Annotated in this window: 56 protein-coding genes and 1 tRNA gene (2 of these 57 cut by a window edge); 35 read left to right on the top strand and 22 right to left on the bottom strand. The window is 35.3% G+C overall.

The features are described from left to right. From Q1V95_RS05385 to Q1V95_RS05365, 5 genes are all read left to right on the top strand, one after another. On the top strand, nucleotides 1–407 hold the 3' portion of the coding sequence (locus Q1V95_RS05385; RefSeq protein WP_300671261.1) for an NAD-dependent epimerase/dehydratase family protein. 520 nt of this gene lie to the left of the window's left edge; only the last 407 of its 927 coding nucleotides appear in the window; its start codon lies off the left edge, out of view; it ends in the stop codon at nucleotides 405–407. 507 nt (nucleotides 408–914) lie between these two features. Further along, nucleotides 915–1,265: an IS200/IS605 family transposase gene (gene tnpA / locus Q1V95_RS05380; RefSeq protein WP_300671257.1), complete on the top strand. Its 351-nt coding sequence runs from the start codon at nucleotides 915–917 to the stop codon at nucleotides 1,263–1,265. A 145-nt stretch (nucleotides 1,266–1,410) separates the two neighbouring features. Further along, on the top strand, nucleotides 1,411–2,322 hold the full coding sequence (locus Q1V95_RS05375; RefSeq protein ID WP_300671254.1) for a helix-turn-helix transcriptional regulator: 912 nt from the start codon (nucleotides 1,411–1,413) through the stop codon (nucleotides 2,320–2,322). 42 nt (nucleotides 2,323–2,364) lie between these two features. Continuing rightward, on the top strand, nucleotides 2,365–3,207 hold the full coding sequence (locus Q1V95_RS05370) for a response regulator transcription factor (protein ID WP_300671251.1): 843 nt from the start codon (nucleotides 2,365–2,367) through the stop codon (nucleotides 3,205–3,207). Between the two features lie 253 nt (nucleotides 3,208–3,460). Further along, a complete protein-coding gene (locus Q1V95_RS05365) occupies nucleotides 3,461–4,441 on the top strand; it encodes an alpha/beta hydrolase (RefSeq protein ID WP_300671248.1) in 981 nt (326 codons plus the stop codon). Nucleotides 4,442–4,506: 65 nt separating this feature from the next. On the opposite strand, the gene Q1V95_RS05360 is transcribed toward Q1V95_RS05365, so the two are convergent. After that, the gene (locus Q1V95_RS05360) at nucleotides 4,507–5,313 is read right to left on the bottom strand and encodes a copper resistance protein NlpE N-terminal domain-containing protein (protein ID WP_300671246.1); all 807 of its coding nucleotides are present in this window, start codon (nucleotides 5,311–5,313) and stop codon (nucleotides 4,507–4,509) included. 126 nt (nucleotides 5,314–5,439) lie between these two features. On the opposite strand from Q1V95_RS05360, the gene Q1V95_RS05355 reads away from it, so the two are divergent. Continuing rightward, nucleotides 5,440–6,786, top strand: a complete 1,347-nt coding sequence (locus Q1V95_RS05355) for a DEAD/DEAH box helicase (protein ID WP_300671376.1) — start codon at nucleotides 5,440–5,442, stop codon at nucleotides 6,784–6,786. A 49-nt stretch (nucleotides 6,787–6,835) separates the two neighbouring features. On the opposite strand, the gene Q1V95_RS05350 is transcribed toward Q1V95_RS05355, so the two are convergent. The 4 genes from Q1V95_RS05350 to Q1V95_RS05335 all read right to left on the bottom strand — a co-directional run bounded on the left by Q1V95_RS05350 (nucleotide 6,836) and on the right by Q1V95_RS05335 (nucleotide 10,961). After that, complete coding sequence (locus Q1V95_RS05350) at nucleotides 6,836–7,996, bottom strand: iron-containing alcohol dehydrogenase (RefSeq protein ID WP_300671243.1); 1,161 nt, start codon at nucleotides 7,994–7,996, stop codon at nucleotides 6,836–6,838. Nucleotides 7,997–8,676: 680 nt separating this feature from the next. Further along, nucleotides 8,677–9,393: a C40 family peptidase gene (locus Q1V95_RS05345; RefSeq protein WP_300671240.1), complete on the bottom strand. Its 717-nt coding sequence runs from the start codon at nucleotides 9,391–9,393 to the stop codon at nucleotides 8,677–8,679. After that, complete coding sequence (locus Q1V95_RS05340) at nucleotides 9,393–10,040, bottom strand: O-methyltransferase (protein WP_300671238.1); 648 nt, start codon at nucleotides 10,038–10,040, stop codon at nucleotides 9,393–9,395. Before Q1V95_RS05340 ends, Q1V95_RS05345 begins: the two co-directional genes overlap by 1 nt. Nucleotides 10,041–10,127: 87 nt before the next feature. Further along, the gene (locus tag Q1V95_RS05335; protein ID WP_300671235.1) at nucleotides 10,128–10,961 is read right to left on the bottom strand and encodes an OmpA family protein; all 834 of its coding nucleotides are present in this window, start codon (nucleotides 10,959–10,961) and stop codon (nucleotides 10,128–10,130) included. A 144-nt stretch (nucleotides 10,962–11,105) separates the two neighbouring features. Here Q1V95_RS05335 and tilS point away from each other — a divergent pair, with 144 nt between their 5' ends. The 3 genes from tilS (at nucleotide 11,106) to Q1V95_RS05320 (ending at nucleotide 14,211) form a co-directional block, all read left to right on the top strand. After that, entirely contained in the window at nucleotides 11,106–12,302 is a 1,197-nt protein-coding gene (tilS, locus tag Q1V95_RS05330) for a tRNA lysidine(34) synthetase TilS (protein ID WP_300671232.1), read from the top strand. A gap of 87 nt (nucleotides 12,303–12,389) precedes the next feature. Further along, nucleotides 12,390–13,154, top strand: a complete 765-nt coding sequence (locus Q1V95_RS05325; RefSeq protein ID WP_300671229.1) for an alpha/beta hydrolase — start codon at nucleotides 12,390–12,392, stop codon at nucleotides 13,152–13,154. Further along, on the top strand, nucleotides 13,144–14,211 hold the full coding sequence (locus tag Q1V95_RS05320) for an acyltransferase (protein WP_300671226.1): 1,068 nt from the start codon (nucleotides 13,144–13,146) through the stop codon (nucleotides 14,209–14,211). The genes Q1V95_RS05325 and Q1V95_RS05320 overlap by 11 nt, the downstream gene beginning before the upstream one ends. Here the strand turns inward: Q1V95_RS05320 and Q1V95_RS05315 are convergent. Next, nucleotides 14,208–15,212 (bottom strand): bifunctional oligoribonuclease/PAP phosphatase NrnA, encoded by a 1,005-nt coding sequence (locus Q1V95_RS05315; protein ID WP_300671224.1) that lies wholly within the window; start codon nucleotides 15,210–15,212, stop codon nucleotides 14,208–14,210. The genes Q1V95_RS05320 and Q1V95_RS05315 overlap by 4 nt on opposite strands. A gap of 198 nt (nucleotides 15,213–15,410) precedes the next feature. Between Q1V95_RS05315 and era the strand changes: the two genes are divergently transcribed. Both era and Q1V95_RS05305 read left to right on the top strand, forming a co-directional pair. Further along, on the top strand, nucleotides 15,411–16,286 hold the full coding sequence (era, locus tag Q1V95_RS05310; RefSeq protein ID WP_300671221.1) for a GTPase Era: 876 nt from the start codon (nucleotides 15,411–15,413) through the stop codon (nucleotides 16,284–16,286). Between the two features lie 44 nt (nucleotides 16,287–16,330). Next, complete coding sequence (locus Q1V95_RS05305) at nucleotides 16,331–16,750, top strand: DoxX family protein (RefSeq protein WP_300671219.1); 420 nt, start codon at nucleotides 16,331–16,333, stop codon at nucleotides 16,748–16,750. Nucleotides 16,751–16,784: 34 nt separating this feature from the next. Here Q1V95_RS05305 and Q1V95_RS05300 read toward each other — a convergent pair whose 3' ends face one another. Beyond that, nucleotides 16,785–16,937, bottom strand: a complete 153-nt coding sequence (locus Q1V95_RS05300; protein ID WP_300671216.1) for a hypothetical protein — start codon at nucleotides 16,935–16,937, stop codon at nucleotides 16,785–16,787. A gap of 221 nt (nucleotides 16,938–17,158) precedes the next feature. On the opposite strand from Q1V95_RS05300, the gene Q1V95_RS05295 reads away from it, so the two are divergent. From Q1V95_RS05295 to Q1V95_RS05285, 3 genes are all read left to right on the top strand, one after another. Further along, nucleotides 17,159–18,706 (top strand): aldehyde dehydrogenase family protein, encoded by a 1,548-nt coding sequence (locus Q1V95_RS05295; RefSeq protein ID WP_300671214.1) that lies wholly within the window; start codon nucleotides 17,159–17,161, stop codon nucleotides 18,704–18,706. Nucleotides 18,707–18,761: 55 nt separating this feature from the next. Continuing rightward, nucleotides 18,762–20,078, top strand: coding sequence for an L-lysine 6-transaminase (lat, locus tag Q1V95_RS05290; protein ID WP_300671211.1), 1,317 nt, complete (start codon nucleotides 18,762–18,764; stop codon nucleotides 20,076–20,078). 83 nt (nucleotides 20,079–20,161) lie between these two features. Beyond that, complete coding sequence (locus Q1V95_RS05285) at nucleotides 20,162–20,389, top strand: DUF2007 domain-containing protein (protein WP_300671208.1); 228 nt, start codon at nucleotides 20,162–20,164, stop codon at nucleotides 20,387–20,389. Nucleotides 20,390–20,653: 264 nt separating this feature from the next. Here Q1V95_RS05285 and Q1V95_RS05280 read toward each other — a convergent pair whose 3' ends face one another. Beyond that, nucleotides 20,654–21,460 (bottom strand): alpha/beta hydrolase-fold protein, encoded by an 807-nt coding sequence (locus Q1V95_RS05280; RefSeq protein WP_300671205.1) that lies wholly within the window; start codon nucleotides 21,458–21,460, stop codon nucleotides 20,654–20,656. 102 nt (nucleotides 21,461–21,562) lie between these two features. Between Q1V95_RS05280 and Q1V95_RS05275 the strand changes: the two genes are divergently transcribed. The 3 genes from Q1V95_RS05275 to Q1V95_RS05265 all read left to right on the top strand — a co-directional run bounded on the left by Q1V95_RS05275 (nucleotide 21,563) and on the right by Q1V95_RS05265 (nucleotide 27,279). Continuing rightward, complete coding sequence (locus Q1V95_RS05275; protein WP_300671203.1) at nucleotides 21,563–21,892, top strand: hypothetical protein; 330 nt, start codon at nucleotides 21,563–21,565, stop codon at nucleotides 21,890–21,892. 3 nt (nucleotides 21,893–21,895) lie between these two features. Further along, on the top strand, nucleotides 21,896–22,654 hold the full coding sequence (locus tag Q1V95_RS05270; RefSeq protein WP_300671201.1) for a hypothetical protein: 759 nt from the start codon (nucleotides 21,896–21,898) through the stop codon (nucleotides 22,652–22,654). Between the two features lie 77 nt (nucleotides 22,655–22,731). Further along, the gene (locus tag Q1V95_RS05265; RefSeq protein ID WP_300671198.1) at nucleotides 22,732–27,279 is read left to right on the top strand and encodes a T9SS type B sorting domain-containing protein; all 4,548 of its coding nucleotides are present in this window, start codon (nucleotides 22,732–22,734) and stop codon (nucleotides 27,277–27,279) included. Between the two features lie 34 nt (nucleotides 27,280–27,313). On the opposite strand, the gene Q1V95_RS05260 is transcribed toward Q1V95_RS05265, so the two are convergent. The 6 genes from Q1V95_RS05260 to Q1V95_RS05235 form a co-directional block, all read right to left on the bottom strand. Further along, nucleotides 27,314–27,799, bottom strand: coding sequence for a hypothetical protein (locus tag Q1V95_RS05260; protein WP_300671196.1), 486 nt, complete (start codon nucleotides 27,797–27,799; stop codon nucleotides 27,314–27,316). 317 nt (nucleotides 27,800–28,116) lie between these two features. Next, a complete protein-coding gene (locus Q1V95_RS05255) occupies nucleotides 28,117–29,115 on the bottom strand; it encodes an ATP-dependent Clp protease proteolytic subunit (RefSeq protein ID WP_300671193.1) in 999 nt (332 codons plus the stop codon). A 122-nt stretch (nucleotides 29,116–29,237) separates the two neighbouring features. Then, nucleotides 29,238–29,311 (bottom strand) — tRNA-Ala (locus tag Q1V95_RS05250). Between the two features lie 92 nt (nucleotides 29,312–29,403). After that, nucleotides 29,404–30,231 carry a GLPGLI family protein gene (locus Q1V95_RS05245; RefSeq protein WP_300671190.1) on the bottom strand — a complete coding sequence of 276 codons (828 nt, stop codon included), beginning with the start codon at nucleotides 30,229–30,231 and terminating at the stop codon, nucleotides 29,404–29,406. A gap of 111 nt (nucleotides 30,232–30,342) precedes the next feature. Continuing rightward, the gene (locus Q1V95_RS05240; protein WP_300671188.1) at nucleotides 30,343–31,179 is read right to left on the bottom strand and encodes a hypothetical protein; all 837 of its coding nucleotides are present in this window, start codon (nucleotides 31,177–31,179) and stop codon (nucleotides 30,343–30,345) included. Between the two features lie 31 nt (nucleotides 31,180–31,210). Further along, nucleotides 31,211–31,999, bottom strand: a complete 789-nt coding sequence (locus Q1V95_RS05235) for a hypothetical protein (protein ID WP_300671185.1) — start codon at nucleotides 31,997–31,999, stop codon at nucleotides 31,211–31,213. A 145-nt stretch (nucleotides 32,000–32,144) separates the two neighbouring features. Between Q1V95_RS05235 and Q1V95_RS05230 the strand changes: the two genes are divergently transcribed. The 10 genes from Q1V95_RS05230 (at nucleotide 32,145) to Q1V95_RS05185 (ending at nucleotide 40,294) form a co-directional block, all read left to right on the top strand. Continuing rightward, the gene (locus tag Q1V95_RS05230) at nucleotides 32,145–32,693 is read left to right on the top strand and encodes a C40 family peptidase (protein ID WP_300671179.1); all 549 of its coding nucleotides are present in this window, start codon (nucleotides 32,145–32,147) and stop codon (nucleotides 32,691–32,693) included. 207 nt (nucleotides 32,694–32,900) lie between these two features. Next, nucleotides 32,901–33,722, top strand: a complete 822-nt coding sequence (locus tag Q1V95_RS05225; protein WP_300671172.1) for a 2,3,4,5-tetrahydropyridine-2,6-dicarboxylate N-succinyltransferase — start codon at nucleotides 32,901–32,903, stop codon at nucleotides 33,720–33,722. 24 nt (nucleotides 33,723–33,746) lie between these two features. Continuing rightward, a complete protein-coding gene (locus Q1V95_RS05220) occupies nucleotides 33,747–34,919 on the top strand; it encodes a glycosyltransferase family 87 protein (protein WP_300671170.1) in 1,173 nt (390 codons plus the stop codon). Next, nucleotides 34,916–35,839 (top strand): glycosyltransferase family 2 protein, encoded by a 924-nt coding sequence (locus Q1V95_RS05215; protein WP_300671167.1) that lies wholly within the window; start codon nucleotides 34,916–34,918, stop codon nucleotides 35,837–35,839. Before Q1V95_RS05220 ends, Q1V95_RS05215 begins: the two co-directional genes overlap by 4 nt. 2 nt (nucleotides 35,840–35,841) lie before the next feature. After that, nucleotides 35,842–36,615 (top strand): polysaccharide deacetylase family protein, encoded by a 774-nt coding sequence (locus Q1V95_RS05210; RefSeq protein WP_300671164.1) that lies wholly within the window; start codon nucleotides 35,842–35,844, stop codon nucleotides 36,613–36,615. A gap of 7 nt (nucleotides 36,616–36,622) precedes the next feature. Beyond that, nucleotides 36,623–37,726 (top strand): glycosyltransferase family 1 protein, encoded by a 1,104-nt coding sequence (locus Q1V95_RS05205; protein WP_300671161.1) that lies wholly within the window; start codon nucleotides 36,623–36,625, stop codon nucleotides 37,724–37,726. Nucleotides 37,727–37,841: 115 nt separating this feature from the next. Next, nucleotides 37,842–38,462 (top strand): hypothetical protein, encoded by a 621-nt coding sequence (locus Q1V95_RS05200; RefSeq protein WP_300671159.1) that lies wholly within the window; start codon nucleotides 37,842–37,844, stop codon nucleotides 38,460–38,462. 23 nt (nucleotides 38,463–38,485) lie between these two features. Further along, a complete protein-coding gene (locus Q1V95_RS05195) occupies nucleotides 38,486–39,163 on the top strand; it encodes a hypothetical protein (RefSeq protein ID WP_300671157.1) in 678 nt (225 codons plus the stop codon). Between the two features lie 34 nt (nucleotides 39,164–39,197). Further along, nucleotides 39,198–39,659, top strand: coding sequence for a hypothetical protein (locus Q1V95_RS05190; RefSeq protein WP_300671155.1), 462 nt, complete (start codon nucleotides 39,198–39,200; stop codon nucleotides 39,657–39,659). Between the two features lie 83 nt (nucleotides 39,660–39,742). Continuing rightward, entirely contained in the window at nucleotides 39,743–40,294 is a 552-nt protein-coding gene (locus Q1V95_RS05185; RefSeq protein ID WP_300671153.1) for a GNAT family protein, read from the top strand. A 71-nt stretch (nucleotides 40,295–40,365) separates the two neighbouring features. On the opposite strand, the gene Q1V95_RS05180 is transcribed toward Q1V95_RS05185, so the two are convergent. The 6 genes from Q1V95_RS05180 to Q1V95_RS05155 form a co-directional block, all read right to left on the bottom strand. Continuing rightward, the gene (locus tag Q1V95_RS05180) at nucleotides 40,366–41,019 is read right to left on the bottom strand and encodes a YggS family pyridoxal phosphate-dependent enzyme (protein ID WP_300671151.1); all 654 of its coding nucleotides are present in this window, start codon (nucleotides 41,017–41,019) and stop codon (nucleotides 40,366–40,368) included. A 108-nt stretch (nucleotides 41,020–41,127) separates the two neighbouring features. Further along, nucleotides 41,128–42,636, bottom strand: coding sequence for a carbon-nitrogen hydrolase family protein (locus Q1V95_RS05175; protein WP_300671149.1), 1,509 nt, complete (start codon nucleotides 42,634–42,636; stop codon nucleotides 41,128–41,130). Between the two features lie 10 nt (nucleotides 42,637–42,646). After that, nucleotides 42,647–44,014, bottom strand: a complete 1,368-nt coding sequence (locus Q1V95_RS05170) for an MATE family efflux transporter (protein WP_300671148.1) — start codon at nucleotides 44,012–44,014, stop codon at nucleotides 42,647–42,649. Nucleotides 44,015–44,087: 73 nt separating this feature from the next. Beyond that, nucleotides 44,088–45,272: a sigma-54 dependent transcriptional regulator gene (locus tag Q1V95_RS05165; protein ID WP_300671145.1), complete on the bottom strand. Its 1,185-nt coding sequence runs from the start codon at nucleotides 45,270–45,272 to the stop codon at nucleotides 44,088–44,090. Between the two features lie 105 nt (nucleotides 45,273–45,377). Continuing rightward, entirely contained in the window at nucleotides 45,378–46,550 is a 1,173-nt protein-coding gene (locus Q1V95_RS05160; protein WP_300671142.1) for a M28 family peptidase, read from the bottom strand. Between the two features lie 111 nt (nucleotides 46,551–46,661). Continuing rightward, nucleotides 46,662–47,012: a hypothetical protein gene (locus Q1V95_RS05155; protein WP_300671140.1), complete on the bottom strand. Its 351-nt coding sequence runs from the start codon at nucleotides 47,010–47,012 to the stop codon at nucleotides 46,662–46,664. A gap of 122 nt (nucleotides 47,013–47,134) precedes the next feature. On the opposite strand from Q1V95_RS05155, the gene Q1V95_RS05150 reads away from it, so the two are divergent. Next, nucleotides 47,135–47,689, top strand: a complete 555-nt coding sequence (locus tag Q1V95_RS05150) for a DNA-3-methyladenine glycosylase I (RefSeq protein ID WP_300671138.1) — start codon at nucleotides 47,135–47,137, stop codon at nucleotides 47,687–47,689. 74 nt (nucleotides 47,690–47,763) lie between these two features. Here the strand turns inward: Q1V95_RS05150 and Q1V95_RS05145 are convergent, their stop codons facing one another. Together Q1V95_RS05145 and Q1V95_RS05140 are read right to left on the bottom strand one after the other, a co-directional pair. Further along, entirely contained in the window at nucleotides 47,764–48,618 is an 855-nt protein-coding gene (locus tag Q1V95_RS05145) for a nucleoside phosphorylase (RefSeq protein WP_300671135.1), read from the bottom strand. Nucleotides 48,619–48,692: 74 nt separating this feature from the next. Further along, nucleotides 48,693–49,016, bottom strand: coding sequence for a translation initiation factor (locus tag Q1V95_RS05140; RefSeq protein WP_300671132.1), 324 nt, complete (start codon nucleotides 49,014–49,016; stop codon nucleotides 48,693–48,695). A 122-nt stretch (nucleotides 49,017–49,138) separates the two neighbouring features. Here Q1V95_RS05140 and gpmI point away from each other — a divergent pair, with 122 nt between their 5' ends. The 7 genes from gpmI to Q1V95_RS05105 form a co-directional block, all read left to right on the top strand. After that, a complete protein-coding gene (gene gpmI / locus Q1V95_RS05135) occupies nucleotides 49,139–50,665 on the top strand; it encodes a 2,3-bisphosphoglycerate-independent phosphoglycerate mutase (protein WP_300671130.1) in 1,527 nt (508 codons plus the stop codon). An 83-nt stretch (nucleotides 50,666–50,748) separates the two neighbouring features. Continuing rightward, nucleotides 50,749–51,726 (top strand): acyl-ACP desaturase, encoded by a 978-nt coding sequence (locus tag Q1V95_RS05130; RefSeq protein ID WP_300671127.1) that lies wholly within the window; start codon nucleotides 50,749–50,751, stop codon nucleotides 51,724–51,726. A 76-nt stretch (nucleotides 51,727–51,802) separates the two neighbouring features. Further along, nucleotides 51,803–52,234 carry a BT0820 family HAD-type phosphatase gene (locus Q1V95_RS05125; RefSeq protein WP_300671374.1) on the top strand — a complete coding sequence of 144 codons (432 nt, stop codon included), beginning with the start codon at nucleotides 51,803–51,805 and terminating at the stop codon, nucleotides 52,232–52,234. A 61-nt stretch (nucleotides 52,235–52,295) separates the two neighbouring features. Beyond that, complete coding sequence (gene map / locus Q1V95_RS05120) at nucleotides 52,296–53,105, top strand: type I methionyl aminopeptidase (protein WP_300671124.1); 810 nt, start codon at nucleotides 52,296–52,298, stop codon at nucleotides 53,103–53,105. A gap of 91 nt (nucleotides 53,106–53,196) precedes the next feature. Further along, nucleotides 53,197–53,964 carry a class I SAM-dependent methyltransferase gene (locus tag Q1V95_RS05115; protein ID WP_300671121.1) on the top strand — a complete coding sequence of 256 codons (768 nt, stop codon included), beginning with the start codon at nucleotides 53,197–53,199 and terminating at the stop codon, nucleotides 53,962–53,964. A 156-nt stretch (nucleotides 53,965–54,120) separates the two neighbouring features. Next, nucleotides 54,121–55,272 (top strand): efflux RND transporter periplasmic adaptor subunit, encoded by a 1,152-nt coding sequence (locus Q1V95_RS05110; RefSeq protein ID WP_300671118.1) that lies wholly within the window; start codon nucleotides 54,121–54,123, stop codon nucleotides 55,270–55,272. A gap of 26 nt (nucleotides 55,273–55,298) precedes the next feature. Further along, a protein-coding gene (locus Q1V95_RS05105) for an efflux RND transporter permease subunit (RefSeq protein ID WP_300671115.1) crosses the window boundary here: on the top strand, nucleotides 55,299–57,671 show its 5' portion. It continues 777 nt past the right edge of the window; 2,373 of the gene's 3,150 nt are visible here — the first part of the coding sequence; the start codon lies at nucleotides 55,299–55,301; the stop codon falls past the right edge of the window.

Genomic DNA, 57,671 nt, shown 5'->3' with positions numbered 1-57,671 from the left:
ATATAAAAGAAGGCAAAAAATTAAAAGTTCCTTTAAGCGATTCTAAAAAGCGAAGTTTGATTTGGACACCCGATGCAAGTAGAGCAACAGCTTTGATAGGTAATACTGCCGATGCTTTTGGGCAAACTTGGCATTTACCTGTGGATAAAAATCATCCTACTTATAAAGAATTTATCGCCTTGGCTTCGGAAGTATTTGGCAGGAAGTTGTCTTATTCAGTGGTGCCAAAATTTGTTTTTAATATCGGAGCTTTGTTTAGTTCGAAAGCAAAAGAGCTTTTGGAATTGTTACCTCGCTATGAACATGATAACATTTTTGACGATTCAAAATTTCGTTCGAGATTTCCTGATTTTAAAGTGACAACGTATCGGGAAGGTATGGAGAAGATTAAAAAGGAATGGGAATAGTTCAACCCTTTGGGTTGCTTGCGTAGACTCCGTGCGTGAAACGCACGGTTATGGAAAAGTTAAATCCTTCGGATTTACGCGGTGGAAGTGTACTCTTGTGTGTTTGGTCATTTCACACACGGTTATGAAAAGTTAAATCCTTCGGATTTATGCGGTAGAAGAGTAAGCCCGAAGGGCTTAATATTCATAACCCCGTACGCAGTGCGGGGAAGACAGAAGATAGCAACACAATACAAGAAAGCCCGAAGGGCTTAACATCATTAGCCCCGTACGAAGTGCGGGGAAAAGATGAGAGACAATTGTCCAGCAAGAAAAAGCCCCAAGGGCTTAATATTCATAACCCCGTACGCAGTGCGGGGAAGACAGAAGACAGCAACACAACACAAGAAAGCCCGAAGGGCTTAACATCATAACCCCGTACGCAGTGCGGCGACAGAGAACTGAAAAAAAAAAAACCATATCCCCAATAATTAGTAAATTTAATACTCCAATACAAAACTCGCCGCCATGAGTTACACCCAAATTTTATATCACATCATTTTCGGGACAAAATACCGAAAGCCAACAATTAATGAAGCTCATTGTGAGGAACTTTACAAATATATTTGGGGGATTTTGGCGAACAAAAAATGTAAATTATACCGCATTAATGGCGTTGAAGATCATATCCATTTGTTGGTTGGTTTACATCCGTCGGTGGCACTTGCTGATCTGGTGAAAGATGTAAAAGTTGCAAGTTGTTTGTGGATGAAGCAGAATGCGAACTTTCCCGATTTTGAAGCTTGGCAGGAAGGTTACGGCGCTTTTACGTATTCGTTGCGAGAAAAAGAAATGATTATTGGTTACATCAAAAAGTAGAAAGAGCATCATAAACACGAAACTTTTTTAGATGAGTACAAACGCTTGCTCAATGAAAACGATATTCCATTTGAAGACCAATATTTGCCATAGTTTAAAAAATACAAAACTGAACCTTCACAGATATTCTCCAAAATAATTTAAAATGACAACTCCCATCAATATTTCCAGTATCAGTGCGCTACATCAGGCTTTGGGTTTGAATAATCCTACCAATCCGTTGATTAGCGTTTTCGATTTGGATGAAGTCGCCGTAGAACCAGATAGAATAACAATTCCATTTACGTCGGATCTTTATTTTGTTGCACTCAAAAAAGATTGTGCGGGTGGAATTCAAAAATACGGACAAGGTCACTACGATTTTGAGGAAGGAATGATGTATTTTATTGCACCACAGCAGGTTTTGCAGTTTAACGAAATTGTATTGGCGAGTCTTAAAGGTTTTGTTTTGGTGGTGCATCCCGATTTTTTGCATGGAAGTCCGATGTTGTCGAAGATTAAAGACTACAGATTTTTTGGTTATAGCAATAATGAAGCTTTGTTTCTTTCGGAAAAAGAGGAGCAGTCGATTATGGAAATTATTGAAAATATGAAGCGCGAGATCAATAACAATATGGATGCTTTTACGCAGGATTTATTGATTTCTAATCTCGATTTATTGTTGAAATATTGTGATCGTTATTATAATCGCCAGTTTTTGACAAGGAAAAAGGTAAATAGCGATTTATTGACCAAATTAGAAAGCCTTTTAGATGAGTATTTTCAACAGGATAAATTAGTGTTAAATGGAATTCCAACGGTTCAGTTTGCGGCGAATGAACTGAATTTAAGTCCAAATTATCTCAGTGATATGCTCCGCGTTCAAACGGGAAAAACGACGCAACAACATATTCAAGAACGTATTTTGGATAAGGCAAAAGAGCTGCTTTCTACGACCAATAAATCCGTTTCGGAGATAGCTTTTGAACTCGGATTCGAGCATGCACAGTCTTTTCATCGCTTGTTTAAGAAGCGAACTTCGGTTTCGCCCTTGGATTTTAGACAGTCATTTAATTAATTTTTTGTGGCTAAATTTTTGATGAATTAAACAAAAAAACTAATGTTTCAATTTGAATCAAATTACAAGAAGTTTGGCTACCAAAAGATTGATTTCGATAATCTTGAAATGGTTAACAGTGCGACTTTACGAGAATATATTCGGGTTTTGTTGGTGCCAAAAGATTACACTTTAACGATTGATTTCAATACTTACGAAACAAAAGCTTTTACCTTGTTTTTCGTCAATTCTAATCAATATCTTCATATTTCACAACAAGGAAAAGAGGCGGCACACATTATTTTTTACAACCGAGATTTTTATTGCGTTCAGATTCATGATGCCGAGGTCGCTTGCGATGGACTTTTATTCAACAATATTTTTCAAATTCCGAAAACAGAATTATCCAAAATCCAAATTGGAGGAATGCAAGGTATTTTTGAATGTATTATTGGCGAACTTTCTACTATTGATGAGCATTCGGAGGAAATGGTTAGGATTCGTTTAAAGGAACTTATTATTTTGGCAACTCGACTTTGGAAAGAACAAAATCTCTCTGCTGATGCAGAACACGATGCGAAAAGTGAAGCCGAACTTTTCCGAAATTTTGGACGAATAGTCGAAATTTATTTTCGGGAGAAACATAGTGTCGCAGATTATGCCGATTTGTTAGGGATTTCACCCAAAACTTTGTCCAATAAGTTCAATAAATTCAACTTCGAAAATCCCAACGAGTACATCAAGAATCGAATCTTGTTGGAAGCAAAGCGATTGCTGATTTACACAGATTTGAGTGTAAAAGAAGTTTCCTACAAACTCGGTTATGACGATCCTGCCTATTTCAATCGCTTATTTACCCAAAAGATAAAAGTTTCACCGTCAGCATTTCGAAAGAGGTTTAACTAAGATAAATTTTATTTCTATTGTTAAAAACGGAATCAAATTCAATTAAAATATTTAGTATTTGTTGCAAGAAAAAGGACTTAAAGGAAAAATGTACAATAAATAGGACGATTTTACCATTTTATTGACTTGTTGGGTGAGATACCTTTGCAGTGTCAAATTAATCAAAGAGAATTAGCTAATTAAGATTACAGACGCAAAATGATGCAATAACATCATATTTAATCGAAATCATTCATCTTTAAAAACAAAAATTATGTCACAAAATGTAAAAGCGGAAAACGATCCACAAATCCTAAAAGGAATCAGAGAATTTTTGAACGTCCTAAACAATAGTGGTGGCGATCCATTAGAAACGATGACGCCACAAGCAGCAAGACAAGTGCTTGTAGATGCGCAAAATTCGGTTCAGTTTGATTATTCGGACATTGTAGAAACAGAAAGAGAAATCACGCAAGACGGAATTACCGTTAACATCCACATCGTAAAACCAGCGAATAAAGCCAATGAAAAATTGCCAGTGTTTATCTTTACACACGGCGGTGGCTGGGTTTTGGGAGATTATCCTACACACCGAAGATTGGTAAGAGATTTAGTGGTGAATAGTGGTGCAGCAGCGGTTTTCACAGATTACACACCATCACCAGAAGCGCAATATCCAGTGGCGATTAACCAAATCTATGCGGCTACAAAATGGGTTTCTGAAAACGGCGATGAAATCGGAGTTGATGGTAAAAATATGGCTGCAGCTGGAAACAGCGTTGGCGGAAATATGACGGCAGTACTTTGTTTGATGGCTAAAGACAAAGGTGGTCCAGAAATTAAATTCCAGTTGTTGCTATGGCCAGTTACCGACGCCGATTTTACCAGAGCGTCTTGGACAAAATACGCAGATGGCAGATTCTTGACTGCACCGTTGATGAAGTGGATGTGGGACAATTATCTTCCTAATGTTGAAAAACGTAAAGAATATTACGCAACGCCTTTCAACGCGCCTGCTGAAAAGCTAAAAGGACTTCCACCAGCATTTGTAATGATTGCCGAAAATGATATTTTGGCAGATGAAGGTTTAGCTTATGCACGCAGATTGGATGAAGCAGGAGTACCAACTACGATTCAGGTTTTCAATGGTTTTATCCACGATTACGGATTGCTAAATCCTTTGGACCATGTTGATGCAGTTCATTTCTCATCAGAATTGGCAGCGCTTGGTTTGAAAAGAGCTTTGTTTAAATAAAAATTTTCCGATATTAAAAAAGCTGATTTACATAAGTAAATCAGCTTTTTTTTGCGTTGTATTCATTACAAACTTATCGAATCTCTATTCTTAAAACTTGCAATTGTTTTGTGTTTATCATTTTGCAAATACAATTTATCACCTTGGACATCAAAGTATTTTGTTTCTTGTAGCACTTTTGCCAGCGCTTGTTCTGCTTCCATATTTGGGCAAGACATCATTGTGGAAATTCCTTGATTAAAGCTAATTTTATTATTGGCAGCCTCAACTTTATATCCGCCATTCAATTGGTTACAACCAGCACTGCTCACATATCTTCCTTTAGCTTCCTCAAGAATTAATGAGCCATCTTTTTTCATGGTGTTTTGCGCATCAAAAGCCTTTCCGTAAAGTTCTTGGATATTCCATTTTTTATTCAAAAGTTGGTTGTATGCTTTTGTCAAAATATAATTGTCCTTTAATGAAGTCGTAATTTTGGAACCATCCAGATTTAACATGTTGATATAATTTTCGCTAACAAAAAATTTCAGAGGTTGTCCATTTTTAACATTTGGTTTTAAGGTCACAACATTTCCAGATTTGTCAAAAGAATAAGTTCCTTGTTCGGAAATACTTGTTTTACTTTTTCCTAGATAATCTTGTTGTAACAAATAAGTATTGTCTTGATTAAGTGATATTCTTGTTTTAATTCCTTCACAATCTGCACAAGGCAAAACACCCAAATAAACCCCTTGATAATCTAAAGCCGTTTTGGCAGTATGTTCGCTTGACGATGTTAATGTTTTATTCTTTGTTGAACAAGAAGCGAGGCTTAACGTAGTAACTGCAATTGCAGAAAAGCCAAAATTTTTGATTATATTTTTTGTTATCATAACGCATTTTTTTTCACATACATTCAAATAGCATTCCTAAAATTATGTATTAACAAGAATTAAATTTTTTTGGGACTATTGAAAAACTTAAAGTCTGAGTTTTTTCAAAATCCGTATCTTCGCAGCATGAAACCAAGTTTTGCAGAATTTGAGCTGTCAAAAGCACTCAATGAAGCTTTGGAGAAACTAAACATCTCTGAGCCTACGCCTATTCAATATAAAAGTTTTTCTCCGATAATGTCTGGTCGCGATATTATGGGAATTGCCCAAACGGGTACTGGTAAGACTTTAGCCTATCTTTTGCCGATTCTTAAAGAGTATAAATATTCTAAAACCCACCAACCAAAAATTTTGATTTTGGTGCCGACGAGAGAGTTGGTGGTGCAGGTTATAGAAGTTCTTATGCAATTGACAGAATATATTAATGTTCGTGTGATGGGCGTTTACGGCGGTGTTAACATTAACACCCAAAGAAAAAATATTTACGAGAATGGCGTAGATATTTTGGTTGGTACGCCAGGTCGCGTTATGGATTTGGGAATTGATAATGTTATTCAGTTCAAAGATCTAAAAAAGCTTGTGGTTGATGAGTTTGATGAAATGTTAAGTTTAGGTTTCAAAACACAATTGACCAATATCTTCACGATGATGAGTGATAGACGTCAAAACATTTTGTTTTCTGCAACCATGACTGACCAAGTGGATGCCATGCTTAACGAATATTTTAAAAATCCTCTAGAAATTTCGTTAGCGAGATCAGGTACACCATTGGAAAAGATTGACCAATCGGTGATTCCTGTGGTTAATTTTAATACCAAATTAAATCTTTTGATTCATCTTTTAAAAACTGAAAATGATTTTGAAAAGATTTTAATTTTTGCCAATAATAAAAAACACGCAGATTTAATTTTTAATAAAATTGATGAAGAATTTCCAGGACAGTTTGGTGTAATACACTCTAACAAATCTCAGAACTTCCGTTTGCGCGTGATGGAAGAATTTAGCAATAATGAACTTCGTGGGATTATTACAACAGATATTATGGCGAGAGGTCTCGATATTCCGGATGTGTCACACGTTTTCAATTTCGAAATTCCAGAAATTCCAGAGCAGTATATTCATAGAATTGGTCGTACAGGTCGCGCGGACAAAAATGGTATTGCAATCAGTTTCTACACACCGAAAGAAGAATCGGCGATTTTGGATATTGAAGTTTTGATGGACAAAGAAATTCGGAAAGAAGCGTTCTCAAGTAATGTTAAAGTTTCGGATGTAAAAATTGAATCTGAGAAAGAAGTTGTCGTTATGAAAAACCCAGTTGTGGTAAAACTTAACGAAGGAGGTGCAGCGTTCCACGAGAAGAAAGACAAGAACAAAAAAGTCAATTGGGGTGGGCCAACTAAGCGTAAACCGCCAAAAACGAAACCTGCAAACCGCGGTCAGCAAAAGCAAAAATCTCGCAAAAAAAAATAAAATAAAACGCCCGAAATTTTCGGGCGTTTTTGATATTTTGAACTAAAAACTAGTACGTCATTTCAACGATTTTCTTAGCATCCTCAGGTGTTACCATTTGGTTTTCGCCGAGAAGCCAACCTCTCGATTCGAAAGCCGCTTGCACTTTTTCAGCTGTTCCGTTATAAGAATCTGTATATTCCGAAAGTTTGGTTTTGATGTCCAAAGAATGGAAAAATTGCTCCATCGCTTCAATCCCTTTTTTAGCCTTTTCTTCTACCGAACCTTCCGTAATGTTCCAAACACGTTCTGCGTATTGTGCCAATTTATCTTTCTTTTTATCAAAATAATAATGATAATGTTGCGGCGCTACAATTGCAAGCGTTCTTGCATGGTCGATACCGTATTGTGCTGTCAATTCGTGTCCCATGCTGTGGACAGCCCAATCTTGCGGAACGCCTTTCCCGATAAGTCCATTAAGTGCCATCGTACAACTCCACATAAAGTTAGCGGCAGCATCGTAGTCGAAAGTTTCGCCCATAACTTTTGGTGCAACCTCTTGGAGGCTCAACAAAATACCTTCTGCAAAACGATCTTGCAAACTCGCACCTGTCGGATAAGTCATATATTGCTCAAGGACGTGCGTATAGGCGTCTGTAATACCGTTGGCAATTTGATTTTTCGGGATCGATCTAATCACTTCAGGATCCAAAATCGAAAACTGAGGAAACAATCCAGGTCCACCCATTGCTAATTTTTCGCCAGTTCCGCGACGAGAGATTACGGCGCCAGAGTTCATTTCGGAAGCTGTTGCAGACAAGGTCAACACCGTTGCGAAAGGCATTCCTTTTCCTTCTTTGGTTACAATGCGGTTTGAAAGGATTTCCCAAGGTTCGCCATCATAATTAGCTGCCGCCGAAAGAAATTTAACACCGTCAATAACCGATCCACCACCAACAGCAAGCAAGTAATCAATGTTTTTGTCTTTAATAACTTGTAAAGCTTCTAGCAAAACTTCATATTCTGGATTGGCAGGCACACCACCAAACTCTGTTAATTGGTAACCATCAAGCGCCGAAACAACTTGTTCGTAAATACCATTTTTCTTGATGCTTCCGCCTCCATAAATCATTAGGATGTTAGCGTCTTTAGGAATTTCGCGGGATAATTTTTCAATTTTCCCTTTTCCAAATATAATTTTTGTAGGATTTTTAAACTCGAAATTTAACATTGTCAATATTGTTTTTTAGTGGTATAAATTTACGAAATTATATTCTTTTGGGCGTGCCCTTTTGCCAGAAGACGAGGTTAAAAATTGTTAAAGCAGTCGAGGCAAAAGGTCGCGTCATCCAGGGCTTCACTTCGTTTCGGTGCTGTGCACCGCGCTTTGCAAGCGCGCCCTTTCTACCGCTCACGCATTTTGATTTACGAATTACGAATTACGAATTACTATTATGAATTACGAATTACTAATTACTATTATGAATTATGAATTATGAATTATGAATTATGAATTATGAATTATGAATTATGAATTGTGAATTATGAATTGTGAATTATGAATTGTGAATTATGAATTGTGAATTATGAATTGTGAATTATGAATTAGTTTTGATTAAGAGACAAAAGACAAAAGACAAAAGACAAAAGACAAAAGACAAAAGACAAAAGACAAGAGACAAGAGACAAGAGGAGATGCTTCGACTAGGCTCAGCATGACAGCCGACAGCCGACAGCCGACAACTGTCAACCAAAAACCAAACACCAAACACCAAACACCAAGTTGCGCGAAGGATAGCAGCGGAAATCCTTTTTGTAGGGAATGGAAAATGTCTGGCACAAAAAGATTGCAGCGAATAGCCTGACCCGAACGCTGGGAAAGGCTAGGTGAGGGACGCGCCCAAAATAATTTTAAAAATATGATTTTATAAAGCGGAGTTTGTGCGTGTGTTTGTTTTGATCTTTGTTGAAAATCCCCATCGAGTCCAAATCGTCGACTCTGACTTTGCCGTGCGCATGGATTATTTTTTGATTTTCTAAAACGATACCAACGTGGACAATTTTGCCTTCGGAGTTTTCGAAAAAGGCAAGGTCGCCTTGTTGGGCTTCTTCCAAAAAGGTTAGTGGCTCGCCACTTTCAGCTTGTTGAGAGGCGTCGCGAAGAATTTTGATACCGTGGATTTTGTAGATCATCTGGGTAAAACCACTACAATCTAAACCAAAAAAGCTTTTGCCGCCCCACAAATAAGGAACATTCAGGAATTCTTTGGCGCAGATTACAATACTTTCGCGAGTATCGTGGCTGCGAATCACCTCAGGCGTTTTGTAGCTGACCTCGGAACCGAGAGACAACAGAAGATTGCCGTTTTCGGTGGCTGCTGCATCGAAAGTTTCTTTAATATAATTGGTTTTGCGATGACTGATAAACTCGGATGTCACAGGTGTAATTTGTTTGGTATCCATCCAACCTTCGTAGCCGTCGTAATGCATTTTTATTTTGGTAAAGTTGTTTCTGACTTCCAAAATGTCGGCAGATTCGCCAAAAAGCATTTGGGTGACCATTTCGCTTCGGTCACTATTTTCTGCTCTAACTGGTGCTATTGATACGTTGCAAACTCCTTGTTCCATTATTTTTTTCGGATTAAATGAATACCGTCTCGCAAAGGTAAGATTAGGTTTTCGAAATCTGGGTCTTCTGCGACAATTTTATTTACTAATTTTATCTGTTGTGTAGCTTTGCTGCTAGGATTTTCTTCCAAAACCTTGCCATACCAAAGGACATTGTCTATTAGGATAACGCCACCAGATTTTAGTTTTGGTTTTATTAGTTCGAGGTATTCGAGATAACTTTCCTTATCTGCATCAATGAAAACTAAATCCCAAATGACATCTAGATTCTTGATCTCTTGTCGAGCATCACCAAGAATAAATTCTATTTGATTAGAAAATTCGCTTTCTGAAAAATACTTTTTTGGAATGTAAGCCAAGTCTTCATTTTTGTCCAAAGTATAGATTTTGCCATCTTTAGAAAGTCCTTCTGCTAAACACAATGTCGCATATCCTGTAAAAGTTCCGATTTCTAAAATATTGTTAGGTGACATCATTTTGGAAATAATACTTAACAAACGACCTTGCAAATAACCAGAAATCATGTGTGGTTGCGTTGTCTTTTGGTAAGTCTCTTTGCGTAGTTTTTTTAGGATTTCGGGTTCGCTGGAAGCATTGGCTTCTAGATAGCGATCCATTGGTAAGTCTAACTCTTCGAAATAGCTCATTCTTCTAGATTCTTAGTCAAAATTACGGAAAATAAAAATCCTACAGAAATTCTGTAGGATTTTGTTAGTATTCGCTTGTTAGGGAGATTATTTCTTCGGCGCAATGTCCATAAGTTTCATAAACTCGTCTAACTTCGGCATAATGATGATTTCCGTTCTACGGTTCTCAGCACGTCCCGAAACTGAAGCGTTGCTTGTTTTAGGATTGTACTCCGATCTACCACCAGCTGTAATTCTGTTCGGATTAACACCAAATTGTGTTTGTAGAATCTTCGCCACAGCTGTTGCTCTAAGCGCAGAAAGATCCCAGTTGTCTCTTGGTACAGAAGAACTGTTAAGTGCTGCGTTGTCTGTGTTACCTTCGATTAGTACACTGTAAGTATCGTAATCGTTAATAACTTTAGCAACTTTACCTAGCACTTCTTGAGCAGCAGGTAATACATCGAATTTACCAGTTTGGTAAAGCATTTTGTCTGATAACGAAATCATTACCACACCTTTAAGAACTTTAACATCAACATCTTGATCTGCGATATTGTCTAAAGAACGTTTAAGCTTGTTTGATAAAGCCAAGTTCAAACTATCATTTTTAGCATTTGTAGAAATCAACTGCTTGATGTATTTGTTAGACGCATTGATCTCGCCAACAAGTTTGTCAATGTTAGTTGAGCTTTTTCCAGAGTTGCTAAGACATGCATCCAAAGAGCTTTTTAGAGCATTGTTTTGTCCCATTAGCAAGTCATTTTGACTTTGAAGACCAGCATTTTTACCAGAAAGATCTTGGATCTGTCTTTGTCTGTCTGCTGCGTCGTTAACACATTGCTGATAGTTAAGATTCAGTGCGTCGAATTGTTTCTTACTAACGCACGAGGTTGCCGAAATAGCGATTGCAGCAATACCTAGAATTTTAAGTAATCTCATATTGGATGATTTTAGATTTTTTCAAATTTACAAAATGCTTTTAAATAAAGGCCTATCTTTGCTCATGTATAACGTAAAACTTAGTAATAAATTTTGCTTAGTATTCCCAGTTTTAGAGCTTCAATAGAAAAGCTAGTTCCCGAAATGCAGCAAAAAACATTCCTTTTAGCAGTGAGTGGAGGGATGGATTCTATGGTTTTGCTGGATTTGTGCTATCAATTGCGACTCAGTTTCGAAGTCGCTCATGTTAACTATCATCTTAGAAATGAGGATTCTAAGCTCGATGAAGCTTTGGTGAAATCTTGGTGCGAAAATAAAAAAATAAAATTTCATCTTTATGACGTTTCCGAAAAAGACAAGCAACCCGAAAACTCTATTGAGAATTGGGCGCGCGAAATTCGGTATCGTTTTTTTAAGGAAATTTTAATAAAAAAAAATATCAATTTTTTAGTTACCGCGCATCATCTCAACGACCAACTCGAGACTTTTGTGATGAATCTTTCTAAAGCAGCAGGTTTGAAAGGCTTAAAAGGCATCCCTCAAAAGACGGAAAACATTATTCGTCCTTTGTTAGAATTTTCAAGAGCGGAGGTTAGTGTTTATGCTAAACAACATCACATAGACTATCGCGAAGATTATACGAATGCCGAAAATATTTATGTTCGGAATAAAATTAGGAATCAAATAACGCCTTTGTTAAACGAGGTTAACATAGATTTTCTTGAAAATTTTAAAACCTCAGTTTCCATTATTAAAGAATCTAAAGATTTCATTGATTCGCAAATTGATTTAATTTTTGAAAGTATGCTTAAAAAAGATTCGGCTTTTTTGATTTTAAATAAATCGAAATTGGCGTCTCAAAGTGATTTTGTGAAATATGAAATCTTAAGCCGTTTTGGATTTAATAACAAGACTGAAATTGATAAAATCTTTACAGCCGAAAATGGAAAGCTTTTCAAAAGTAACTCTCATCATATTAAAGTTGGACGCGAAGAGATTTTAATTCAAAGTTTTGAAACAGAAATAATATCCGAAGAATTTGAATTAAATGTTATTAAGACAGATGATTCAATTGTTGTTAAAATGCCTGATACTTCTAAGTTTTCGGAATGGGAATTTGATGCGAATTTAATTAAGCTTCCTTTGCAATTAAGACAAGTAGAAGCTGGCGATGTTTTCTTTCCAATCAACTTTAATGGAAAAAAGAAAGTTTCAAAATTTTTAAAAGATGAAAAATTGAGTTTTGAAGATCGCGCCTTGGTAAAAATCTTAATTGATGCAAATAATCAAATTCTTGGTGTGTTTCCTTTGCGACAAGATCGTCGATTTGTCTACAAATAAAGCTCTGTTTGAATAAATGCAACAAGTGAAAATCCGTGGAAAATTCTTTTTTCACTTTAGAATCATTATTTTTGAAAAAAACAAAATATGTTACATTACGAAATTTCAGGAAAGGGTAGAGAGACGCTGGTCTTGTTGCACGGTTTTATGGAGAATCTTGAAATTTGGAATGATATGATTCCGCATTTGTCCGAAGATTTTCAGTTGGTTAAAGTTGACTTAGCAGGTTTTGGAAAATCTGCGCCAATTGCTGATGCCCAAACAATGGATTTGATGGCGGAAGAAGTCAAAAAACTAACGGATTATCTAGAAGTCGAAAGCTTTCATCTTTTGGGACATTCGATGGGCGGCTACATAAGCTTGGCTTTTGCTGAAAAATATCCACAGCTTTTGAAAAGTTTTACTTTGTTTTTTTCAACCTATTTTGAAGATGATGACGAAAAGAAAAATGTACGATTAAAAAGTCTTCGCGTTATTAAAGATAATTACAAAGCTTATGCGAACGCCGGCATTCCTAATCTTTTTGGTCCAGACGCAAAACACAACAAAAAAGATAAAATCGAATTGGCAAAACAAATTGCATACACTGCAAATATTGATGGTGTTTTGGCTTGCCAAAAAGGAATGATCGAACGTCCTGACCGAAAATCTGTTCTTGAAAATTTTAATGGAAAAATGTTGCTTCTGGCTGGTCGATTTGATAATGCTGTTAATTCTATCAAAACCATTTCGGAGCTTCCGGATCGTGAAAATATCAGTGCTTATCTTCTCAATTGTGGACACAACGGACATTGGGAAAAACCTAGTATCTGCGCCGAGATTATTAATACAGAATTGCTAGATGAGGAATAATCTACCCAATATTACTTCTGTTCGTTTTTTCTTAGCATTGCTTGTGGTGGTGTATCATGTCATGCAATTTGGTGGGAAAAGAGGCTTTCCAAGTAATACTGAATGGGCAATTTTCAATAGAGGTACGGAGGCTGTTTATGCTTTTTTTTCACTAAGTGGATTTTTAATTATTAGAAATCTATATACCGAAAAAATTGATACTGGGACTATATCGATTAAAAATTTTTATAAAAGACGGATTTTTAGAATTTTTCCATTGTATTATGTAGTATTGATTTTTGGATTATTATACTATAATTTTATTTTGCCTCACTTTGGGTTTGAGTTTGAAAGGAAGTACTCTTACACCGAAGCGATACTGCTAGGCGGTACTTTTTTTTCTAACGTTTTGAAAAATTATGAGCCAGGTGGCATAATTGAAGTGCTTTGGTCAATTGGTATTGAAGAGCAATTTTATCTATTAATAGCACCATGTTTTTTACTTTTTTCAAAAAATAAAATTGTCTGGTTTTTAGCTGTTTTTAGTATAATATATTTTGTGCTTTTTAATTTTGATGTTATTGAAATTTTTAAAAAGTACAGCATGTATTTTTATTATTTTTCGATTTCTGGTCTTTTCGCGATTTTTGTTGTTAAGAATCCTAAGTACAAGATGTCTACATGGTTTAAATTCTTGATTTGTACTGTTGTGATATGTTATTTTTCAACGAATTATATTAAAGCAAATGTTTCGGATTGGTTGTATCAGTTGATTAGTTCTTTTATTTTTCCTTTCTTGATTATTTTCTTAATCAGTAAACCAATTTCATTTTTAGAGAATAAAGTCTTAAAATACTTTGGGAAAATATCTTATGGTGTCTATATGTTACATGCTATTGCAATGCAGATGGTAGGGTATATTGTACTAAAATATGTAAATTACCAATCTATTGATTCAACAATATTTATTATTGGTTTCGTACTTGCTAATGTTTTATTGACATTGCTTATGGCTCATTTTTCTTATCAGTATTTTGAGAAATTCTTTTTAAAATTGGGACATAAAAAAGAGGATTAAAAATCCTCTTCGTTAATATATGTTTTGAAATCTTCGATCGTGTCTTGCAAACTTTTGAAGTACTTTCCACCAGAAGCATTGATGTGTCCGCCACCATTAAAGTACTTTCTTGCAAATTGGTTGGTGTCGACATCGTCTTTGGAACGAAACGAAATCTTAATAAAATCTTCGTAAAGATCTTCCATAAAGAAAGCTGCCATTTTGGTTCCTGCGATGCTCAAACCATAGTTAACAAAACCTTCTGTATCACCTTTTTCGAAACCTAAAGATTTTAGCTCGTCTCGTGTAAGCGAAAGGATTGCAACTTTGCCATCTTTTACAACTTCAATACGTCCCAAAACTAGAGACAAAAGATTTAGCCTCGAGATGGTATTGTTATCCCAAGTGTTACTCGTAATTTTTGCAGGATCTGCACCTTTTTCGATAAGGTTGGCAACAATTCTGTGTGTTGTCGCACTGGTTGAACGGAATCTAAATCCACCAGTATCGGTCATAATTCCCGTATAAAGACATTCTGCAATATCTTGGTTAACTGCATTTTCTTCACCCAAAGCTTCGATAAAATGATACACCATTTGACAAGTTGCTGGCACAGAAGTATCCGAGTACACAAAGTCGAATTTTTCTGGCATTTGATGGTGGTCGATTAGGATTTTTTTCGCGTGCGATTTTCTAACCCATTCGCCGATTATTCCAGCTCTTACAGTTGCGTTATAATCTAGACAAAAAACAACATCTGCGTTGTACAAAGCTTCGCCAGCTTGTTTTCTTTTGTATTCGCTGATCACGATTTTTTTGGCGTCGGGCATCCATTTTAGAAATTTTGGAAAATCATTTGGAGTCAAGACGGTAGCTTCAATGCCTTTTGTTTTCAAAAAATGATAAAGTCCAAGACTAGAACCGACTGCATCGCCATCTGGATTGTGATGGGTTGTAATGACAATATTATGGTCTGGCGTTAATAATTTTGTGATTTCAGAAAGTTCTTGAGGACTAAACATATTTGTTTTGAATTATGAGATTGCAAAGGTAATCAATTTTAAAACTTTTTCGATTGCGTCTTGAAAACTTGATCCAAAAAATATCAATACTTGACAAAATTGTAGAATATCATTTATTAGTTTTTCTATTGTTAAAATCTTATCGTGCTTCTCGGTTTAGAAATTCTTAACTTTGCAAATCTTAAAAGAATTAAATAAATGCACAGAGCAGGTTTTGTAAATATAGTTGGTAAGCCCAACGCAGGAAAGTCGACACTTCTTAATCAGTTAATGGGAGAGAAGTTGGCGATTGTTACGCAAAAGGCACAAACCACAAGACATAGAATTTTTGGGATTTATAATGAAGATGATTTGCAAATTGTTTTCTCGGACACGCCTGGTGTTCTCGATCCTAAATATGGATTGCAGGAAAAAATGATGGATTTCGTGAAAGAAAGTCTACAAGATGCTGATGTTTTCCTTTTCATTGTAGATGCGATGGATAAAGAAGAACCTTCAGAATTTTTGATCGATAAACTAAACAAGATTCCAGTTCCTGTATTATTGTTATTAAATAAGGTTGACCTTAGTAACCAAGCCGAACTGGAAGCAAAAGTAGAGTATTGGCACAACAAAATTCCGAAAGCTGAGATTTTGCCAGTTTCGGCGCTTAAAGCTTACAATACCGAATACATTCTTCCGAAGCTAAAATCGCTTTTACCAGAAAATCCGCCGTATTATGATAAAGATCAATTTACAGATAAGTCGGAGCGTTTCTTCGTTAATGAGTGTATCCGCGAAAAAATCCTTTTGAACTACGATAAAGAAATCCCTTATTCAGTAGAAGTGGTGACGGAGATTTTTAAAGAAAAAGAAGGCGTTATCCTAATTGACTCTATTATCTATGTAGAGCGCGATTCTCAGAAAGGTATTATTATTGGTCATAAAGGCGATGCCATCAAGAAAGTTGGTACAGAGGCACGTGTCGATTTGGAGAAGTTTTTTGGTAAAAAAATTCACCTTAATCTTTTTGTAAAAGTTAAAAAAGATTGGCGTAAAAATGAAAGAGATCTTAAAAATTTCGGTTACAGATAGGCTTTTTAAAACTTATTTTGTAGCTTTGGACTAAAGGCATACTAATGAAATTAATATCTTCAGAAAATAATCCAACTTTAGTAAACATCGCAGCAGCTATTTTGCGCATTTTTGCAGGAGTTTCAATGTTAACACATGGTTATCCAAAATTAGAAAAATTGATGTCAGGTGATATTCAGTTTATGGATTTCATGGGACTAGGTCCAGTAATCACTTTAGTGTTAGTTGTATTTGCAGAAGTTGTGTGTTCGGTCTTATTAATTTTGGGACTATTAACAAGATTTGCAAGTGTAGTATTAATGATTACAATGTTGGTTGCAATCTTTGTAGCGCATGCAGCAGATCCGTATGCTGTCAAAGAGATGGCGGCTATTTACCTTGTCATGTATATCGTAATCCTTTTGATAGGTGCGGGCAAGTTTTCAATAGATCAATTATTTACAAAAAAAGAAATTCGTTACTAATAGGTAACGAATTTTTTATTTCTAGGAGTAATTTCTATTTCTGGGAACAACTTCCAAATATCGCATCGGCGCCAAAATAGAACACCGCCAGCCACACCAAACCTTTTACGGTGAAGAATATCAAACCACCAATCCCAACTCTTTTGAACCAGAGTTTTAATTTAGAATTTTTGTCCTCGTTTTCCATTGATTTATTTTTCTGCAAATTTAAAAGATGATTTTGACTTAAACAATATTATTTAGAATAATTATAAATAATTTAACAAACACTCGTTAGTTTGTGTTTATCTCGATTATTACTAGGTTTTTAATGTTTTTGAACGAAAAAAAATGCGTTTCAGAATATGATATTTGTTAGGATTTGAAAATTATTGTCTATCTTTAGCATCAGACAAATCAAAATAAATAATGAATACAAGAGACCAATTTTCAATTCAGAAATCATTGGAAAATTTAGGAATCAACGCAAGCAACTTAGGAAGTTCTACAGGTGTTGATTTTTTTGCAACAGGAGAAGTTATTAAAAGTCAATCGCCAACAGATGGGCAAGAGATTGCAAGTATCACGACAAGTTCTGAGGCAGATTATAATAAAGTTATTGAGAAAGCTGAGAAGGCATTTTTAGAATTTAGAATGATTCCTGCTCCTAAAAGAGGAGACATCGTTCGTCAGTTCGGCGAAAAACTTAGACATTACAAAGACGATTTAGGAAAACTTGTTTCTTACGAAATGGGTAAATCTTTGCAAGAAGGTTTGGGCGAAGTACAAGAGATGATTGACATCTGCGACTTTGCAGTGGGACTTTCTAGACAACTTCATGGTTTTACGATGCACTCAGAAAGACCTGGTCACCGTATGTACGAGCAATATCATCCACTTGGAATTGTTGGTGTGATTTCGGCGTTTAATTTTCCAGTAGCTGTATGGAGTTGGAATGTTACTCTAGCTTGGATTGCTGGTAATGTTTGCATCTGGAAGCCATCAGAAAAAACACCTTTGTGTGCGATTGCATGTCAAAATATCATTGCAGAAGTTCTTAAAGAAAATAATTTACCAGAAGGTATTTCTAACCTTTTAGTTGCTGATCACGTTATCGGTGACAAAATGGTAAATGACAAAAAAGTGGCACTTATTTCTTTCACAGGTTCGACAAGAGTAGGACGCGAGGTTAACAAAAATGTTGCTGCTCGTTTCGGAAAAAGCATTTTGGAATTAGGAGGAAATAATGCGATTATCATTTCTGATAAAGCAGATTTGGATATGAGTATTATCGGTGCTGTATTTGGCGCTGTTGGTACTGCTGGACAACGTTGTACTTCGACTCGTCGTTTGATTATTCAAGAAGATGTTTATGATGCTGTTAAAGATCGATTGGTAAAGGCTTATGGTCAATTAAAAATCGGAAATCCGTTAGATCAACACAATCATGTTGGACCTCTTATCGATCAACATGCAGTTAGCCAATATTTAGATTCAATCGAAAAATGTAAGGCAGAAGGTGGCAATTTCGTTGTTGAAGGTGGTGTGCTAGAAGGCGAAGGTTATGAAAGTGGTTGCTATGTGAAACCTTGTATTGCTGAGGTTAAAAATTCTTACAAAATCGTTCAGCATGAGACTTTTGCACCAATTCTTTATTTAATTAAATACAAAACATTAGAAGAAGCGATTGCTTTGCAAAATGATGTTCCACAAGGATTGAGTTCTGCAATTATGACGCAAAGTCTTCGTGAGTCAGAATTATTCTTGTCACAAGCTGGTTCGGATTGTGGTATTGCGAACGTTAATATCGGAACTTCTGGAGCAGAAATCGGTGGTGCATTCGGTGGTGAAAAAGAAACTGGTGGCGGACGCGAAAGTGGTTCTGACGCTTGGAAGTATTATATGAGACGCCAAACGAATACCATCAATTATTCTACAGGTCTTCCATTAGCACAAGGAATTAAATTTGACTTGTAAAAAACACCAAACCTAAACTTAATAAATATTACCAAATCAAAATATAAAAATTAATATGAGTACAATTACAGCTAACGAAGTGAAAGAAGTTTTGGGAAGGCATATTTTGGCTGACGGCTTCGATTTTGTAATGGATTACGAAAAGTCGCATGGCTCTTGGATTGTTGACCGTATATCAGGAAAAGAATATCTAGATATGTTTTCGATGTTTGCTTCGGCATCTATCGGTTACAACCATCCATACGTTTTGCAAAAAGCAGAATGGTTGGGCAGAATGGCGATCTACAAACCAACGCTTAGTGATGTGTATTTGCAAGAATACGCTGACTTTATGAAGGTTTTTGAGCGTGTAGCAATCCCGAAAGAGTTAGAGTATTGTTTCTTTATCGAAGGTGGCGCTTTGGCTGTTGAAAATGCCCTAAAAGCTGCTTTTGACTGGAAAACAAGACGTAACTGGCAAAAAGATATTAAAACAGAAGGAAGCTTAGCAATTCATTTCAAACAAGCTTTCCACGGAAGAAGTGGTTATACATTATGTTTAACAAATACTTCTGATCCGCGTAAATATCAATATTTCCCTAAGTTCGAGTGGCCAAGAATCATCAATCCAAAAATCAATTTCCCAATTACGGACGACAGTATGGAGGAAACGATGAGAAACGAAAGCCTTGCTTTATTACACATCGAAGAAGCGATTATTACACATCCTGATAAGGTGGCTTGTATTATTATTGAGCCAATCCAAGCAGAAGGTGGCGATAACCATTTCCGTGATGAGTTCTTTGTTGAGTTAAGACGCATTTGCGACGATAACGATATCCTTTTGATTTTTGATGAAGTACAAACGGGAATCGGAATGACAGGAACAATGTGGAATTTCCAACAATCTAGTATAAATCCAGATATTATTACGTTTGGTAAAAAGACGCAAGTTTGCGGAATCCTTGCCAACAAAGAGAAAATGAATATGGTAGAGCATAATGTTTTCACAGAAAGCTCTCGTATTAATTCTACTTTTGGTGGTAACTTTATCGATATGTTGCGTTTCCAATTGGTTTTGGAAGTTATCGAACAAGAAAATTTAATCGAGTATTCTAGAAAAGCTGGCGAATATCTACTTAATGGTCTTAGAGCTTTGGAAGAAAAACATCCAAATGAGGTTTTTGCTGCTCGAGGCAAAGGTTTGATGTGTGCATTTGATCTTAAAGATCATGATACTAGAAATTGGTTACAATCGCGATTATTCGAAGAAGGTATTATTATTCTTAATTGTGGTGATCAGTCTTTGCGTTTCCGTCCACATCTTAATGTGAAGGAAGAAGAACTTAAAATTGTTTTGGATAAAATTGATGAAATTTTAACACAAAAATAATTTCAAATATTTTGTTGTTTTATTAAATTTTTTGTAATTTTAAGAACGGAAAGTTAAATGATGTTGAATTAAAATTCTATTTTATGAGTGTTACAACAAAAGTTTCAGTATTTGAAAGCAGTAACCAGCAGGAGATACAATTGATGAAGTCAAAGTTAGAAGCTGCAGGTATAGAAAGTGAAGTTGATAATAGTTATTTATCCTTTATGAGTACACCAACTGCAACCAATATGATGTTGAAAGTAGATTTGAAAGAAGAACAAAAAGCATTCGAAATTATCGATGCTTATTTACAACAGAACCAAAAATAATTTCATATTTTAAATTTTACGTTTTACAGAAATCGAGGTCCATTTATGGGTCTCGATTTTTTTTGAGATAAATATTAAATAAAAAAACTTCCTTGGAGTGGGAAGTTTTAGATTAATACAACTAAGTTCTAGATAATGTACTTTCTTATAAGGACATAAAGGCTTCGTCAGTTCGAGTAGCGAAGCGTATCGAGAACTTCTCGTCCTAAAAAGTTCTCGATACAATTTTTTCAAAATTTGCGTGTACTGACAAAAGATTCAAAATTAATTCAATGCCCAAATTAAGGCTTGTGCTTCAACCGCTTTGTAAATTGTGCTGTGATCTTCTTTTGGCGCTTCAACATAATGGTACTTGATTTTTGTCTTTGAAGCTTTTACTTGTTTATCAAATTTAGTAACAGTTGGTATCATATCAGAGGAAGCTGCAATCCAAAGTTTTTTTGTGCTTTTCAATTGCTTCAAAAGCTTGTTAGAGTTTTTTATTAAACTTTCATTATTCCACCAAAGAGAAGGATCGATGGCAATATATGCATCAAACATCGCGGGTTTTTTCAAAAGACTTTCAATGATGAAAAGACCAGCTAAAGATTCGCCGATAATGGCTTTTTTATTATTTGTTTTGTAAGTTTTATTGATGATTGGGAATAATTCGGTCTCGATAAATTTTTGAAAATTTGCAGCGCCGCCAACCACAGGTGCAATTTCTTTATCTTCTTTTACTTGCGTCGGTGGTGTCAAATCGCGGCGACGTTGTGTGTTTTCGATCCCAACAAGAATATAAGCTGGGACTTTTTTATCCGAGATAAGTTGAGCCAAAGTATTTGCAACATGCGGAAAATCTTCTTTAAGACCGCCATCTGGCATATAAAGAACAGGAAGTGTTTTTGAAGAATTTCGGTATTCTTCGGGAATCCAAATATTAATCAATCGACTTTCATTCAGTATTTTTGAATCTATTCTTAAGCTGTCATGTTGCGGAATTGTATCTTCACTTTGTGCTTTTGTAGTACTAAAATTTAAAGCTAAAAAAAAGCAAATAATAAGTGTTGATAATGTTTTAGAAATGTTCATTTGAAATAGTTTGATGAATTTAGCTGTAAATTTAATCAAAATCATAACTTAGACTTTGTTTTAATTACAAAACAAGATCTAAGTTTTACATAAATTGTTAGTATGAAAAAATGGATTGCTATTATTTTGTGTCTCGTCACAATTGTTGTTTCGGCTTGGTTTTTCATAAATCAGATGAATTCATTGGACATTCCATCTAACAAGAATGACCAATTTGCTGCACAGCAGAAATGGGAAATACAAGAGCGAAAAGATATTGATAATTGTGAAAAAGAGAAGTTAATAGCTGGTATTGATGCTGGACGCGCACTCGATCGAAAAATTGCTGGACATGCTTTTGAAAAACAAGTTTTTGCAATTTTTATTATCATAACACAAATTATTATTTTGATTGTTGTTTCTTTAATGCCAAGAAATGTAAATAAAGTATAGCTGATGAGAGTTTTATTTGAGAAGTATTTGGGCTTCTTTTTCCTAATTTTAACTTTTGGTTTGTTTTCTTGCCAATCGAGTCCCAGTTTGGAAGATGCAAATTTTAATATGGAAGCGCTTAATTTTAAAAACTTTAATGCCAAGAAGTATTACGCAAAATCTATGAAAGTAAAATGGTCCGAGTTTCATGACCAAATGGAAGCTGGTAAATCGCCAATTTATTTCTTTGAATCAACGGCAGATACCATCGATGCGTCTGGAAGTGATTTTCGAAGAAAAGAGGCTTTTGCAATTACCTACAAAGTTACAGGTACTGGCGGCATGAATACTTGGGCAAAGGATTTTCGACTGAGCTATTTTAAGAATCTTAATTTCGTGGAGTTAACTGCCATAACGGATATGGACAATAATCTGTTGATGTTGGCTTCCGCTTCTCAAAAGTTGAAGAAAACAGACATTGCCAACTTTATAGAGGCGATGGACAAACAATACGGAAAGGCAAAACTGAATGTTAAGCCATCTGACTTTCGTGATGCTGAAATTAGAAAATGGATTCTTAATGATCGTGTAATTACATTAGCGAGTTTGGGGAATTATCATGTAAGTGATGATAAATTTCTGACAACAGCTGAGAAGGATTATATCGCGAAACAAATTCAGTCGGATAAAACGAGTGCAAGTTTGTACATTACCAAGAAAAATTTTGATGATCTTTTCATCAAGATGACCACAAAAATTGGGATTTTGACCAACTTCGAGTGAAGACTGTTAAATATGCTTAAAAAATAAATTATAAAGCAATTCTGTAAATTATTACTTTTGCTTTAAATTCTATAAAAGTGAAACATCTCTACAAATTCATATTCTTCTGCTTCCTTGTTTCACAAGCTTATATTTATGGACAAATTTGTCCAACTTTAAAAGACCAACATGGAGGTTTCGGAGGAAGTGTTAAGCTAGATTGTAATTATCTTAATACAAACAACTGCATTGATCTGTTTGCTACTTTTCCCACTTTGTCAGGATCCGAAACTTATAATGTTTCTAGTACTCCGTACGCACCTTATGCTAATTATGCAGGTGGACAAGTTTTGGACATCTATGGAAGCGAGTCAATTAGAGATGAAGATTTCGTTAAACGAATTAATTTTAATGATTCTCAGTTTTTTGGAAGTAAGGCTTTTGTTTTTTCGTATTACGGAAAGGTTTACGATTCCTTCATTATAAGTAGCAATGGATTCATTACTTTTCGTAATGATCTTCAGGAGAATGACTATAGTCCGAGCGATTTTGAAGGACATCAGATTCCATCAGCCAATCTTCCAAAATTAGCAATTTTTGGAGTTTATCAAGATTTAGAATTTGTAAAGGGAGAAAGTACAATTTCCATTGATGTTGTTGATGATTATCCGTGCCGAAAATTAGTGATTAACTTTAACAATGTTAGAATTGTTGGTACTAATCAACATAGTACTTCGCAAATTGTACTTCAAGAATTGACGAGTGTTGTTGATATTTTTGTAAAGGACAAACCAACGCCAGATAGCACTGCAAATAGAAAATCGGCTATTATTGGACTTACAGATAATAGTTATCAAGGTATCGCTGCACCTGGGAGAAATGGAAGTGTTTGGGCTGCAAGTAATGAAGGATGGAGATTTCAACCGTCTGGAGCAGATATGTTACGAAACATCCAATGGTTTAATAATGGTCAAAAATTAGGAGGTAATGATAATAAACTTCAAGTTAATGTTTGTCCAAAACTTGATGTAGAACAATATAGTGCAAAAGCTTTTTATAAGTTAAAGAATGGTGACGTTCTGGAGGTTGAAAAAGAGATCGTTTTTAAATTTTCATTAGATTATCCACTAGTAAAAGATGTTACGCAACCTATTTGTAATGGTGCTGTAACGACTTATCATCAAAATGATTTTTATGAGAGTCTTCTTGTGCCAAGTTTACCAAATAATGAATTTGGAGTAAGAGGATCTTCAGCATTTAATTACAAATTCTATTTATCACCATCGGATGCCGAGTTGGGAATTGTTCCGCCATTAAATCCTGCAGTTGCCTTAGATAATAATGTCAAATATCATGTTCGTGTAGAAAATAAAACAAATCCAGCTTGTTACAGAGTTGCATTTGTTAAAATTGAAGATGCGACGGATGCGCTCCTTACACATTCGGTGCAGGTATGTGAGAGTATGAAGAAAGACTATGACCTCAGCAAGTTACTATGTCAGTTATTTGACTCAAGTTTCCAGCCAACTGCTGTTAAGTTTCGTATAGATAGTCCTACCGGAGCTTTTGTTACCAAAGCAGATTTAACTGGAACTACAAAGATTTATGTTGTTGCAACGACATCTTGCGGAGATATTACATTGGGGCCAATAGATGTGGTTATTACAACTGGGCCTCCCATTCTTTCGATTCCTGATCCTATTATGATTAATATTTGTGATGTTGTTATTCCAGGAATGAATCCTCCACTTCGAGAAACAGATTTTAAATGGACTAAATTTTTTAAGGATCATTCCATTGTTTTTACTGCTGACCCAGATGCCATTATTACTGTTCATCAAACTGAAGATGATGCTAAAAATAATATTGGCATCATGAATTATGTTGATGAAGGTGATCCATTAAAAGATTATACCTACGAGCTTTGGGTAAGAATTACGCCTAGCGAACAAGATACTACACTCTGTAAAACGCAATGTTCATCAATTGTGAAAATAAATGTTAAAGCGCAGTTTGAAAAAATTATTGTGAACATTAATGATGCCGATGAAGATAGCGTACCTGATGATCCTACAAAATTTGATACAGAAGATGCTAATATTTACTTATGTAAATCAGCAGTAGACCGACAAATTAATCTTGATGCTGACTTTCAAAATATTATTAAAGTAACTCAACCAGTTAATGCTGTTGGACTTACAAAGCGTTTCTACGCAAATCTAGATGATGCAATATTAGATACGTTAGGAGTTGCCAATATACTTCCACAACAAATTTTATTAGCTAATGAAGTATCAAAAACTTTCTATGCAAAATATAGTAAGGGGACAGATCCAGATAGCCGTTGCTATGTGATTGTGAGACTTGTTTATTCGGTGGAGACATTTCCTGTTCTCAATCCTACAAATCCTATTATTATTTGTACTAAAAATAATGAAGCGGTAACAAAAAATCTTATTGATTATACAAATCAAATTTTGGCAACGATGATTTTTCAACAGCCAAAGCCTGATGTTAAATATTACGAGGATTCCGCTGGTACTAACGAAATTACACAGGTAAGCTTAGATTCGACAACACCAATTAAATCTGTGTTTGTCAAGATAACATCGGGTTATAATACATCATGTCAGTCCGATCTGTTAGAGTATAAATTTAGTCTCAAGAGTATTGATGTTTTAAAAGATGAAATAACGGTTAGCATCAATTGTGACGATAATGCAGATGGCAAAATTTTCGTTGATCTTACCAAATACGCACCACAATTCTTAACAGATCCAACGGATGTTAATAACAAGGTTCAATACTTTAGAAATTTTAATCCTACCACTAATTTTTTAAGTAATGAGATTATAGGTTCTTTAAATAATTTTGAACTTCCATTTTCTGGACAAGAGACTATTTATCTTAAAATTGGAAAAACGACTTCTGATTGCTATACAGTTGCTAAAATTATTTTTAATGTTAATGTAACTAATACTCCGATCAAGCTAAAGGATAAACAATATCTATTAAGATGTAATGTCACGAACCAAATCTTGGATTTTAATTTAGAAGAAATAATTCCTAAAATTTATGATGAAACGAATCCTCCATTGTCTGGATTTATTACACATGTCTATTTTTATGAATCGCAAAGTGATGCCGAAGCAGATGTTGTAACAGCGAGAATTCCAAATCCAACAGTATATCCATTAAATGTCACTGATGTAAGAAAAGTTTTGTGGGTTCGCTTTGAGTCTAACCAAGGTTGTTATTCTGTTAAATCTTTCGGAATAAGAATCACCAACCCTAATGAAACTGATTTTGCCGTTAAACCAGAGCCTAAGATACCGATTTGTAATGATAAGCTAGATGGAAATTACACCTTCAATCTAAGAGATTGGGTTAATGCTAAAATTGCAAACAGCCTTCCGGGAAATAGTTTTCTAAATGATTATGAGGCAACGCTAGGTGTTAAGTTTACATTCCATATTTCGCCAACAAGTCCAGCATTAACACCAGATGAGGAAATTAATTTTCATCCAGATCCTTTCAGTAATTCTTTTGTTTGGATTCAGGCAGATGGTGGTGGTGGAGATTGTGCCCATTTTATGAAACTTGATTTCGATTTTGGAGATGTTTCCACTATGCCGTTCACCATTTCTAATTTTTGCGTGTATGATAAGATAGATCTTAATCAAATTAAAAATGATCCACGAATTGCAAGTGCATCTAACCTTGAGTTTTATTTAACTGAAGCAGATTTAATTGCTGGTAATAAAATTCCAAATGATACGCAGTTTTTAATAGGTGATTTAACTTCGGTTTTTGTGAAAATTATTTTTCCTGGAAGTCAATGTCCACGAAAAGGAATTATTACTTTTAATCCAAAGGTGACACCAATATTTACAATGCAAGACAATGAGATTTATTATTGTAAAAGTTTAGAAAATGCCTATATTAAAATTGATCCTTCTAATATTTTTAATCTTGGTTTGACTCCAGTTTCGTATAAAATTTTAGGACCTGACGGATCCGAAACTACTGGCGCTTACACAGATCCATTAGTTTTGTCAACTAACAAAGAGGGAGTTTACAAAGTTACTATTATAGCAAACAATGGCTGTTCTTATACTGCAGATCCTGTAACATTGATACCTTACGATGTGCCAGTTATTACCAATATTATTGTTGATATTAATAGCGTGCAGGTTATTGCTACTGCGGCAAATCCTAACAGAACGATTGAATATACTTACGAATCATTTGGAAGTTGGCAAACAAGCAATGTTTTTGTAAATGTTCCGAAAGGGATAAGAAAATTCTATGTTAGATATGCGGATAACCAGAGTGATAATAATTGTATTTCTTCTGCAACTGCAGCTTATGTATTGTCTGCACAAAATGTTATCACACCAAATGCTGATGGAATTAACGATACGTGGAAAATTTCTGAATTAGGCTTTTTCAACGGACAAAATACAACGATGCAAATTTATGATCGTTACAATAGACTTGTTTTTGAAAAATCTAGTAATACCGAAATCATTTGGGACGGGAAGATAAAAGGTGCTCCATTGCCAACTGCTACTTATTGGTATGTGATTAAAACACCAGACGGAAATCAGCGAAATGGCTGGATTTTATTGAAAAATAGAGAGTAAGCCTATTGAAGTCGAACTAGAAAGATACAGAAAGTTAATATGGGAATTTATAGATTTTATAATTCCCATATTGCTTTTTATAATCAGGGTTTAGGTCGAGGTAAATTAAAGAATCTTTTTTAACAATGAATTTTGAATTCTTAAATTCCGTAAAGAAGTCTGAGCCATCTTTTGGTTGACAATCTTTTATGGAAGTCCATAATTCGTCATTCAATGTTTTGGTATTCAAAGAAAAATCATCTAGATAAAAGCAGTCTTTTTGTTGATTAGAATTTAAAATTAAAGTGTCTCCTTTCTTTTGCCAAGTACCTTCTGAAAACGAGCCTGACATATGCCCATTTTCTGAATAGGAGAAGTTATGATTACTCATAAGGCTCAATGTTGCATCAGAATAAGGGTATCTCACGACGCTCCAATCTCTAATAAAATCTTCGCTTTTTACAAATTGTGCCTTTTCTTGTTTAGAACAATTTATTAATAGAAATGAAATAAGGACGATGGTAAATTTTTTTTTAAACATAGCTTTGACTAAATTTTACAATGTTAAAAAAATGACGAAATAAAAGATCGTTTTAACAAAGCTCATATTTCGTCAAATCTGTTTTTAAATAAAAACTTGATTGTCTGTTTGATCATGTAAGTTCGAAAAATTCTGTCATTCAGAGCGAAGCGAAGAATCTTAAATGTATGAATCTCAGAGATTCCTCCTACGTCGGAATGACAAACTTTGTTAAAAAAAGACTTTGACTCTGTTACAGACGATCAAAAAATAGAACTGACTTTTGAAATTTTGGCGCAAAAGCGAAACTTCAAAAGCGAATTTATTTTATTAAAATATTATCTCACATAAAAACTACGTTCCAAAATATTGCCATCGTGGAGACTCATTTTTCTCCAGCTACTTTCATCATTCATCGGTACCCAACGTCTTTCTTCGGCACGGTAATGCCAATCCTTGTCTTTTTGGTAAAAGAGTTTGGTGTTAATTCCTTCAACAACTTTTAGGATTTCGTTGTCATGATAATTAACTTCATCAAAATCCGTGTAAGCCAATTGCGCCATTTCCGAATATAATTCGTTAAGTTCTAGTAGAAGTTTGTTGACATCTTTATCTAATTCTTCCGCACACAAGCCAATTTTTTGCGCCTCACGAATGGTGATAGGATAGGAGTGCGATGGATATTCGGAATTTAAAGTATTACTGATACGTTCGGCTTCGTTTTGGTCTTTCATGTGATAAGACAGAATTTCGCTTGTCAACTTTATCGAAAGCGAAGTTGCACGATCCACCGAGCCAATTACCAACGGATGGATGTATTTGTAAATGTCAGAAAATGGGTTGCTGTCGTTATTGTTTTTGTTGGCATCCCAAAGATTGAGAACGCGTCCCAATTCATTTTGGCTAACGCTTACACGATCATTAAATTTATCCAAAGGTGACAAATCGTGCGTTATCGAAGTGTCAATCGCTGTTAAATATGCCAAAGGTCCCATTTGGATTTTGTCGGCGCCTAAAGCAAGCATTGTCGCTGCTGATGCACAATCCAAAGGAATTAAAGCATAGATATTCGTATAAAATTTGCGCAAAAGATTGACGATACGTAGAGAGGCTTCACCAGAACCGCCATCACTTTTAATGAAAAGATAAAGATTGTCTTTTTTCTTATTATGCTTTAGAATTTCGTAGAATGCGATAATGTCATCTCCCACTATTCGGCTATTTGCTGAGGTCCAATAACTCATAAAGTCACCATCCAATAAGTCGGAAAGTTTCTGAATTAGATTTTGGGTTTCGTTAAAAAGCTTTGGAGGTGTTTTGATTTCGATGTTACTCATTTTAGATATTTGTGATTTTTAATAATAATCAAATATAATGAAACGAGTTTGTTTTTGTATCTGTGAATTTCAATTTTAGGCATTAAAAAAGCTCTAGATATTTACATCTAAAGCTTTTCGTGTGGAGAATACGGGATTCGAACCCGTGACCTTTTGACTGCCAGTCAAACGCGCTAGCCAACTGCGCCAATCCCCCGATTTTTAACGTTCGCTAAAGTACGGAAAATTTTAAAGATTGCTAATTTCTTCCGAAGATTATCTTAAATACTTGTCTTGTTAAGCTTTCAGTTATTTAGCATCAATAAAATTGTTGAATTTTTTGATTTTAAGGATTCGATCCTTTTCCATATCGATTATTATGTCTTTGCTGATGCCATTCAGCATATTAACTTTTATGCCACTATCATCCACAAAAATTCCATTTCGAAGCTGTTTTGCTGGATCTAGTGTATATTGTTTGTAAGCCTTTGCATATTGTTCCGCAGTTACATCAATGGTCTTTGCAAAAATACTTGGGAAATAATCTTCAATAGAATTGCTTTTTTCTAATGACAAAAGATCAAAATTGAAATCACTAGCATCATCATTTCCACTAAAGACAAGACCAGGCAAATCTTTAAAAAGATAAGGACCATCAGAAACAGGAATCTCATTAGAAAACCAGACCGTCCAATTTCTGCCTAAGATCGTTGCAGTTGCTTTTTGCAAAGTATAAGACTTGAAAGCCTTTTTTTCACTGCTGACATTCCATTTTGGTTTGTCTTCACGGATTTTATAAGAATCACCATCCAAGCTTTTGATCAAGAAAATGTTTTTTGAATTTTTGACAACACCTAAAGGATAATTGGCTTTTCTGAAACTATTAATGTTAATGTCAAAGCTCCTTTGCAGATTTTTATTGCGAATTACGGTCATTAAAGAATCACTATAGTAATAATTGTAATTAAAAAACTTACTAGAATTAGTGCTAGGATTTATCATCAAAACAAAATTTTCTGTCACTATAGAATCTTTGGCTTTTGTTGGTTTAAATTTCATTTCATAAACCACTTTGTATTGTTGTGCAAAAGATAAGTTGATGATGAAGATTGCAATAAATTTTAGAAGTAATTTCATCTTTAGGATTTTATTTGGTTAAAAACAAATCAAAATTTAATCTAGACTAAGTTATAAAAATCTAGCGTTTTTTTGAATTAAAATGCTAAGCTCTTATAAAAGCATAAAATTTTATTCAGGTTTCCTAAGATCTATTTTAAAATTATAATATTTAACTGCTGTTTTGTTTTCCATGATTAGCTCGATTTCATAATTTTTCGGAAAACTTCTCAATGAATAATTAAGTTCCCAAAACGTCCAAGCTTTGCTATGGTATTCACTTCCTGCTTCTGGGAAATCGTACAAATCAGATTTTACAACATAATTTTTTGCAACATGATATGTAGGATTTTCGATGTAGAATAGCATATTGTTTGTTAGATTACGAGGCATTTCAAACCGATATCGATCCTTTAGATATTTGGTAATTGCAGTATTGAAAAGTTTAGAATTAAGTTTGTTTTCTGATACTATTTTAGCTTTCCAAACACTAAAATTTTTTTGATTGTTTTGTAAAGAATCGATTTTAAGAGCATCCATATACAAAACTTTGATATCCAAATTTTTAAAAACCAATTTGTCCTTCATGGTTTCGTCAATCTTTATTCTTTGGATTGCTTTATTAGCAACACTTGGCGTGAAATATTTCACAGTTCCCGAAATGCTTTTAATCTTCTTTAGCGTTTCAGGTGCGGTTTCAAAAACAATATCATACGTATTACCTGCCTTGTCGTAGTAATTGTCCGTTAGAAATTCATCCGAGTGGAGGCTTGTTCCGTCATTTAGTTTTAAAATCGCATTTTTTTTCAGTTCGATGCGATTGATAGAATCTAGTTTCAGATTTTTGATAAGCAACTGAATTGTAATATCTTCAGAATCCCTTACAAAAGCTTTAGACAGACTAAATTCTTGCGCGAAGATACTTTGCCCAAATGCTAAAAGTAAAAGAAAGAGATACTTGCTAAACATAATCGAGTTGTAATTTTTGCTAAAATATTTATTACTGAATTTGGTACATTCCGACCCAATCTACGAAATTTAGGTTCATGTTTTTTGCAAATAGTTGAAGTTTTTGGCTGTCGTTGACACTTCCAATATCATAAATTGCAAAAGTTTGGAGAGAATTGTCATCGTTGAGTTGACCATAAAAATAAGTTCCCAAAGCTTCGATAACAAAGCATTTGTCCGCAAAACCATCATAGTCATTGACGAAAGCTAAAGAACCTACTTTGTCAGCTTCCAAGTATTTTTGAATGTCTTGCAAATAAATTTTGTCCGTTATTTTTTCTGCTTGAAAGTTTCTGACATAGCAATTCTTGTAACTTATTATTTCTCCGTTTTCATTGGATTCTGAAGCGCTTTCTCGGATTTGCTCTAGCATTTGTTCAACCTCGTTGGCATTGTTGCTAGATATTAATTCTTGTTGCAACCAATCGTCGCCATGAATCTGAATACTAAAATCCCCGAAAGGCGCGGTTGCAACCAAATTGGGAAAACTATTTTCAATTGTCGGGATTGTGTACCAAATATCTTGAGGATTGACATATTCGATTTTTCGCATTTTTAAAACCAGCTTGCCCGATTTTGCAAAGTCCTCCGAATTTTCGGGAATAGCTTGTTCCACCGACCAATCTTTATTGTCGATATGCATCGTTGTTGGCACAGAGAATGTAGCAGGTAACTGGTCGACTGCCATTTCTGTTTTTCCAATGATTTGGTCGTTAGAAGCGTCTATAAATTGGACACTTACTTTGTCTTTTTTTTCGAATAGATTATTGAAGATTCCCATTTTGTGTTTCGGTGATTTGAGTATTATTATGTTGTTAAAATATGCATTAATCTTTATATGATAACAATGTTAAATCAAAAAAATGAGGCTAACAAACTAAACTTTAGCTTTTTTCGTTATATTTGAGATGTGTAAAAGATTTTTAATGAAAAGGTTAATCTATATTCTTATTGCTTCGGTAACATTATATTCTTGTACGGCTTCGAAACCTGTAAGCCGTTCAAAGTACAAGTCGGCTTCTAAGTCGGCTGCATCCAAATCGACTGTCAATCTCAAGAAATATACTTCTAACAATACTTCGAAAGTCTCTGGTGATCGCAATGATGTGGTAAAGGATGCACAGCAATATCTTGGTGTTCCGTATAAATATGGTGGCAACACCAGAACTGGTTTTGACTGTTCTGGTCTTGTAACCAAAGTTTTTGAAGATAATAACTACAAGTTGCCGCGTCGTTCTACGGACCAAGCAGATACAGGTTCTTCAATTCGAGTTGAGGAAGTTAAAGCAGGTGATTTGTTATTTTTTGCAACAGGAGGAGGCAGAAGTGTTACGCATGTTGGCATTGTTAACAACATCGAAAATGATGGCGAGATTAAATTTATTCATGCTTCTACAAGTAAAGGTGTGATAATTTCGTCCCTTAATGAAGCTTATTGGAATAAAGCTTTTCTTTTTGCGCGTAGCGTCCTTTAATTTACTATTTTTGCGATTATTTTAGCGTGAGGGCGAAGCACATTGTTGGAGCTCTTTCTTGTGGTGGCGGAACTGAAGCTGCACAAGAAAAGCGACTGTGCGGAGACCGACCCGCTTGTTTTTTTGCTGGGGAAACCTATGAGGTTTGGAGTTGGCAAAAACAAAGGGGCACGCCCAAATTGTTATTAAAAAAGTAAATATAAAACTATGTCTTTACAGGAATTAAAAGAAACGATTGAGAAAGTTTGGGATAACAGAGAGCTTCTAAAAGACTCTCAATATACCGACGCGATTAGAAATGTTGTTGAAAAACTAGACTTAGGCGAACTTCGTGTTGCAGAACCTACTGACAACGGATGGCAAGTTAATGAGTGGGTGAAAAAAGCGGTGGTGCTTTATTTCCCAATCCAAACAATGGAAACCATCGAAGTTGGACCTTTCGAATTCCATGATAAAATCCCTTTAAAGAAGAATTATGCCGAAAAAGGTGTTAGAGTAGTGCCTCACGCAATTGCAAGACACGGAAGTTTTGTAGCAAGCGGCGTTATCATGATGCCGTCTTATGTTAATATTGGCGCTTATGTAGATAGCGGAACGATGGTTGACACGTGGGCGACTGTTGGTAGTTGTGCACAAATTGGTAAAAATGTTCACCTTTCTGGTGGTGTTGGTATCGGTGGCGTGCTAGAGCCTTTGCAAGCTGCGCCAGTTATTATTGAAGACGACTGTTTTATCGGTTCTAGATGTATCGTTGTAGAAGGCGTACATGTTGAGAAAGAAGCTGTTTTGGGTGCTAATGTTGTGTTGACGGCGTCTACAAAAATTATCGATGTGACTGGTCCAGAACCAATCGAAATAAAAGGTCGTGTGCCTGCTCGTTCAGTTGTAATCCCAGGTAGTTATACTAAGCAATATCCAGCAGGTGAATACCAAGTGCCTTGTGCCTTGATTATCGGACAAAGAAAGGAGTCGACAGATAAGAAGACCTCTCTTAACGATGCATTGCGTGAAAACAATGTTGCTGTCTAAAATATAAAAGCTAATAAACACATTTTGAAAAATAAATTCCTAAATTTTATATCTAATCCAAGATATATTGGAATCATCTATATTATTGTAGGTGCTTTGTCTGCATTATCAAAATATAATCGTGGACCTGGTGCCTACAATAACTATTTAATTTTTAAAAATGTATTGTTCAATACATTACAACAACGAAATCTTTATTCGTGGTATCCCGAGCTGTATTCTGACAAGAATCATTATGGGATTTTCTTTAGTGCATTGATTGCGCCATTTGCAATAATGCCAGATTGGATGGGGATTATCCTTTGGAATGTTGCCAATACATTGGTGTTTTTGTATGCTGTTAAAAGCTTGCCTTTTAGTTCCAAAAACAAAGCTTTTTTTGCATGGTTATGTTTGCAAGAATTTATTACAGCAGCGGTTAGTTTGCAGTTTAATATTGCACTTACAGGACTATTGATATTATCCGCAACCTATATCTACAAGCAAAAAGAAGTAAAGTCTGCTTTGGCAATTGCCATTGGTATTTTTGTTAAAATCTATGGCATTGTAGGACTTTCCGCTTTTTTCTTTGTTAAAAACAAGGTCAAATTTATTGCAGCTTTAGCCGTATTTTGTGTGCTGTTTTTTGTGATTCCAATGGCATATTCGTCGCCGCATTTTGGTGTACAATCTTATGTTGATTGGTTCGTAGAGCTAAAGGACAAAAACGGTACGAACCAAGTTTTAGGAAATTACCAAGATATTTCGTTGATGGGATTTGTGCGTCGCATTTTGCAAGATGCTAACATTTCTAATTTGACATTTTTGATGTTTGGATTGCCATTATTTGCTTTACCTTATATCAGAATCAGTCAATACAAACATTTGGCTTTTAAGCTTTTGATTTTGGCATCAACACTTTTGTTTACTGTGTTGTTTAGTTCTGGCTCAGAGTCGCCGACTTATATTATTGCGGTGGCAGGTGTGATGATTTGGTTTTTAATTCAGAAAGAGAAAAAGCCGATTGATATTGCCTTGCTGGTTTTTGTAATTATTTTGACGTGTTTCTCAAGTTCGGATTTATTTCCAAAATTCGTAAAAGAGAATTTTATTATTAAATATTCTCTGAAGTCCCTACCATGCAGCGTTGTTTGGTTAAGAATTACTTACGAGTTGATGACAAGAAACTTCGAAACCGATTATAAAGTTGCGGCATGAAGCAGGTTAGCATTGTTATCCCAGCTTACAACGAAGAAGGTAATCTAGAAAAGATTTTCCAAGAAATTGATTTGGTTTTCAGAGATTTGCCAAATTATCAATACGACATTATTTTTGTGAATGATGGCAGTCGAGATAATACGCAGCAGATTTTGGAGCTGCTTTCAGAAGCTTATCCACAAATTAAATACATTGAGTTTTCCCGAAACTTTGGACATCAATTTGCCGTAAAAGCAGGCTTGGACGAAGCGCAAGGACAGATTGTAATTTCTATGGACGCTGACTTGCAACATCCTCCGAGATTAATTCCCGAAATGATTAAAAAATGGGAGGAAGGTTATGATATGGTCTATACCATTCGAAAATATCCTAAAGAAATTTCACAATTCAAAAAGAAAACCTCTGACTTTTTCTACAAACTTTTGAGCAATCTTTCTGACGTCGAAATCGATAAAGGAAGTTCGGATTTCCGATTGATGGACAGAAAAGTAGTTGACAGTATTAAAGACGTTGGCGAGTCCGATTTGTTTCTCCGAGGAATGGTGAAATGGATGGGCTTTAAGCAATACGCGATACATTTCGAAGCCGATCAACGCTTTTCGGGTGAGAGCAAATACAACTTAAAAAAGATGTTGAAATTTGCCTTTACTGGAATAACATCTTTTAGTGTAAAACCTTTGTATTTGGCAGCTTATTTAGGCTTTTTCTTTTCGAGTCTTAGCTTGTTATACATTCCATACGTCATCTACGCATTTGTTGCAAAAACCGAAATATCTGGTTGGGCATCACTCATTATGACGATTGTTTTCTTTGGTGGTATTCAACTTATTATTTTAGGAATTTTCGGAATTTATATGGGAAAAATGTTTAAACAAATTAAAGACAGACCTAATTATATTATTCGTTCAAAAAACTTTTAAGCATGGTTTTACTGAGTTTCGACATTGAAGAATTTGACATGCCTCTCGAATATAAAGGTCAGATTTCTTTCGAACAACAAATACAAATTTCCCGAGGTGGCACCGTCGCCATTTTGGACCTTTTGAAAAAACATAACGCCAAAGCAACTTTTTTTTCAACGGTTGTTTTTGCAGAAAATAATCAAGATATTATCAGAAGACTTTTGGATGAAGGTCATGAGTTGGCAAGCCACACGTGGTTTCATTCTGAGTTTAAAAATGAGCATCTTAAAAGTTCTCGCGAGCGATTGTCAGAACTTTTCAATACGGAGGTTATAGGACTTCGAATGCCTAGGATGAGTCCCGTTGACGAAGATGAAGTTCGAGATGCCGGTTATATTTATAATTCATCGATTAATCCGACATTCTTGCCTGGACGTTATAATAATTTGGGTGTTAGTAAACGTTATTTCAAAAAGAAAGAGGTTTTGCAATTGCCAGCTTCGGTGTCGCCACTTTTTCGAGTGCCTTTGTTTTGGCTAAGTTTCCATAATTTCCCAGAGCAAGTGTATCGATTTTTGGCTAAAAGAAGTTGGAAGGATAACGGATATCTTAATGTTTATTTCCATCCTTGGGAATTTGCAGATATCAAAAATCCTGAATTTAAATTGCCTAACTTTACAACAAAAGATACAGGAAAAGCAATGGTCGAAAAGTTTGATTCTTTTTTGACTTGGCTTGATGCTAATAAGCGAGAATACTGTACAATAAAGGATTTTGTTGATATTATAAATTAATCTGATTTTGAAAATCGCATACGACGCCAAACGTTTTTTTAACAATACTTCAGGCTTGGGAAATTATTCTCGAGATTTGGTGAGGATGTTAGCGCAGTTTTTTCCAGAGAATAAATACGTGCTTCTTGCAAAACGAGAAAACGAACGAGGCAAGGCAATTTTGGAAAATCCATCTGTTAGCTTTAGTCCAATTTCTAAATCGACGATGGCGCGACAATTAAAGATGGGGAAGGATGCGCAGAATCTTAATGCTGATATTTTCCATGGATTGTCAGGTGAATTGCCTTTAAAATGGAACAAAAAACCAATCAAAAAAATTGTGACAATTCACGATTTAATTTTTGTTCATTATCCTAAATTTTATTCGTTTTTTGATAGAAAAATTCACTTTTGGAAGTTTAGAAAAGCAGCACATTCTGCTGACAAAATCATCGCCATTTCTGAGCAAACCAAAAAAGATGTGGTCGAAATGTTAAAAGTCCCAGCCGAAAAGGTTGTGGTTATTTACCAAGGATGCCACAAAGCTTTTAAAGCTGAAAAATCACAAGATGAACGCGAGGCTGTCAAAACAAAATACAATCTTCCAGAACGATTTGTGCTAAATGTTGGCACTATCGAAGAACGCAAAAATCTGTTTACAGTGGTAAAAGCTTTGCAAAATACAGACATTCCGTTGGTTGTCGTTGGCCGAAAAACAAAATATGCTGACCAAATTTTAAACTTTATCAAAAAAGAAAAAATGGAAACGCAAGTTCAGTTTTTGGAAGGCGTCTCGATGGAGGAGTTGGCTTGCATTTATCAATTGGCAGATATTTTTGTTTATCCTAGTTTGTTCGAAGGTTTTGGAATTCCAATTATTGAAGCTCATTTTTCGAAGACTGTGGTTATTACTAGTAATGTTAGTTGTTTGCCTGAGGCTGGCGGAAAGGATGCGATGTATGTTAATCCGCTTAATGTGAAAGATATTAAAGCTAAAATAGGTTTCCTTTGGGACAATGAATCGGAAAGACAACGCCGCGCCGAAAAATCCTATGAATTTGCTCAAGCTAATTTTAATGATTTGAAAGTTGCGAGCGATGTAATGAAGCTATATCAAGAGATTTTAAAATAAATAAAACAGTCAATTTTGGCTGTTTTTGTTTTTTCGACTAATAATTTCTGTATTTTAGTTTTAAAGAAATTCTAGGAAATGAAATCTTGTTTTCAATCTAAGTTCTTAAAACAAAATGACGAAAAATATTGTACTTTTTAGTGTTGTCGTAGCCTTTACTTCTTGTAAAAAGGAAGCTTCAGTTTCTGATGTTCAAAAAGTAGATTCGGCTCAGATTTCAAAAAATATCAAAACTGATTCAACTTCAATATCATCTGATTTAAAAGAAAAATCTCAAACTTCTGATGCTGTTTTGGATACTTCTTTTATTGGGAAAACAACAATTGAATTAAATAAATTAGACCTTTACGAATGTTTTGGATTGTTGATTGAGGATGATGATCAAAGATTTGCGTTATCAAAATATTCGAAAGTAGTTGATGATTGCTTTAAAGGGAAGAACAAGATTTTGCTCGAAAAATTTATTAATTACTATGATGATGGCAAAAAAGCGAATTTTAAAATTGTTGATGAATTAAATGTCACAACCAATCATCCCAAAACTTATTTTAACGCTGTTCACTTAACTTTAGACGGTTCAGAAAAAGTGTATTTGGCAGAATATGAGGATAGTGAAAAAGAAAATATCACTAAGATTTTTAGACTTTGGAAAATCGATGTTAATGTTGGAAAATTTGTTGAAATAAAAGTTCCCCAAAATTTGACTTTCCAAAATCCCGAATACGATGAGGATTAAACCTTCTTTCTAAAATATAATGTATGAAAAATCTAGTTCAGCTTGTTTTAATTTTTGTTTCGTTGACGTTTTCTGCTCAGCATTTGGAGTTGGGAAAAGATAAAATAAACTTGGAAAGCTTCAAAATGCCTTTTGATGTTAATAGTTTTTATAAAAAACAGTTCGAGTTAAATAAAAAAACGCTTGAGCTTATGGAAAAGGACAAAATGGAAACGCCCATGTTTGACAAGCTTATGAAGCAATATAAATTTGTAGATGGCATTACAACAATTGATGTTTCTGATACCAAAAAGTTGCTGTTGTACGAAATGAAAGCTACTAATACACGAGATACTTTGGCTTATTTTGGAAATGTGAAATTTCAAAAACTCGAAATGATTAGCAACCAAAAGAATGAATTTCTGTCTTTGCGTGCTGTTTCCAATTCTTTTAATGATAACAAAAAGAATTATGAACATCTTAAAAGTCTTTTGGTCAACAAGTTTGGAAATCCTCAAAAAATAGATTCTGAGAATTTTGTTGAGAAAGAATATTTCCAATGGAAAACCAAGGACTTTGTCTATATTCTGAGTCTTAAGATTGAAACAGAAAACGATGTTCTAAAATATTATTATTCGGATTTGTACCTTATCAGTGCGAAAGATTATGAAAATCTAAAAGCGAATTTTGGAAAGATTCCTGTTTATTGGAATTTGCCTTAGATTTTGTTTAACTTAGATATTCAAAAATAATAAAATGATAAACAATACTAATTCCCAGCACTCTAGAAACAAAATAATAAGATATGGACTTGTTATTTTGAGTGTGGTTTTGTTTGTTATTTCGTTGTTTTGTCCTGCATTTTTTATTGATAGAGTTGACCGAGACGCTTACTCTAATTCGTTTTATTTGCTTATTATCGGATGGATGGGACTTTTGGGTGGAGCGATAATACCGTTTTTGATTTGGTTGGCTAATCCCTTGTACATTTTTTCAATTCTTTTGGTTACTTCTAGGGAAAAAGCAGGCGTATTATTTGCTTTGATTCCTGTAGTATTAGCCGTAGTTTTTGCAAATTTGGATACGATAATTACAAGCGAATCAGGCGCGAGCTCCCGAATTACAGAATTGGGATCAGGTTATATTCTTTGGCTTTTGAGTTTTATAGTGCTATTTGCGGCTTCAATTTTTAATTTATTTGATAAAAGTCCAGAATAAAAGGCTTTTCAAAGTTGTTTTGCTCAAACCAGAAATCTATATTCGTAGATTAATAATCTTTAAAATTTTTAAAACTGAAATTAATGCAAAAGATTGAACCTCAGGATTTTGTTTTAAAAAATGGAAAGCTTGTCACAATTCGACAAGCTGCGCCTGCTGACGCCGAACAACTTTTAGATTGTATCAAAATTTATGTTGATGATAGTCCATTTATTCCTCAATATGCGGACGAAATAACAAATGACGTCAATGCTGAAAGAGACTTGATAAACACTTTTGCTGAAAACGATAATTCTCTGTTATTGGTAGCAGAACACGGTTCTAAAATTATTGGAAACATCGATCTTACAGGCAGTCAAAGAAGAATTATGGCGCATACCGGAATGATTGGAATGGGCATGGTAATCGAATGGCAAAATACCGGACTTGGTACCGTTTTATTAAAAGAAATGATGGCTTGGGCAAAGCAAAATCCCATTCTGGAAGTCGTTTGGTTGCAAGTCTACACCGAAAATCTTGCGGGATTATCACTTTATAAAAAGATTGGATTCCGAGAAAACGGAATTGTCAAAAATTTCTTCAAACAAGATGGAAGATATTATGATGTTTTGACGATGTCTATTTCTGTGAAGTAAGTTTTTTTAAACTAAAATAAAAACAAACGGCTTAGTATCTGATGCTAAGCCGTTTTATATTTTATAAAATTCTAATAAATGCGTTGTCCAAATATCGCTGAGCCGACACGCACAGAATTGGCGCCACATTCGATAGCAAGAGGGAAGTCATCGCTCATTCCCATTGATAAAACGTCCAATTTTTTCTGCATTGACAATTGATCAAATAACCGTTTCAAGAATGAAAACTCTCTTTTCACCTGCTCTTTGTCATCAACAAAACTTGCCATTCCCATCAAGCCGATGATTTCAACATTTGGAAATTCACCCTGAAGATATTTTAAAAACAATTCTTTAGTTTCTGAAACTTCAAGACCAGTTTTGGTGTCTTCTTCTGCGATTTTAACTTGGAGAAGCACTTTTATTATTCTGCTGTTTTTCTCAGCTTGTTTGTCGATTTCGCTAAGTAATTTTTCGCTGTCCACGCTTTGTATCATCGCAACAAAAGGCGCAATATACTTAACCTTGTTGGTCTGCAAATGTCCAATCAAATGCCATTCGATATCCGATGGAAGATTAGGTTGCTTTTCCATCATTTCTTGGACTTTATTTTCTCCAAAAATACGTTGCCCCAAATCATAAACTTCTTGAATTTTTTCAATAGGATGATTTTTGGATACCGCAACCAAAGTTACGTTCTCAGGAAGTTGAGATTTGATATCTAGATATTGTTCTTTAATTGACATTTTTTCTGATTTACAATTTACGATTCACGATTTATGATTAACGATTAACGATTAACGATTATTTTGGCAATAACCAATAGCCAATAGCCAATAGCTAAAAGCTGATAGCTAATGCTTTAATGCAACAGTTTCATAAAGGTCTTTTCTGCGGTCATTCATAATTTGGACAGCGCCATTGTAATGAAGTTCTTTTAACAAATTAAGATCAACATCAACAATTAAAGTCATTTCGGTATTTGGCGTTGCTTCACCTTTAACCGCATTGGATGGAAAAGCAAAATCCGATGGCGTGAAAACAGCCGCTTGCCCAAACTGAATATCCATATTACTCACACCCGGCAAATTGCCAACACAACCAGTTATTGCGACATAACATTCGTTTTCGATGGCACGTGCTGCAGCGCAATTTCGGACTCTGGTATAAGCATTTTGAGTGTCTGTAAGATAAGGGACAAACAAGATTTTCATACCTTGATCAGCTAAGATTCGTGGCAATTCTGGGAACTCCACATCATAACAAACCACGATGCCGACTTTGCCACAATCGGTGTCAAAGACTTTTATTTCGCTGCCGCCTTGCATACCGTAATAACGTCTTTCGTTTGGTGTAATATGGATTTTTCGATATTCATCGATTTTACCATCACGGTGACAAAGATAGCTGGCATTGTACATTTTGCCATCTTCCATAATTGGCATGCTTCCCGAAATGATATTCACGTTGTAGCTGACAGCATATTCGGAAATTTTAGCTCTAATTTCATCGGTCATTTCTGCCAACTTTTCCATTGCTTCACGCTCGTGCATGTGATTGAATTGCGCCAACAAAGGTGTGTTAAACAATTCTGGAAAAACACAAAAATCAGATTCATAACTTCCTAAAACATCCACAAAAAATTCGACTTGCTCGAAGAATGCATCAATATCTTTGAAGTGACGCATTTGCCACTGTACCAAACCAAGTCGGATAACGCTATCCTGCATTGTATTCTTCTTGGAAGTGTAGTAGATGTTATTCCATTGTAGAAGAACCGCATATTCTTCGGATTCCACGTCGCCTTTTAGATAACCTTTTAATATTTTTAAAGGTGAAAAGTTATTTGACAATTGAAAACTAAGTACTGGATCGTAGATTTCTTTTAGCCTAACTTTTTTAATGTATTCACGTGGTGTTAACTCGTCGCTATACAAGTGATAGTTTGGGATACGACCACCAACAATGATGGATTTTAGATTTTTTATTTCACATAATTCTTTACGTGCATCGTACAAACGTCGTCCAAGACGCAGGGTTCGATATTCTGGATCGACAAAAACCTCGATGCCATACAATGTATTACCAACATTGCTATGCGTATTAAATGATTCGTTGCCTGTAATTTCGTCGTAAGTATGTTGATCGCCAAATATTTCGTACTGTACAACAATAGAAAGTGCTGCAGCAACCAATTTTCCATCAACAGTGATACACAATTGACCTTCTGGAAAAATGGAAGTTAATTTCTGAATATTACGTTTTGCCCAAACATTATCTTCGATGTCTGGATAAGCGTTTTGCATGGCTGTCGCCAATTCGTCGTAATCGTCTATCGAAAGTTTTCTAATATCTACTTGCATATTGTGTTTTTTAAATGTTTGATTTTGAGTGAATTAATCTTGATGACAATTTTAAAAATCTAATCACCAAGAATACTGCCGAAATGGTCAGTCCCAATCCTAATGCAATCCACATTCCGAAAGCACCCATTTTTAAAGTATAACATAAATAATATCCCAACGGAATTGTAAATACCCAATATGCGACAAAGGTAATAATGCTTGGGATTTTAACATCTTGAATACCTCGCAATGCGCCTAAAGCTGCTACTTGGATACCATCTGATAACTGGAAAAGTGCTGCAATAATCAATAATTTTGATGCTAAAGTAATAACTTCGATATCGCTTTCTTTGGTGAAGAAATGTGGTAAAATATCTCTAAACGTAATAAAAATTAAACCACAGAATATCATAAACAAAAATGCCATTTTTAAGTTATTGATTCCGACTTTTCTTAAACCAACAAAATCTCGATTTCCTAATCGATTACCAATCATAACGGTTGATGCTACACTAAATCCGATGCAGAGGTTAAAGGTAAATGACGCCATAGATAAAGCAATTTGGTGTGATGCAATATCTTTAGCGCTGATCAATCCACAAATAAAAGCAGCTCCTGCAAAAGCAGTTACTTCAAAGAACATTTGTAAAGCTGTTGGTAGCCCAAGTTTTATCATTTTGTTAAACATCGCTTTGCTAAACTCCGAAACTTTAAGACTGAATTCTTTTATATAGCGTTTTGTTTTTGACTCTTTAACCATAACGAAATAAAGGAACACAACCATGAAAATTCTGGAGATTAAAGTTGCTGTTGCAGAACCTTGTACGCCCATTGCTGGCAGTCCGAACATACCTTTTATTAAAACATAGTTCAAGACTATGTTAATGATATTAGCAAGAATAGTCGCTTTGGTTACGCCAATAGTATAACTAAGACCTTCCGAAACTTCACGTAAAGTTTGGAACATCATAAAAGGTATCATACTAATCGCCATAATATGCAAAAAGTCAATGGTGTCGGGGATAATTTCCTTTGGCTGATCCATGTGATAGAGTAGTGGCAATGCTAACATTAAAGCTAGCATCAAGATAATACCAACTGTCATATTAATGATAAATCCGTGACGAAAAACATTGTTAATCATCGAATGATTTCCTTGAGTTTTGGCTTCCGAGACCAAAGGCGGAATAGCAAAAGAAAAACCTAATGCCAATACAAATATTGAAAAGAAAACTGCGTTTCCCAATGACACCGAAGCTAGAGCTTGTGAGCCAAGCAACTTACCAACGATAATGTTATCGAACAAGTTAACAGAAACCTGCCCAACTTGCGTCAACATTACTGGTAATGCCAAGGTTAGAGATTCGCGCGTATATTTTAAGTCAAGAAACTTCATATATTATTTATTTTTTAAAACAAAAAACCGCAGATTTTAAAGTTCTGCGGTTTCCATAGAATATTAAAATCGATTATTTTTTTACGAAATTAGCTACATCTTCCGCAGATACAGGATTTGCTCCCAAAATTACCAAACGTTCTACCACGTTTCTTAGCTCACGGATGTTACCAGTCCAGCTAAATTGCTGAAGCGCAGTAATCGCTTTTTCGTCAAATTTTTTAACAGCATTTCCTTGCTCATCTGCAATTGTTTTAGCAAAATGTTCTACCAAAAGCGGGATGTCACCTTTACGATCATCCAAAGCTGGTACATTAATTTCGATTACAGAAAGTCTGTGGAACAAGTCTTCACGGAATTTTCCTTCCGCAATTTCTTTATGCAAATCTTTGTTAGTCGCCGCTACAACACGCACGTCAACTTTTATTTCTTTATCACTACCAACAGGAGAGACTTTGCTTTCTTGCAAAGCACGAAGTACCTTTGCTTGTGCAACCAAACTCATGTCACCAATCTCATCCAAGAAAATTGTACCGCCATTAGCCTGCTCGAATTTTCCAGATTTATCTTTAATCGCGCCAGTGAAAGAACCTTTAACATGTCCAAACAATTCACTTTCAATAAGTTCTGATGGGATTGCTGCACAGTTAACCTCTACCATTGGACCTTTCGATCTTTCGCTTTGTGCATGGATTGCGTGCGCTACCAATTCTTTACCAGCACCATTTGGTCCTGTGATCAAAACTCTAGCATCCGAAGCCGCCACTTTTTCTATCATATCTTGGATCATCTTCAAAGCAGGAGAGTCACCAATCATTTGATATTTTTTATTGACTTTTCTTTTTAGCTGCGTGTTTTCAGACTTTAAGCTTTTATTATCTTTTTGAAGATTACCTTTGTCTAGTGCGTTTTTAACGCTGGTAATCAATCTGTTAATGTCAATTGGCTTTGATATGAAATCGTAAGCACCATCTTTAAGACAACTAACTGCAGTATCGATATCAGCATGGCCAGAAATCATGACAAAAGTAGTTTCTGGTTTTATCTGCATAGTTTCCTTAAGTAATTCTGTACCAGAAAGTTTTGGCATTTTGATATCAGAAATAACCAAAGAAAAATCCTCTTTTTCAAGAATTTTTAAAGCTTCTAAACCGTCATTTGCGATTTCGAATTCGTAATCTGTAAGCTCTTCTGATAAAATGCTATGAAGAACGCCCGATATGGCTTTTTCGTCTTCTACAATAAGAATTTTTTGCATAGTGCAAAGGTAGCAAAAATTGTACTAATTATTATTCAATGATTTAGAGCCTGCTTAAAAATTTTAGCAATAAAATTTAAAACAGGTTTTTAAGGAAAATTTTTCCTAATCAATTAAGATTTTTTTGGTGTGAGAAACGCCGTCAATCGTTAAAGTTCCAAAATAAAGTCCTTTTTTAAGTTTTTCAACATTGATTCGATCTTCGTTTTTAGAGACTAAAAGTGTTTTCCCAGTGGTATCAACAATTTTAAAATCATAATCTTTTAGTTTTTTATTTAAAAATTCTAGCTGAATATAATTTTTTGCAGGATTAGGAGAGATTTCAAGACTTTTCACTTGGTCGGCTGGCGTACAAACTGCCATAATCTGATTCTTTGCCCCTGAAAAATGCATCATTGCGCCAGTTGCTGCTTTTGCAACATTATAGACGTAAGTTGGATCAAGTTTGCTAAAAGTGTCACCAGAAGAATGCGGATATGTACTTTCATTCGCTTCATAAAAACCAGTGATGACTTCGCCATTGGCTTCAAAAGGCATGTAATCGGAATTGTAAGCATGCGAAAGTTTTGGTTGAAGCGTCGAATAATAACCAACATAAGTCATCAAATCCTGAGTAATGGCTGCAGATGCTGCGTTGTTGCTTGTTACGTTGTTACTTTCGTCACGTTCGCACATAATTTGGTTGTTAATTTTACCAGCAACGCCGCCAACTTCATCAATATTAAAAACTAATTTAATATCCATTTTTGGGCTTGTCGCATTAACTACATTTTTGACATAAGCCGAACTTCCGATAAGACCTTGCTCTTCACCAGAAAAATTGATAAACTTAATAGAATAATCTGTATCAATGTTTTTCATGATTCTCGCGACTTCCAAAATTACCGAAACACCACTTCCATTATCATTAGTTCCAGGACCGTTAAGTGTGTCGTAATGCCCACAGATAATGACAAAAGTATTGGGATATTTTGTTCCTGTCTTTGTTATAATCAGGTTTTTGGAGGTACTTCCAAGGTAAGAGAAGCTCTGTTCGCTAATATCTGAAGCACTGTATCCAAAGCTTGTATATTTGTTTTTTAACCAAGAAAGAGCATTTGTTAATGTGCTACTACCAGTCGTTTTAACACCAATATTTTCGAACTCTTGGAGATTATTGGTAATGTTATATTGTGTTACTTGCTCGGAAATCGATTTGTAATAAGGATTTGCAGATTGTCCAAAATGTAAATTGGCTACAAACGCGGAAGCGATTAACAAAGAAGATTTTAGTGTCATTTTTTAAGTTTAGGGAATTCAAAGATAATTTTAATATCAAACAAAAAAAAGAGGAATACAAAATTCCTCTTAAAGTAAATGATAATGTGTCAATATGAAAACGCTTTGCGCTTAATTATCATCATTAGACGAATTAAACTTGTCAGCGATATTATCTTTAACTTCATCCGTTTTGTCCGCTACTTTTTCAGCGATTTCGGATGTTGTGTTTTTTGTTGTTTGCCAAGCTTCTTCTGCGAAGTCTTTGGTATCTTCCCAAGCGCTAGCAACAGAGTTTTTTAGATGATCAAAAAATCCCTCTTTATCTGGCTCTTGATTGTTTCTTTTTTGCTCGTCGATATAGCTTTTAGCTTTGTTAGCTAATTCTGTAATTTTTTCTTGAGAGTCGTTTGCAAAGCTGTTTAATGATTCTTTTGCGTCGTTAACAACTTCTTTTGCCTTGTCAAAATCTTGATTTTCCATTTTAGTAATTGTTTTAATGTTTGATACTTACTAAATGTCAAAACATATTCCATAAGACTGATAAGAAATGTTAAATTAATTCGTATTTTTCACAAACTTTTCTTAACTAAAATTTGACAAAAATGGAAAAAATAAGATGTGGCTGGTGTGGCAAAGATGAGCTGTACATGGATTATCATGATAAAGAGTGGGGAAAACCAGTCTATGACGACGACACAATTTTCGAATTCTTGGTTTTGGAAAGTTTCCAAGCTGGTCTTAGTTGGATTACTATTCTTAGAAAACGAGAGAATTTTAGAAAAGCTTTCGACAATTTTAATTACAAAAAAATTGCAAAGTATAATGATGCCAAAGTTGAGGAATTAATGGCTGATACTGGTATTGTAAGAAATCGATTAAAAGTTTTGGCAACAATTAATAATGCCAAGCTTTTTATGGAAGTGCAAAAAGAGTTTGGGAGTTTTTCAAAATACATTTGGGGATTCGTGGATGGGAAGCCTATTATCAACGAACCTAAAACTTTGAAAGACGTTCCTGCAACGACAGAAATTTCGGATGCTTTGGCGAAAGACCTTAAAAAGAGAGGTTTCAAATTTCTTGGATCAACCGTGGTTTACGCGCATATGCAGGCAACAGGAATGGTTAACGACCATGTTTTAGATTGTCATGCGAGATAGTTTATGTTTTAAAAATAAAAGCCTAGAAAATTAATTCTAGGCTTCTTTATTTGGGTTAAATAATTGGTGTCAAATTATTTAATAACGCGTTCCAATACCCAATCAATCATCATTTTTTCTGATGCATGATGATCTGCAGCAAATTCGCCACGTCTTCTGTTAGCAATAACGCAATTTACAGTAATTGCTTTATGTCCTAATAATTTAGACAAAGCGTAGATTGCCGAGGTTTCCATTTCGAAGTTTGAAATACCAAGATCATTCAGAGTTTCCAAGAATTGATCATCCAAAGCTTTTAATCTTAGTTGACGTCCTTGTGGTGCGTAGAATCCAGGGAAAGTTGCTGTATTACCATGGTATTTTGCATCTTTATAAAGCTCTAATAATTCTGGAGCGCAATCCGAGAAATACAACATCGGTTTGATGTTCGCATAAGGGAATTTGTCCATAAACGATTTACTGAATTCATTTTCGAATTTATAATCGCTATAGAAATGCATTAATCCATCTAGTCCTACAACATTTTCACTCACCAAAAGATTATCCACTTGGATGTCAGGATTAACACTACCACACGTTCCCATACGGAAAAGTTGCAGTGATTTGTGCTCTTTTTTTATTTCTTTTGCTTTTAGATCAATATTAACCAAAGCATCCAACTCATTCATCACGATGTCGATATTCTCAGTACCGATACCTGTTGACATTACTGTAATTCTTTCGCCGCGAAGTGTTCCTGTATGCGTGTAGAATTCACGTTTGTTTTTTTTGATTTCTACAGTGTCAAAATATTTAGAAACACGTGGTACGCGGTCTGGATCTCCAACTAATAAGATTTTGTCTGCGATATCTTCAGGCAACAAATTAAGGTGATAAACACTTCCGTCGTCATTAAGTACCAGCTCCGAAGCTGCAAGTTTATTAATCATAATGTATATTTTATTAATTATTATATTTTCAATTATTTTCGAATTACGAATTTTCTTCTGTCCTTTAATAAAGATTATCCGCCAACGCGTTTTGTTTTATAACCTAAATCTTTTAGGATTGCCATAATCTTATCGCGGTTGTCGCCTTGGATTACGATGACGCCATCTTTCTCTGAGCCACCGATGCCAAGTGTCGTTTTTATCTTTTTAGAAATCGCTTTTAATTCGTCTTCGCTACCTTCGAATCCTTCTATTAAAGTTACAGGTTTTCCGTTACGTCCTTTCTTTTCGAACTTACAAATGAGCGCTTCTTTTTGCTCAAATTTTTCCTCTGGCATTTCGAAATCTTGCTCTTCATGATCAGGGAAAAGATTTTTTAATTGGTCTCTAAGATCCATCTCGTTTTTTGATTTTAGAAAAAGATTTTAAAGGTAGTAAAAATATCCATAGTAAAAACATGAATTTTACTAGAAATCTTCATCCTTATTTGTTAAATTTGTAGGAGTAAAAATCCAAAATCATGTCAAAAAAAGCAATACTAGCCATTCTAGATGGTTGGGGATTGGGTACAAATCCAGAAGTTTCGGCATTAGAAAAAGCCAAAACACCTTTTATAGATAATTGTCTTAAGAATTTTCCACACACGACATTGGAAGCTAGTGGACTTGCTGTTGGTTTGCCCGCTGGACAAATGGGAAACTCGGAAGTTGGACACATGAATCTTGGTGCTGGACGTGTAGTGTATCAAAATCTTGTTAAGCTAAACATGGCTGCAGAAGATGGAACTTTGGGTAGCCAAAAAGAAATTCAGGATGCTTTTGCCTATGCAAGAGACAATCATAAAAAAGTACACTTTATTGGATTGGTTTCTAATGGAGGTGTGCATTCGCATATCAATCACTTGAAAGCTTTATTGACAGCTGCTCATAATTTTGGACTAGAAAAAAATGTTTTTGTCCATGCTTTTACAGATGGTCGTGATTGCGATCCGCATTCTGGTTTAGGCTTTATCAAAGAGCTTTTGGATCACATGAAGCAATCGACGGGACGTTTGGCGTCGATTATTGGACGCTACTATGCAATGGACCGCGACAAGCGTTGGGAGCGTGTGAAGTTAGCTTATGATCTTCTTGTAAAGGGCAAAGGAGTAGAAACAAAAAATCCTTTGGAAGCGATCGAAAATTCGTACCACAACGATATTACTGACGAATTTATCAAGCCAATTGTATGCGTCCAAAATGGGACACCGATTGCTAAAATAGAAAATGGTGATGTCGTTATTTGTTTTAACTTTAGAACAGATAGAGGACGAGAAATCACAGAAGTACTTTCGCAGCAGGATTTTCCAGATTACGAAATGTACAAATTAGATCTAAAATACATTACGTTAACCAATTACGATAAGACCTTTAAAAATGTTGATGTTGTTTTTGATGAAAATGTTTTAGAGAATACAATGGGCGAGGTGCTAGAACGCGCTGGTAAAAGCCAAATCAGAATTGCTGAAACAGAAAAGTATCCGCACGTAACATTCTTCTTTTCGGGAGGTCGTGAAGCGGAATTTAATGGTGAAAAGCGTTTGTTGTGTCCAAGTCCAAAAGATGTTGCAACTTATGATCTAAAGCCAGAAATGTCAGCTTATGATATTACAAAAGCAATTTTGCCGGAGTTAGAGCATGGCACTGCTGATTTTGTATGTTTAAATTTTGCCAATACTGATATGGTAGGACATACTGGCGTTTTTGAAGCGGCTGTTAAAGCGGCTGAAGTTGTTGATTCTTGCATCGAAAAAGTTGCAACAATGGCATACGAACATGGTTATGCTGTATTTATTTTGGCAGATCACGGTAATTCGGATATCATGATAAATGCTGATGGTTCTCCAAACACGCAACATACGACTAATTTAGTTCCATTTATTGTGATGGATAAAGAGCGTACGTGGAATCTTAAAGCAGGTAAATTAGGTGATGTTGCCCCAACAATTTTGAGTGTTATGGGTGTTCAAATCCCTGATGTTATGACAGGAGAAGTTTTAACATCTTAATTGAAATTGTTTTAAATCATAAAAATTAGTGCTATTCTACGCATAATATTGTTAAATTTGCGAAAACTTAAAATTAAATATTAATGTACAACAAACTGGTTAGGAAGGAGGTGATGAAAAATTTGGAAATTGAAATGTCGAGTTTTATTTCGAAGTTTCTTACACCTATTGAAAAGATATGGCAACCTTCGGATTTTTTGCCTGATACATCTAGTTCAGATTTTAAGGATCAATTGGATGAGTTACAGACATTTGCGCATGAGATGCCTTATGATCTTTTTGTTACATTAATTGGAGATTGTATTACCGAAGAAGCTTTGCCTAGTTACGAATCTTGGATTATGGGAATCGATGGTATTAACCAAGAAGAGAAAGTTGGTTGGGCACAGTGGGTAAGAGCTTGGACGGCTGAAGAAAACCGTCATGGCGATTTGCTTGGTAAATATCTTTATCTATGTGGACGCGTTAACATGCGCGAAATGGAAATCACAACACAGTATTTAATTAACGATGGGTTTGATTTGCAAACCAGTATGGATCCTTATAAAAACTTTGTCTATACAAGTTTCCAAGAGACCGCAACTAATATCTCGCACCGTCGTGTTGGGACTTTAGCTAAACAAACAGGTAATACTAAACTTGCTAAAATGTGTGGTGTAATTGCTGCGGATGAAGCGAGACATGCAAAAGCTTATAAGCATTTCGTAGAGAGAATCTTCGAATTGGATGCTAGCGAAATGATGTTAGCGTTTGAAGATATGATGCGTAAAAAAATCGTGATGCCTGCACACTTGATGAGAGAATCTGGTCAAAAAGCTGGAGAACTTTGGGAGCATTTCTCAGATGCTGCACAACGCTGCATGGTTTACACAGCACAAGATTACATTGATATCTTAAAAGATCTTTTGGTAGATTGGAAGATCGATGGCATCACAGGACTTAATGAGTCTGCAGAAAAAGCCAGAGATTATCTGATGAAGTTACCATCTAGATTACAACGTATTACAGACCGACTTGCAACACCTGACAAAGAATATAGCTTTAAATGGGTTAAATCATAAACAAAACGAGGTCAAAAGGCCTCGTTTTTGTTTTCATATATTTCGTATATTTGCACACTGAAATTAAATCCCTATGATGACAAGTAATAAAAAGTTAGCAATTGATTTTGATGGTACAATCGTTGATGATGCATATCCAGGAATTGGTAAAGCTAAAATTTTTGCATTCGATACCTTAAAAAAGCTACAATCAGAAGGTTATAGACTTATTTTGTGGACATACCGTCATGGTAAAGAGCTTAATGATGCAGTAGAATTCTGTCGTAAAAATGGCTTAGAGTTTTACGCTGTTAATTCAAGTTTCGAAGGAGAAGTTTTTGATCATGAAACACAAAGCCGTAAGCTAGATGCGGATCTTTTCATTGATGATCGTAATTTGGGTGGTTTCCCAGGTTGGGGCGAGGTTTATCAAATCGTTAAAGAACGTATCGAATTCCAAGTGGCAGGTGGAGAAGTACATGCTTATTCTAAAATGAAAAAAGAGAAAAAGAGAGGTCTTTTTTGGTAAGATATTTAGACAAACATTATTAATGCTGGTTTTTTAATCAGCATTTTAATTTTTTAATACAATGATACAGTTAAAAACAATAGAAGAACTTCGCTTAATGAAAGAAAGCGCTCAATTGGTTTCTAAAACTTTGGGTATGCTTGCGAAGGAAATTAAACATGGTGTTACAACAAATTATTTGGATAAATTGGGTGGCGAATTTATTCGCGATCATGGTGGTTATCCTGCGTTTTTAGGAATGTATGATTTTCCTAAGAATCTTTGTATTTCTCCTAATGACCAAGTGGTGCATGGGATTCCTAATGATGAACCTTTAAAAGAAGGCGATATTCTGTCTGTGGATTGTGGCGTTTATATGAACGATTTCTACGGTGATCATGCTTATACTTTCGAAGTTGGAGAAGTTGCTCCAGAGGTTAAGAAATTGCTTCGCGTAACTAAAGAATCACTTTATAAAGGAATAGAGCAATGTATCCGTGGAAAGCGTGTTGGTGATATTGCGAATGCGATCCAAGTACATTGCGAGAAGGAAGGTTATGGTGTAGTTAGGGAATTGGTTGGACATGGACTAGGGCGAAAAATGCACGAAGATCCTCAAGTTCCAAATTATGGTAAAAAAGGAAGTGGCAAAGTTTTAAAAGACGGTATTGCACTTGCTATTGAGCCGATGACAAATATGGGGACGGAAAAAGTTAAATTCCATAACGATGGTTGGACAGTTACAACTTTGGATAATCTTCCATCAGCACACTTCGAACATGATGTGTGCATCATCAAAGGTAAGCCAGTTTTGTTATCGACTTATCAGCATATTTATGATGCTTTAGGAATTACATCTGACGAGGAAAAAGCCTTTCAATTAGATTTTTAATTTAGTTAAAATCACTTTAGGTTAATTTTGTAATAGGCAGTATTTTAATTGCTTGTAAAATTTATTTAAAGTTAAATTTAATTTATTTCGTTTGAAAAAAATTGCAAAATTTCTTCTGAATAAAGTGCCAAGACCAATGCTTATTCAATTGAGTATTTTGGCGCGACCAATGATTTATCAAGTCTACAAAGGCGATCGTTTTACAGATCCAATTGATGGTAAATCTTACAGAAAATTTCTTCCGTATGGTTACGGGAAGCAAAGAGAAAATGCATTATCACCTGGGACTTTGTCGCTAGAAAGACATCGTCAAATGTGGTTGTATCTTAAAAATGAAACTGATTTTTTTACCAAAAATCTTAAGGTTTTGCATATTGCGCCAGAGCAGGATTTCCTGCGACGATTCAAAAAAATGAAAAACCTCGATTATACGTCAGCGGATTTATATTCTCCGATAGTTGATGTTAAGGCTGATATTTTGGATTTGCCTTTTGAAGATGATAGTTTTGATGTTATCATTTGTAATCATGTTTTGGAACATATTGTAGATGATCGAAAAGCAATGTCTGAATTATATCGCGTGATGAAGAAAGGAGGTTGGGGGATTTTACAAGTCCCGATGAAGAATGGACTTGCAGAAACTTATGAGGACTTCAGTATTACTGATCCCAAAGAACGACAAAAACATTTTGGGCAATATGATCATGTAAGGTGGTACGGAATGGATTATTTTGACCGACTGAAAAGCCTTGGTTTTGAAGTTGATGTTAATTATTATTCACAAAAATACTCAGAAGCGGATCAAAAACGATTTGCGCTCCAAAAGAACGAAATATTACCAATAGTCCGAAAGCTTTAGCTTTCGGATTTTTTGTTAAGTAAACGTTAAACCTGCATTAACAATCGTATTCGATACATATTATCTATTATCTTTAATCGTTTTTATTGATGCAAATCAATCGTTTGTTTGGTTTCAAAACTTTATTTTAGCAAATCATTTAATTTTATAATATTTATGAGAAGAATTTCGATATTGATAGCAGCTTCTGCGCTTGTAGTGGCCTCTTGTTCCAAAGATAAGAAACCTGATGCGCAGAAGGATGCTAAGCCACAACCATACGAGTATATTGTTGCTAAATCTGGTGCTGCTGATAATCATACAGAATATCCTGCAAGATTAGAAGGTGTAGAAAATGTTGAAATTCGTCCAAAGATTGACGGGTTTATCGAAAATCTTTATGTTGACGAGGGCCAGATGGTAAGTCGTGGACAATCGATGTTTCGTATTCGTAATCCGCAGTATGAGCAAATGGTTCGTGTGGCGCAAGCTTCTGTAAACAGCGCTCAAGCGGCAGTTGCAACGGCACAAATGCAGGTGACAAAAACCAAACCTTTGGTTGATCGTAAAATCATTTCAGCTTACGAATTACAGGCTGCTCAACTTAACCTGAAAGCTGCGCAAGCAAGTCTAGCAGAACAACAAGCACAATTGACAAATGCTAAAGTTAACCAAGGTTATACTGTGATTACAAGTCCTGTGTCTGGCGTTGTAGGTACACTGCCTTTAAAAGCTGGAAGCTATGTTAGTGCAAGCACATCGCAAGCTTTGACAACTGTTTCTAATATTTCAAAAATCTATGCTTATTTCTCAATTAATGAGAAGGATCAGCTTAATTTCTTAAAGCATTCGCCAGGTGCTTCTATTGCTGAAAAAATTAAAAATACACCACTTATCAGCCTTAAATTGTCTGACGGAAGTATGTACAACGAAAAAGGAAAACTAGAATCCATCAGCGGTTTGGTTGATCCTAATACAGGTTCATTTAGTATGCGTGCTGCTTTTACCAATCCGCAAGGACTTTTGAGAAGTGGTTATAGTGCTACTGTTTTGCTTCCTACTAATTTGGAAAATATTATTGTTATTCCTCAAAAGGCAACTTATGAGCTTCAAGGAAAAATCTTTGTTTATGTTATTGGTGCAAACAATAAAGTAAAATCTCAAGAAGTAAAAATTACGGAATTGCCAGATGGCGTGTCTTACGCTGTTGAGTCAGGCTTGAAAGAAGGAGACAAGGTTGTGGTACAAGGTGTTGGTATCTTGAAAGACGATACTGAAGTTGTTCCAAAAGAAACAAGTCTTCAAACAGTGTTAAAGAGTAATGATTAAGGTTTTTCTGATTTTATTTAAGATTTATGTTTAAAAAATTTATAGAACGTCCAGTACTTTCCACGGTGATTTCCATCATCATCGTAATTTTGGGAGTATTGGGTATCGTAACATTACCTGTTGCGCAGTATCCAGATATTGCGCCGCCTACTGTAGTTGTTAACGCCAGCTATATGGGTGCAAATGCAGATGTAATTTTGAAAAGTGTGATTGTTCCATTGGAGGAGCAAATCAACGGTGTTGAAGGAATGACCTATATGACATCATCAGCAACCAATGATGGATCTGGTTCGGTGACTGTATATTTTGAACAAGGCATTAATCCAGATATTGCAGCGGTTAACGTACAAAACAGAGTGTCGCGAGCTAATAGTTTGCTTCCAAGAGAAGTAACGCAGGCTGGGGTAACTGTTGTTAAACGTCAAAGTTCCAACGTGTTAATTTTCTCATTGTATAGTGAGAATCCACAATTTGATCAAACTTTTATTCAGAACTACGCGAATATCAACATTATTCCACAGATTAAAAGGGTGCCAGGAGTTGGTGACGCAACAGTTTTTGGGACCAAAGATTATTCGGTGAGAATTTGGCTTGATCCTCAAAAAATGGCAGGTTACGGATTGGTACCAGCGGACATTAATACTGTTTTGGCAGAGCAAAATATTGAAGCTGCACCTGGTAGTATCGGCGATAATGCAGAAACAAGTTTTAGATATACTTTAAAATATAAAGGTCGTCTAACCGAAATTCCAGAGTTTGAAAATATCGTATTAAGAAGTACCGAAAATGGACAAGTTCTTCGCTTAAAAGATGTTGCCAAAATCGAATTAGGAGCACAAGATTATACAGGAAAGAGTTTTACAGATGGTAATCCTGGTATTGGTATTGCGATTGCACAAACGGCTGGGTCTAACGCACAAGATGTTATCAATCAGACAATAGCGGTTTTAACAAATGCTGAAAAAACTTTTCCGAAAGGTGTCAAATGGACAACTTTGGTTAATGCGAATGATTTCCTAGATGCTTCTATCGAAAAGGTTGTCCATACCTTAGTTGAGGCGTTTATCTTAGTATTCATCGTTGTTTTTATATTCTTGCAGGATTGGCGTTCAACCTTAATTCCAGCAATTGCAGTTCCCGTAGCGATTATTGGTACTTTCTTTTTCCTTGATATATTTGGATTTACCATCAACCTCTTAACTTTATTTGCCTTAATCTTGGCAGTTGGTATTGTGGTGGATGATGCGATTGTTGTTGTTGAAGCCGTCCATAGTAAATTGGAGCAAGGTGAACAGTCACCATTACGAGCTTCTATCAATGCGATGGGCGATATTAGTGGGGCGATTATCAGTATTACTTTGGTAATGTCGGCGGTATTCGTACCGGTGAGTTTTATTACTGGTTCGGCTGGGGTGTTTTATAAGCAATTTGGTTTGACGTTGGCGATTTCGATTGGACTTTCGGCAATTAATGCCTTGACGTTAAGTCCAGCTCTATGTGCTATTTTCCTAAAACCACATTCTCACGAAGCTAAGAAGATGAATATCATGCAGCGATTCTTCATGTATTTTAATACAATTTTCGATGCTTTTGTTAAACGTTATTCGGGATGGGTTTTAATCCTTTTAAGAAAAAAATGGCTTGCTGGTTTAGGTTTGGCTTTGTTTACAGCAATCTTTGTTTGGTTGATGAATACGACACCGAAATCTTTCGTTCCATCTGAGGATATGGGAGGTGTTATGGCTGATATATCTTTGCCATTAGGAGCTAGTGAAGCCAGAACTCAAGCACTTTTAGACGAAGTAGAAGCTATTGTTAAAAAAGAACCAGAAGTCGATCACATTCTTAAAGTTACTGGTCGTGGTATGATGTCTGGTGTTGGTAGTAACAATGGTATGTTGATTTTAAAATTAAAACCTTGGGCACAACGTACAGGTAAAGACGAAAGTACACAAGCTTTAATTGGTCGATTGTATCAAAAGACAGCAGGAATCAAAGATGCAAAAATGGTATTCTTTGGTCGTCCAACGCTTCAAGGTTTTGGTAATGCAGCAGGTTTTGAATTCCAAGTTCAGGATCAAAAAGGTGGAAGTATTGAAGATTTAACCAAAGTAAGTAATGATTTTATCAATGCGTTAAAGCAACGTCCAGAGATACAAAATGCCTTTACATCATTTAACCCAAATTATCCGCAATACATGATTGATATTGACGTGCCAACGGCTAAAGCTGCAGGCTTTTCAGTTAATGATATCTTATCCGTGATGCAAGGTTATTTTGGAGGGGTTTATTCTTCCAATGTTAACTTATTTGGGAAACAATATCGTGTAATTTATCAGGCGCCGGCTGATCAACGTCAAAGTTTAGAAAATCTAAACTCGATGATGGTTCGTAATAGT

Source organism: Soonwooa sp. (genome assembly GCF_030151385.1).
In the GTDB taxonomy this organism is placed as follows: domain Bacteria; phylum Bacteroidota; class Bacteroidia; order Flavobacteriales; family Weeksellaceae; genus Soonwooa.
Note: the sequence above shows the minus strand (reverse complement) of the source record. Positions and strands in the feature narration are given on the sequence as shown.

Coding starts and splice junctions, on each gene's coding strand:
- tnpA (WP_300671257.1), top strand. CDS start 915: ATGAGTTACACCCAAATTTTATATCACATCATTTTCGGGACAAAATAC.
- Q1V95_RS05375 (WP_300671254.1), top strand. CDS start 1,411: ATGACAACTCCCATCAATATTTCCAGTATCAGTGCGCTACATCAGGCT.
- Q1V95_RS05370 (WP_300671251.1), top strand. CDS start 2,365: ATGTTTCAATTTGAATCAAATTACAAGAAGTTTGGCTACCAAAAGATT.
- Q1V95_RS05365 (WP_300671248.1), top strand. CDS start 3,461: ATGTCACAAAATGTAAAAGCGGAAAACGATCCACAAATCCTAAAAGGA.
- Q1V95_RS05360 (WP_300671246.1), bottom strand. CDS start 5,313: ATGATAACAAAAAATATAATCAAAAATTTTGGCTTTTCTGCAATTGCA.
- Q1V95_RS05355 (WP_300671376.1), top strand. CDS start 5,440: ATGAAACCAAGTTTTGCAGAATTTGAGCTGTCAAAAGCACTCAATGAA.
- Q1V95_RS05350 (WP_300671243.1), bottom strand. CDS start 7,996: ATGTTAAATTTCGAGTTTAAAAATCCTACAAAAATTATATTTGGAAAA.
- Q1V95_RS05345 (WP_300671240.1), bottom strand. CDS start 9,393: ATGGAACAAGGAGTTTGCAACGTATCAATAGCACCAGTTAGAGCAGAA.
- Q1V95_RS05340 (WP_300671238.1), bottom strand. CDS start 10,040: ATGAGCTATTTCGAAGAGTTAGACTTACCAATGGATCGCTATCTAGAA.
- Q1V95_RS05335 (WP_300671235.1), bottom strand. CDS start 10,961: ATGAGATTACTTAAAATTCTAGGTATTGCTGCAATCGCTATTTCGGCA.
- tilS (WP_300671232.1), top strand. CDS start 11,106: ATGCAGCAAAAAACATTCCTTTTAGCAGTGAGTGGAGGGATGGATTCT.
- Q1V95_RS05325 (WP_300671229.1), top strand. CDS start 12,390: ATGTTACATTACGAAATTTCAGGAAAGGGTAGAGAGACGCTGGTCTTG.
- Q1V95_RS05320 (WP_300671226.1), top strand. CDS start 13,144: ATGAGGAATAATCTACCCAATATTACTTCTGTTCGTTTTTTCTTAGCA.
- Q1V95_RS05315 (WP_300671224.1), bottom strand. CDS start 15,212: ATGTTTAGTCCTCAAGAACTTTCTGAAATCACAAAATTATTAACGCCA.
- era (WP_300671221.1), top strand. CDS start 15,411: ATGCACAGAGCAGGTTTTGTAAATATAGTTGGTAAGCCCAACGCAGGA.
- Q1V95_RS05305 (WP_300671219.1), top strand. CDS start 16,331: ATGAAATTAATATCTTCAGAAAATAATCCAACTTTAGTAAACATCGCA.
- Q1V95_RS05300 (WP_300671216.1), bottom strand. CDS start 16,937: ATGGAAAACGAGGACAAAAATTCTAAATTAAAACTCTGGTTCAAAAGA.
- Q1V95_RS05295 (WP_300671214.1), top strand. CDS start 17,159: ATGAATACAAGAGACCAATTTTCAATTCAGAAATCATTGGAAAATTTA.
- lat (WP_300671211.1), top strand. CDS start 18,762: ATGAGTACAATTACAGCTAACGAAGTGAAAGAAGTTTTGGGAAGGCAT.
- Q1V95_RS05285 (WP_300671208.1), top strand. CDS start 20,162: ATGAGTGTTACAACAAAAGTTTCAGTATTTGAAAGCAGTAACCAGCAG.
- Q1V95_RS05280 (WP_300671205.1), bottom strand. CDS start 21,460: ATGAACATTTCTAAAACATTATCAACACTTATTATTTGCTTTTTTTTA.
- Q1V95_RS05275 (WP_300671203.1), top strand. CDS start 21,563: ATGAAAAAATGGATTGCTATTATTTTGTGTCTCGTCACAATTGTTGTT.
- Q1V95_RS05270 (WP_300671201.1), top strand. CDS start 21,896: ATGAGAGTTTTATTTGAGAAGTATTTGGGCTTCTTTTTCCTAATTTTA.
- Q1V95_RS05260 (WP_300671196.1), bottom strand. CDS start 27,799: ATGTTTAAAAAAAAATTTACCATCGTCCTTATTTCATTTCTATTAATA.
- Q1V95_RS05255 (WP_300671193.1), bottom strand. CDS start 29,115: ATGAGTAACATCGAAATCAAAACACCTCCAAAGCTTTTTAACGAAACC.
- Q1V95_RS05245 (WP_300671190.1), bottom strand. CDS start 30,231: ATGAAATTACTTCTAAAATTTATTGCAATCTTCATCATCAACTTATCT.
- Q1V95_RS05240 (WP_300671188.1), bottom strand. CDS start 31,179: ATGTTTAGCAAGTATCTCTTTCTTTTACTTTTAGCATTTGGGCAAAGT.
- Q1V95_RS05235 (WP_300671185.1), bottom strand. CDS start 31,999: ATGGGAATCTTCAATAATCTATTCGAAAAAAAAGACAAAGTAAGTGTC.
- Q1V95_RS05230 (WP_300671179.1), top strand. CDS start 32,145: ATGAAAAGGTTAATCTATATTCTTATTGCTTCGGTAACATTATATTCT.
- Q1V95_RS05225 (WP_300671172.1), top strand. CDS start 32,901: ATGTCTTTACAGGAATTAAAAGAAACGATTGAGAAAGTTTGGGATAAC.
- Q1V95_RS05215 (WP_300671167.1), top strand. CDS start 34,916: ATGAAGCAGGTTAGCATTGTTATCCCAGCTTACAACGAAGAAGGTAAT.
- Q1V95_RS05210 (WP_300671164.1), top strand. CDS start 35,842: ATGGTTTTACTGAGTTTCGACATTGAAGAATTTGACATGCCTCTCGAA.
- Q1V95_RS05200 (WP_300671159.1), top strand. CDS start 37,842: ATGACGAAAAATATTGTACTTTTTAGTGTTGTCGTAGCCTTTACTTCT.
- Q1V95_RS05195 (WP_300671157.1), top strand. CDS start 38,486: ATGAAAAATCTAGTTCAGCTTGTTTTAATTTTTGTTTCGTTGACGTTT.
- Q1V95_RS05190 (WP_300671155.1), top strand. CDS start 39,198: ATGATAAACAATACTAATTCCCAGCACTCTAGAAACAAAATAATAAGA.
- Q1V95_RS05185 (WP_300671153.1), top strand. CDS start 39,743: ATGCAAAAGATTGAACCTCAGGATTTTGTTTTAAAAAATGGAAAGCTT.
- Q1V95_RS05180 (WP_300671151.1), bottom strand. CDS start 41,019: ATGTCAATTAAAGAACAATATCTAGATATCAAATCTCAACTTCCTGAG.
- Q1V95_RS05175 (WP_300671149.1), bottom strand. CDS start 42,636: ATGCAAGTAGATATTAGAAAACTTTCGATAGACGATTACGACGAATTG.
- Q1V95_RS05170 (WP_300671148.1), bottom strand. CDS start 44,014: ATGAAGTTTCTTGACTTAAAATATACGCGCGAATCTCTAACCTTGGCA.
- Q1V95_RS05165 (WP_300671145.1), bottom strand. CDS start 45,272: ATGCAAAAAATTCTTATTGTAGAAGACGAAAAAGCCATATCGGGCGTT.
- Q1V95_RS05160 (WP_300671142.1), bottom strand. CDS start 46,550: ATGACACTAAAATCTTCTTTGTTAATCGCTTCCGCGTTTGTAGCCAAT.
- Q1V95_RS05155 (WP_300671140.1), bottom strand. CDS start 47,012: ATGGAAAATCAAGATTTTGACAAGGCAAAAGAAGTTGTTAACGACGCA.
- Q1V95_RS05150 (WP_300671138.1), top strand. CDS start 47,135: ATGGAAAAAATAAGATGTGGCTGGTGTGGCAAAGATGAGCTGTACATG.
- Q1V95_RS05145 (WP_300671135.1), bottom strand. CDS start 48,618: ATGATTAATAAACTTGCAGCTTCGGAGCTGGTACTTAATGACGACGGA.
- Q1V95_RS05140 (WP_300671132.1), bottom strand. CDS start 49,016: ATGGATCTTAGAGACCAATTAAAAAATCTTTTCCCTGATCATGAAGAG.
- gpmI (WP_300671130.1), top strand. CDS start 49,139: ATGTCAAAAAAAGCAATACTAGCCATTCTAGATGGTTGGGGATTGGGT.
- Q1V95_RS05130 (WP_300671127.1), top strand. CDS start 50,749: ATGTACAACAAACTGGTTAGGAAGGAGGTGATGAAAAATTTGGAAATT.
- Q1V95_RS05125 (WP_300671374.1), top strand. CDS start 51,803: ATGACAAGTAATAAAAAGTTAGCAATTGATTTTGATGGTACAATCGTT.
- map (WP_300671124.1), top strand. CDS start 52,296: ATGATACAGTTAAAAACAATAGAAGAACTTCGCTTAATGAAAGAAAGC.
- Q1V95_RS05110 (WP_300671118.1), top strand. CDS start 54,121: ATGAGAAGAATTTCGATATTGATAGCAGCTTCTGCGCTTGTAGTGGCC.